The organism is Pseudoalteromonas byunsanensis (assembly GCF_001854475.1).
Lineage (GTDB): Bacteria > Pseudomonadota > Gammaproteobacteria > Enterobacterales > Alteromonadaceae > Pseudoalteromonas > Pseudoalteromonas byunsanensis.
In genome coordinates, this window is record NZ_MNAN01000034.1 from 57,672 (window position 1) to 115,342 (window position 57,671).

General features: G+C 41.7%; 53 protein-coding genes (2 of these 53 cut by a window edge). 21 read left to right on the forward strand and 32 right to left on the reverse strand.

Features of this window, described 5'->3' with window-relative positions:
* Positions 1 to 514 carry the 5' portion of an alpha/beta fold hydrolase gene (locus tag BIW53_RS14600; RefSeq protein ID WP_070992747.1) on the reverse strand. Its footprint begins 338 nt before the window's first position, so 514 of the gene's 852 nt are visible here — the first part of the coding sequence; its start codon is at positions 512 to 514; the stop codon falls past the left edge of the window.
* A 212-nt stretch (positions 515 to 726) separates the two neighbouring features.
* Here BIW53_RS14600 and BIW53_RS14605 point away from each other — a divergent pair, with 212 nt between their 5' ends.
* Positions 727 to 2,019: an alkaline phosphatase gene (locus BIW53_RS14605; RefSeq protein ID WP_070992748.1), complete on the forward strand. Its 1,293-nt coding sequence runs from the start codon at positions 727 to 729 to the stop codon at positions 2,017 to 2,019.
* Between the two features lie 22 nt (positions 2,020 to 2,041).
* Here BIW53_RS14605 and BIW53_RS14610 read toward each other — a convergent pair whose 3' ends face one another.
* The 5 genes from BIW53_RS14610 to BIW53_RS14630 form a co-directional block, all read right to left on the reverse strand.
* A complete protein-coding gene (locus BIW53_RS14610; RefSeq protein WP_070992749.1) occupies positions 2,042 to 4,066 on the reverse strand; it encodes an EAL domain-containing protein in 2,025 nt (674 codons plus the stop codon).
* A 91-nt stretch (positions 4,067 to 4,157) separates the two neighbouring features.
* The gene (locus BIW53_RS14615; protein ID WP_070992750.1) at positions 4,158 to 4,451 is read right to left on the reverse strand and encodes a hypothetical protein; all 294 of its coding nucleotides are present in this window, start codon (positions 4,449 to 4,451) and stop codon (positions 4,158 to 4,160) included.
* Positions 4,452 to 4,491: 40 nt separating this feature from the next.
* Positions 4,492 to 5,178 carry a tRNA (adenosine(37)-N6)-threonylcarbamoyltransferase complex dimerization subunit type 1 TsaB gene (tsaB, locus tag BIW53_RS14620; RefSeq protein ID WP_070992751.1) on the reverse strand — a complete coding sequence of 229 codons (687 nt, stop codon included), beginning with the start codon at positions 5,176 to 5,178 and terminating at the stop codon, positions 4,492 to 4,494.
* A 1-nt stretch (position 5,179) separates the two neighbouring features.
* Positions 5,180 to 7,090, reverse strand: a complete 1,911-nt coding sequence (gene yoaA, locus BIW53_RS14625) for a DNA repair helicase YoaA (RefSeq protein ID WP_070992752.1) — start codon at positions 7,088 to 7,090, stop codon at positions 5,180 to 5,182.
* An 86-nt stretch (positions 7,091 to 7,176) separates the two neighbouring features.
* Positions 7,177 to 7,413 carry a hypothetical protein gene (locus BIW53_RS14630; protein ID WP_070992753.1) on the reverse strand — a complete coding sequence of 79 codons (237 nt, stop codon included), beginning with the start codon at positions 7,411 to 7,413 and terminating at the stop codon, positions 7,177 to 7,179.
* 327 nt (positions 7,414 to 7,740) lie between these two features.
* On the opposite strand from BIW53_RS14630, the gene hisG reads away from it, so the two are divergent.
* The 10 genes from hisG (at position 7,741) to BIW53_RS14680 (ending at position 16,899) form a co-directional block, all read left to right on the forward strand.
* Positions 7,741 to 8,640: an ATP phosphoribosyltransferase gene (hisG, locus tag BIW53_RS14635; RefSeq protein WP_084228179.1), complete on the forward strand. Its 900-nt coding sequence runs from the start codon at positions 7,741 to 7,743 to the stop codon at positions 8,638 to 8,640.
* Positions 8,641 to 8,646: 6 nt separating this feature from the next.
* On the forward strand, positions 8,647 to 9,945 hold the full coding sequence (gene hisD / locus BIW53_RS14640) for a histidinol dehydrogenase (protein ID WP_070992755.1): 1,299 nt from the start codon (positions 8,647 to 8,649) through the stop codon (positions 9,943 to 9,945).
* A complete protein-coding gene (hisC, locus tag BIW53_RS14645) occupies positions 9,938 to 11,011 on the forward strand; it encodes a histidinol-phosphate transaminase (RefSeq protein WP_070992756.1) in 1,074 nt (357 codons plus the stop codon). Before hisD ends, hisC begins: the two co-directional genes overlap by 8 nt.
* 10 nt (positions 11,012 to 11,021) lie before the next feature.
* On the forward strand, positions 11,022 to 12,083 hold the full coding sequence (hisB, locus tag BIW53_RS14650; RefSeq protein ID WP_070992757.1) for a bifunctional histidinol-phosphatase/imidazoleglycerol-phosphate dehydratase HisB: 1,062 nt from the start codon (positions 11,022 to 11,024) through the stop codon (positions 12,081 to 12,083).
* Positions 12,080 to 12,673: an imidazole glycerol phosphate synthase subunit HisH gene (gene hisH, locus BIW53_RS14655; RefSeq protein WP_070992758.1), complete on the forward strand. Its 594-nt coding sequence runs from the start codon at positions 12,080 to 12,082 to the stop codon at positions 12,671 to 12,673. The genes hisB and hisH overlap by 4 nt, the downstream gene beginning before the upstream one ends.
* A gap of 9 nt (positions 12,674 to 12,682) precedes the next feature.
* Entirely contained in the window at positions 12,683 to 13,417 is a 735-nt protein-coding gene (locus tag BIW53_RS14660) for a 1-(5-phosphoribosyl)-5-[(5-phosphoribosylamino)methylideneamino] imidazole-4-carboxamide isomerase (protein WP_070992759.1), read from the forward strand.
* Positions 13,399 to 14,178 carry an imidazole glycerol phosphate synthase subunit HisF gene (gene hisF / locus BIW53_RS14665; protein ID WP_070992760.1) on the forward strand — a complete coding sequence of 260 codons (780 nt, stop codon included), beginning with the start codon at positions 13,399 to 13,401 and terminating at the stop codon, positions 14,176 to 14,178. The genes BIW53_RS14660 and hisF overlap by 19 nt, the downstream gene beginning before the upstream one ends.
* Positions 14,169 to 14,786: a bifunctional phosphoribosyl-AMP cyclohydrolase/phosphoribosyl-ATP diphosphatase HisIE gene (gene hisIE, locus BIW53_RS14670; protein WP_070992761.1), complete on the forward strand. Its 618-nt coding sequence runs from the start codon at positions 14,169 to 14,171 to the stop codon at positions 14,784 to 14,786. The genes hisF and hisIE overlap by 10 nt, the downstream gene beginning before the upstream one ends.
* Positions 14,787 to 14,954: 168 nt before the next feature.
* The gene (locus BIW53_RS14675) at positions 14,955 to 15,731 is read left to right on the forward strand and encodes a glycosyltransferase family 25 protein (protein ID WP_070992762.1); all 777 of its coding nucleotides are present in this window, start codon (positions 14,955 to 14,957) and stop codon (positions 15,729 to 15,731) included.
* Positions 15,732 to 16,287: 556 nt separating this feature from the next.
* Positions 16,288 to 16,899 carry a M23 family metallopeptidase gene (locus tag BIW53_RS14680; RefSeq protein ID WP_070992763.1) on the forward strand — a complete coding sequence of 204 codons (612 nt, stop codon included), beginning with the start codon at positions 16,288 to 16,290 and terminating at the stop codon, positions 16,897 to 16,899.
* Positions 16,900 to 17,035: 136 nt separating this feature from the next.
* On the opposite strand, the gene BIW53_RS14685 is transcribed toward BIW53_RS14680, so the two are convergent.
* Positions 17,036 to 18,814: a M61 family metallopeptidase gene (locus BIW53_RS14685; protein ID WP_070993063.1), complete on the reverse strand. Its 1,779-nt coding sequence runs from the start codon at positions 18,812 to 18,814 to the stop codon at positions 17,036 to 17,038.
* A 186-nt stretch (positions 18,815 to 19,000) separates the two neighbouring features.
* Here BIW53_RS14685 and BIW53_RS14690 point away from each other — a divergent pair, with 186 nt between their 5' ends.
* The 8 genes from BIW53_RS14690 to ilvN all read left to right on the forward strand — a co-directional run bounded on the left by BIW53_RS14690 (position 19,001) and on the right by ilvN (position 28,734).
* A complete protein-coding gene (locus BIW53_RS14690; protein ID WP_070992764.1) occupies positions 19,001 to 20,548 on the forward strand; it encodes a GGDEF domain-containing protein in 1,548 nt (515 codons plus the stop codon).
* Between the two features lie 13 nt (positions 20,549 to 20,561).
* Entirely contained in the window at positions 20,562 to 21,905 is a 1,344-nt protein-coding gene (gene ppnN / locus BIW53_RS14695; protein WP_070992765.1) for a nucleotide 5'-monophosphate nucleosidase PpnN, read from the forward strand.
* Positions 21,902 to 22,690, forward strand: coding sequence for a flap endonuclease Xni (xni, locus tag BIW53_RS14700; protein WP_070993064.1), 789 nt, complete (start codon positions 21,902 to 21,904; stop codon positions 22,688 to 22,690). Before ppnN ends, xni begins: the two co-directional genes overlap by 4 nt.
* Before the next feature lie 66 nt (positions 22,691 to 22,756).
* Positions 22,757 to 23,140, forward strand: coding sequence for a DUF3192 domain-containing protein (locus BIW53_RS14705; RefSeq protein ID WP_070992766.1), 384 nt, complete (start codon positions 22,757 to 22,759; stop codon positions 23,138 to 23,140).
* 2 nt (positions 23,141 to 23,142) lie between these two features.
* Positions 23,143 to 24,834 (forward strand): hypothetical protein, encoded by a 1,692-nt coding sequence (locus BIW53_RS14710; protein ID WP_070992767.1) that lies wholly within the window; start codon positions 23,143 to 23,145, stop codon positions 24,832 to 24,834.
* A 232-nt stretch (positions 24,835 to 25,066) separates the two neighbouring features.
* Complete coding sequence (locus BIW53_RS14715; protein WP_070992768.1) at positions 25,067 to 26,074, forward strand: isocitrate dehydrogenase; 1,008 nt, start codon at positions 25,067 to 25,069, stop codon at positions 26,072 to 26,074.
* Positions 26,075 to 26,512: 438 nt separating this feature from the next.
* Positions 26,513 to 28,237, forward strand: a complete 1,725-nt coding sequence (locus BIW53_RS14720; RefSeq protein WP_070992769.1) for an acetolactate synthase 3 large subunit — start codon at positions 26,513 to 26,515, stop codon at positions 28,235 to 28,237.
* Positions 28,237 to 28,734: an acetolactate synthase small subunit gene (gene ilvN / locus BIW53_RS14725; protein WP_070992770.1), complete on the forward strand. Its 498-nt coding sequence runs from the start codon at positions 28,237 to 28,239 to the stop codon at positions 28,732 to 28,734. Before BIW53_RS14720 ends, ilvN begins: the two co-directional genes overlap by 1 nt.
* 52 nt (positions 28,735 to 28,786) lie before the next feature.
* Here the strand turns inward: ilvN and BIW53_RS14730 are convergent, their stop codons facing one another.
* The 14 genes from BIW53_RS14730 to BIW53_RS14795 form a co-directional block, all read right to left on the reverse strand.
* The gene (locus tag BIW53_RS14730; protein WP_070982961.1) at positions 28,787 to 29,062 is read right to left on the reverse strand and encodes an HU family DNA-binding protein; all 276 of its coding nucleotides are present in this window, start codon (positions 29,060 to 29,062) and stop codon (positions 28,787 to 28,789) included.
* Positions 29,063 to 29,273: 211 nt separating this feature from the next.
* Positions 29,274 to 29,783, reverse strand: a complete 510-nt coding sequence (locus tag BIW53_RS14735) for a DUF2878 domain-containing protein (protein ID WP_070992771.1) — start codon at positions 29,781 to 29,783, stop codon at positions 29,274 to 29,276.
* The gene (locus BIW53_RS14740) at positions 29,746 to 31,008 is read right to left on the reverse strand and encodes an SAM-dependent methyltransferase (RefSeq protein ID WP_070992772.1); all 1,263 of its coding nucleotides are present in this window, start codon (positions 31,006 to 31,008) and stop codon (positions 29,746 to 29,748) included. The genes BIW53_RS14735 and BIW53_RS14740 overlap by 38 nt, the downstream gene beginning before the upstream one ends.
* A gap of 1 nt (position 31,009) precedes the next feature.
* Positions 31,010 to 31,744 carry a DUF1365 domain-containing protein gene (locus BIW53_RS14745; RefSeq protein ID WP_070992773.1) on the reverse strand — a complete coding sequence of 245 codons (735 nt, stop codon included), beginning with the start codon at positions 31,742 to 31,744 and terminating at the stop codon, positions 31,010 to 31,012.
* Positions 31,741 to 32,994: an NAD(P)/FAD-dependent oxidoreductase gene (locus BIW53_RS14750; RefSeq protein WP_070992774.1), complete on the reverse strand. Its 1,254-nt coding sequence runs from the start codon at positions 32,992 to 32,994 to the stop codon at positions 31,741 to 31,743. The genes BIW53_RS14745 and BIW53_RS14750 overlap by 4 nt, the downstream gene beginning before the upstream one ends.
* Complete coding sequence (locus BIW53_RS14755) at positions 32,991 to 33,701, reverse strand: SDR family NAD(P)-dependent oxidoreductase (RefSeq protein WP_070992775.1); 711 nt, start codon at positions 33,699 to 33,701, stop codon at positions 32,991 to 32,993. The genes BIW53_RS14750 and BIW53_RS14755 overlap by 4 nt, the downstream gene beginning before the upstream one ends.
* Positions 33,701 to 34,126, reverse strand: coding sequence for a nuclear transport factor 2 family protein (locus tag BIW53_RS14760; protein ID WP_070992776.1), 426 nt, complete (start codon positions 34,124 to 34,126; stop codon positions 33,701 to 33,703). The genes BIW53_RS14755 and BIW53_RS14760 overlap by 1 nt, the downstream gene beginning before the upstream one ends.
* A gap of 2 nt (positions 34,127 to 34,128) precedes the next feature.
* A complete protein-coding gene (gene phrB / locus BIW53_RS14765) occupies positions 34,129 to 35,511 on the reverse strand; it encodes a deoxyribodipyrimidine photo-lyase (protein WP_070992777.1) in 1,383 nt (460 codons plus the stop codon).
* Positions 35,511 to 36,467, reverse strand: coding sequence for a YbgA family protein (locus tag BIW53_RS14770; protein ID WP_070992778.1), 957 nt, complete (start codon positions 36,465 to 36,467; stop codon positions 35,511 to 35,513). The genes phrB and BIW53_RS14770 overlap by 1 nt, the downstream gene beginning before the upstream one ends.
* Before the next feature lie 10 nt (positions 36,468 to 36,477).
* Complete coding sequence (locus BIW53_RS14775) at positions 36,478 to 37,128, reverse strand: ChrR family anti-sigma-E factor (RefSeq protein ID WP_070992779.1); 651 nt, start codon at positions 37,126 to 37,128, stop codon at positions 36,478 to 36,480.
* Positions 37,121 to 37,687, reverse strand: coding sequence for a sigma-70 family RNA polymerase sigma factor (locus tag BIW53_RS14780; RefSeq protein ID WP_070993065.1), 567 nt, complete (start codon positions 37,685 to 37,687; stop codon positions 37,121 to 37,123). The genes BIW53_RS14775 and BIW53_RS14780 overlap by 8 nt, the downstream gene beginning before the upstream one ends.
* 117 nt (positions 37,688 to 37,804) lie before the next feature.
* Positions 37,805 to 38,380: an LON peptidase substrate-binding domain-containing protein gene (locus tag BIW53_RS14785; RefSeq protein ID WP_070992780.1), complete on the reverse strand. Its 576-nt coding sequence runs from the start codon at positions 38,378 to 38,380 to the stop codon at positions 37,805 to 37,807.
* Between the two features lie 59 nt (positions 38,381 to 38,439).
* The gene (locus BIW53_RS14790; protein ID WP_070992781.1) at positions 38,440 to 38,769 is read right to left on the reverse strand and encodes an MGMT family protein; all 330 of its coding nucleotides are present in this window, start codon (positions 38,767 to 38,769) and stop codon (positions 38,440 to 38,442) included.
* Positions 38,750 to 39,649 carry a LysR family transcriptional regulator gene (locus BIW53_RS14795; protein WP_070992782.1) on the reverse strand — a complete coding sequence of 300 codons (900 nt, stop codon included), beginning with the start codon at positions 39,647 to 39,649 and terminating at the stop codon, positions 38,750 to 38,752. Before BIW53_RS14795 ends, BIW53_RS14790 begins: the two co-directional genes overlap by 20 nt.
* Before the next feature lie 107 nt (positions 39,650 to 39,756).
* Between BIW53_RS14795 and BIW53_RS14800 the strand changes: the two genes are divergently transcribed.
* Both BIW53_RS14800 and BIW53_RS14805 read left to right on the forward strand, forming a co-directional pair.
* Entirely contained in the window at positions 39,757 to 40,836 is a 1,080-nt protein-coding gene (locus tag BIW53_RS14800) for an efflux RND transporter periplasmic adaptor subunit (protein ID WP_070992783.1), read from the forward strand.
* Between the two features lie 2 nt (positions 40,837 to 40,838).
* Positions 40,839 to 43,898: an efflux RND transporter permease subunit gene (locus BIW53_RS14805; RefSeq protein WP_070992784.1), complete on the forward strand. Its 3,060-nt coding sequence runs from the start codon at positions 40,839 to 40,841 to the stop codon at positions 43,896 to 43,898.
* 102 nt (positions 43,899 to 44,000) lie between these two features.
* Here BIW53_RS14805 and BIW53_RS14810 read toward each other — a convergent pair whose 3' ends face one another.
* The 11 genes from BIW53_RS14810 to glgB form a co-directional block, all read right to left on the reverse strand.
* Positions 44,001 to 44,993 carry a fatty acid desaturase gene (locus BIW53_RS14810; RefSeq protein WP_070993066.1) on the reverse strand — a complete coding sequence of 331 codons (993 nt, stop codon included), beginning with the start codon at positions 44,991 to 44,993 and terminating at the stop codon, positions 44,001 to 44,003.
* Between the two features lie 69 nt (positions 44,994 to 45,062).
* Positions 45,063 to 45,536, reverse strand: a complete 474-nt coding sequence (locus tag BIW53_RS14815; RefSeq protein WP_070992785.1) for a peroxiredoxin — start codon at positions 45,534 to 45,536, stop codon at positions 45,063 to 45,065.
* Between the two features lie 88 nt (positions 45,537 to 45,624).
* Positions 45,625 to 46,050 carry a VOC family protein gene (locus BIW53_RS14820; protein ID WP_070992786.1) on the reverse strand — a complete coding sequence of 142 codons (426 nt, stop codon included), beginning with the start codon at positions 46,048 to 46,050 and terminating at the stop codon, positions 45,625 to 45,627.
* Positions 46,051 to 46,061: 11 nt separating this feature from the next.
* The gene (gene rluF / locus BIW53_RS14825) at positions 46,062 to 46,958 is read right to left on the reverse strand and encodes a 23S rRNA pseudouridine(2604) synthase RluF (RefSeq protein ID WP_070992787.1); all 897 of its coding nucleotides are present in this window, start codon (positions 46,956 to 46,958) and stop codon (positions 46,062 to 46,064) included.
* A gap of 77 nt (positions 46,959 to 47,035) precedes the next feature.
* Positions 47,036 to 48,139 carry a DUF418 domain-containing protein gene (locus tag BIW53_RS14830; RefSeq protein ID WP_070992788.1) on the reverse strand — a complete coding sequence of 368 codons (1,104 nt, stop codon included), beginning with the start codon at positions 48,137 to 48,139 and terminating at the stop codon, positions 47,036 to 47,038.
* Positions 48,140 to 48,141: 2 nt separating this feature from the next.
* The gene (locus BIW53_RS14835) at positions 48,142 to 49,359 is read right to left on the reverse strand and encodes an EAL and HDOD domain-containing protein (RefSeq protein WP_070992789.1); all 1,218 of its coding nucleotides are present in this window, start codon (positions 49,357 to 49,359) and stop codon (positions 48,142 to 48,144) included.
* A gap of 206 nt (positions 49,360 to 49,565) precedes the next feature.
* On the reverse strand, positions 49,566 to 51,101 hold the full coding sequence (locus BIW53_RS14840) for a glycogen synthase (RefSeq protein ID WP_070992790.1): 1,536 nt from the start codon (positions 51,099 to 51,101) through the stop codon (positions 49,566 to 49,568).
* A gap of 11 nt (positions 51,102 to 51,112) precedes the next feature.
* Positions 51,113 to 52,411, reverse strand: coding sequence for a glucose-1-phosphate adenylyltransferase (gene glgC / locus BIW53_RS14845; protein WP_070992791.1), 1,299 nt, complete (start codon positions 52,409 to 52,411; stop codon positions 51,113 to 51,115).
* Positions 52,412 to 52,441: 30 nt separating this feature from the next.
* On the reverse strand, positions 52,442 to 54,925 hold the full coding sequence (locus tag BIW53_RS14850) for a glycogen/starch/alpha-glucan phosphorylase (protein WP_070992792.1): 2,484 nt from the start codon (positions 54,923 to 54,925) through the stop codon (positions 52,442 to 52,444).
* The gene (gene glgX, locus BIW53_RS14855; RefSeq protein ID WP_070992793.1) at positions 54,918 to 56,963 is read right to left on the reverse strand and encodes a glycogen debranching protein GlgX; all 2,046 of its coding nucleotides are present in this window, start codon (positions 56,961 to 56,963) and stop codon (positions 54,918 to 54,920) included. The genes BIW53_RS14850 and glgX overlap by 8 nt, the downstream gene beginning before the upstream one ends.
* 3 nt (positions 56,964 to 56,966) lie before the next feature.
* Positions 56,967 to 57,671: the 3' portion of a 1,4-alpha-glucan branching protein GlgB gene (gene glgB / locus BIW53_RS14860; RefSeq protein WP_070992794.1), read on the reverse strand. 1,524 nt of this gene lie beyond the right edge of the window; 705 of the gene's 2,229 nt are visible here — the last part of the coding sequence; the start codon falls outside the window, past its right edge; the stop codon is at positions 56,967 to 56,969.

The window sequence follows — 57,671 nt, forward strand, 5'->3', positions numbered from 1 at the left end:
GGTCGCCTGCGTTGCTTCGTGCTGTGACCAATGTTGCAAAGTTTGCATAAAGACGTTTTTTGAATTTATCGCTCGCTTGGCGATGCTCAAAAGCTTCCAAAATTTGCTTTCTAATTTCCTGCTCTGGTGTGCACACCAGCCCAAAACCTTCTATCATAGTCAAACTTTTTACGCGCTGTGGGTATAAAGATGAGAACAACCCGCATACCATGGCCCCCATAGAGTGGCCAACCAAATGACAACGTTCAATTTCTAAAACATCTAATATATTCAATAAGTCATATACATAGTCTACGAAATAGTAATGTGCATCTGTAGATCGCCATTGCGACTTCCCATGACCCTTGAGGTCAATTGAAATCCATTGATATGAATCACTCGCTCTCTTAACCATCGGCGTAAAACTATTACTGTTATCAAGCCAGCCATGTACACACAGAACGACTTCACCTTCGTTATTTGTTGTTTGCGCCGCAATTCCTATCCTTTGCAGGGCATCTATCGCATTTTTCATTCGAGTCACATATATCTCATATTGCATTGCGTACAATTACTTTATCATCACGACTTACAATACGTACAACTTTTAGATAAAGGTACATGCGTCGCTGACAGGTTAGTCAATAATCATAGTATGTGACCTTAGTTTTATCTCATTTGTAAATTTTTGCGCCAGTTCGTTGTATCATGTACAAGAAAAACACGGGAATACAAAGGATATTCAATATGAAAAGATCACTCAGTGTACTTGCTGCAAGTATTGTTTTGAGTACTAATGCGTTTGCCGCATCAACACCTAAAAACATTATATATATGATTGGTGACGGCATGGGCCCAACTTACACCACTGCATATCGATATTATATGGATAATAAGCAGACCAAAGACGTGGAACCAACAGTCTTCGATTCAATACTGGTTGGCATGGCTCATACATACCCAGATGATGATACGATTGTGACAGACAGTGCAGCTGGGGCAACGGCGCTTAGCACAGGTAAAAAAAGCTATAATGGCGCGATCGCCGTGAACTCCGATAAAAAGCCTTTAAAAACCATGCTAGAGCTCGCAAAGCACAAAGGGATGACAACTGCACTTGTGGCAACTTCACAAATCAATCACGCCACTCCAGCTAGTTTTGCAGCTCACAATGAATCGCGTCGCAACTATGATGAAATTGCTAATGACTATATTGATAATAAAATCGCAGGTAAGCTTCCGGTCGACCTGATGCTAGGTGGCGGAACCAAATACTTTGTTCGAGAAGACAGAAATCTAGTTGCAGAATTTAAAGCATCTGGATACACCTATAGTGATGACATAAGTAACCTTGACAAAATAAAGTCACTCCCAGCTCTTGGACTTTTCGCACCAGTGGCAATGCCTTTTGCGATTGATCAACACCCTGATCGTCTGGAAAAAATGACTGATAAAGCCCTGTCATTACTGGACAATAAAAATAAGCAAGGCTTTTTTGTTATGATAGAAGGCAGTCAAATTGATTGGTGTGGCCATGCCAATGACATAGCCTGTGCGATGCACGAAATGCATGACTTTGCCAATGCTATAAAAGTAGCGAAGCGCTACGTTGACCATAACCCTGATACTCTTCTTGTCGTTACAGCCGACCATTCAACTGGTGGCTTAACATTAGGTGCTGACGGTCAGTATCGCTGGGAAAGAGATGTAATAAAAGGTGTAAGTGCTTCTGCTGAAGTAATGACAAAACAAATGTTAGCCAATGATGATATTGAAGCAATATGGACAACGGCGACAAAGCTACCTTTTGACAATCAAACCAAACTGCTGCTTGATCAAGCTAAGTCACAAGGTGAAAAAGAGTTAGCGCAAGCTATTAAGTCTATTATTAGTAAGGCAAGTTTCACCGGCTGGACAACGAGCGGACACACAGCCATAGACGTACAGGTGTTTGCTTATGGTAAAGGTGCAAACCAATTCACTGGCTCTCAAAATAATACCCATATTGCAGATAAATTGATTTCATTTATTAAAAAATAGCCCTTGTACCAGAGGCGATTAATTACACCGCCTCTGATTTTGCTAACAGTCCAATAGCCTCTTCTATCGGCATTGCTTGATGGTATAAAAACCCTTGAACACAATCGATATTGGCGGCTTTTACCACTCGCTCTTCTTCTTTGGTTTCCACCCCTTCAGCAACAGTCTTAAAACCAAGCTGAGTACACAACTGAGCTAAGTGTTTGTAAAGCGTTTCTGACTTACTATTGTTAGACACGGGTAATAAACTTCTATCCAATTTAATGGTATCTATATTGAGTTTTGACAATACTGACAAACAAGAATACCCGGTCCCAAAGTCATCCATTGCACAGTGAATTTGATGTTGTTTAAGATGATTGACTACCTCGATAGTGGCTGCAAAATCTTCTATATAGCTGGATTCCAAAAGCTCTACTTCAACTTGCCCCTCAAAGCGAGAAAAAGCTTTCACTACCCGCTTATATCCGCCGTTTAACAAGTTATCAGGTGAGATATTAAAGCTGACCTTTGGAGCGTACCCTGCTTTTGAAAACCGCTCTAGGTCAACTTCAAGTTGATCTATCACGAAGTTATCGATTACCTCAAGTAAATTGTGCTTCGCTAACGTATCTAAAAACCAAGGTCCCTGTACCGAACCATCGCTATTACACAATCTAAGCAGTGCTTCAAAGCCCATTATTTCTTTGCTTTTAAGTGCTATTTTAGGCTGATAATAAAGCGTCAAAGCACCTTTATTCAATGCGTCAGTAACTTGCTTTAGGCTATGATGTTCCAGTTGTTTCTCACTGTGGTGAATCGCAAACATGCTTTCTGCTTTATCTTCGATTTTACGACCTGCTGAATAGCGCTTTACTAGCATATCCAATGCTTTACCAGACATACTGTGGCGTTGGTAGATTTTAAGGAACGGATAATAAACGGCTACATTCAACAACACTAATACCAGTTGCAATAACAGCGCAGTGTAGCTTTGCGTTAATAACCACGCATTGATAAAGATAGGCGTAAACCAGGGTACTGTTTGATCTGGTACTAAAGTAATAACACCCAGTGACAAACAATAATATGCAACAATAGCGTTTAGCATGGGGGCTAACAAAAACGGTAGTAATATATACGGATTAAAAACAATAGGTAAGGCATAGATCATTACCTCACTGATGTTAAATACCGCTAATGGCAGTGAAATTTTTGCAATATGTTGCTCATGACGAGCCCCTTTTAATAAGAAACTAGCAATGATAATGCCCCAAACACAACCAGTCCCACCTAGTAAAACAAATACAGAAAAGAAATGATAGTTTTCAACTGAAGGACCCAAAAGATAGTGTGTGAGATGCGTCGGCGCTAAAATTTGATAGGTGTTATCTCCGTGAACACCTAGAAACCAAAACAGGTGAGAACTTAACAATTGCACAAATAGCTTACTTAAAGCACTCAGTTCAACTTGAGCACTTGACAAGGTATGTGCAAACCAGCTGGCGGTATTATCAACATATGGAAATAACATCAGCGTGATTGTTGTTACTGCCATATACGGAAAGATCAAATTAATATGCTTTCTTAAAAATAAACTGATAGAGCTTACATTTACTATCCTAAATACCTGCATTTTCATTAAATATGATAATAAATAACTGCAAAATATTGGCATAAACAAGGAATATAATACCCCTTGGGTTTGATCAATATGAATACTGCTATTTTCAATATACATATATCCAGTTGTAGCAGTAAAACAGGTGATCACTAAAATAGGCGCAGCAATTGTGTGTACCTTAAGGTTCTTGGCCAAATGATAAGAAAATGAGATCAAAGTCAGCAAGGGGAACAATCCCCATACGAGTTGATTAAACTGATTTAAATATTGGTGATCATACCCTTTCGCCGCTATATCAAGCCATTGATTTAAAAGTGTTATTAAAGACGCGACAATAAAGAATGGAATGAGTGCAATGTATCCCTCACGTAAAGACAGTATCATCGTATTAGCAGATATTTTTACTGCCAATCGATTAAACTTGTTTAGTATTGAAGTAGACAAATACAGACTCGTTTTTTTCTTTAAACAATACCGAGTTTTTTAGAGAATACAAATAGAAGACTTAAATAAAGCTTGAATAATTTTCACTCGATCATGCATATACATTTACGCCAATCAGACTTTCAATATCACTACGACGCTGCTGATTATTAATAGCCATGTAAGTACTAATTGCCTTACTTGTCTTAAAGTCTGGTTGATCATATATGGTTGAGGTAAATTCACTTTGCAGTTTTTTAGCAAGCTCAATACCTCGTTCAGACGTTTTCACAAAACTGACATTGTCAGCTGGCTTCGGCGCAGATTCAGCTTGTTCACGGGCTTTTTTAATGGCCGGTTTAAGCTGATACGTGTGCTGATTTTGTAAAATTAGTTGCGTTTTCATTGTCTGCACCGAAATAGACGACTACTTTAAAAATATAAGATTATTCTCGACCTGGCAACTTTTTCCAAGTAACAGTATCTCTAACATAGTGAGGTTGTGCATCAGCAGCTTTTACAGTTAAGCCTTTAGTGAAGGCATCATCACCAAGTTCAAGCATATAAAATGCATCAGGTAAGCAAATTTTATCACTCACCATTAGGTTGTTAGACTCAGCGACCTGTGGGTATGCCTGCCAAGCTGTACCGACGGCACTGATTGCACTGTCATAATGCTTAACATCCTCTGGCGAACATACCACTTCGTCGTCAATTGCCGTCAAGCTTCCATCGTTTGACATTTCATACTGTGCAAGATATATCTCGCCCATACGAGCATCTATACCACTTAAAACTTGCTCGACCTTCAGTTCGCGAATAGCTTGTAGGGCCATTGCTTCTAGCGTTGACACCCCAACCAGTGGTAGCTTAGACGAATAAGCTAGCCCTTGCGCTATCGCAACACTAATGCGAACACCAGTAAAGCTACCTGGGCCTCTACCAAACACAATGCCATCAAGCTCTTTCAATTGGCAATTTGCACTGCCCAGCATTCGCTCAATCTGTGGGAGGATTTTCTGGCTATGCTGCTGTGGGCATTCCTCAAAATAGCGGTAGGTCTGCCCATTAAAGTGTAGGGCCAAACTTAAAGCTTCTGTAGATGCGTCAATTGCTAACAAGTTGTGTTTCATATTATTCAATATTCTCAAGAAATGTCGTTGCGGTTTCCAAGCTTCGTGTTCTTTTCATAGCTGGTAAACTCTTTAAAAATGTCTGACCATATTTTCTCGTAACTAGACGATTATCGCAAATAACTAGCACTCCTTTGTCAGATTTATCACGTATCAATCTACCAACGCCCTGTTTCAAGCTTATTACCGCTTGCGGTAGCTGAATTGTTGAAAAAGGTTCCTTACCTTGCATCTCTGCATCCGCCATACGGGCTTGTAATAAGGGATCATCTGGTGACGTGAAAGGCAATTTATCAATCATAACACAACTTAGGGTATCTCCTCGCACATCGACACCTTCCCAAAAGGACGCTGTGCCAAGCAAAACTGCATTACCATGTCTAACAAATTGTTCTAAAATGATACGCTTTGAGGATTGCCCCTGCATAAAAATTGGATATTCAAGCGCTGTACTGAGTCCCTCATAAACTAGGTGCATAACTCGATAACTGGTAAACAGTAAAAATGTCCTTCCTTTAGCCGCGTCAATAAGTTGCTTAGCAATCTTGACCAAAGTGTGAGGCATCAAATCATCGCCACTTTCAGGTAAATATCGGGGTAAACACAATAATGCCTGATTTTGATAGTCAAATGGACTTGCGACAATGCTTTGATGGTTAGGCTTTAACCCTAAACTGGCGTTAAAATGCGCCAGTGAATCGTCAACTGACAGTGTTGCTGAAGTAAATACGAAACTCGCCTTGGTTTTTTCAACAATCCCTTTAAACTTAGCCGAAACATCTAGTGGCGTTATGTGAATGGCTATATATCTGCGAGATGTTTCATACCAGTAGCTATAGCCGGTTTGAGAAACATCAAAGGCGCGTTCCATTTGTCCTTTAAACTTCAATACACGTTCGAATGGGTGTTCTATTTTTTCGCTTCGATCTAAACAGGTTTTCAAAACCTGATACAAAAAATCAAGATCACTTATCACTCTGTGTAAGGCATCACATACAGGCTTATTCGCCAAAGCGGCTCGCCAATCCCCTCTACCACCATCCACGCCAAAAGATATTCTCAAGTCAGCTACGCTGGTTTCTAGTTTGTTGAGCGTTTTACCAAGTTGCAGCATATCAGGTATATCTGAGCGATAAATGAGGCGAATATCGTTGATTAGGTCACCAAGTTGCTTGGTGCTAAATGTCTCACCAAAATAGTCACTGGCGATCTGTGGCAGTTGGTGCGCTTCATCAAAAATATAATTGTCAGCAGTAGGCATCAACTCTGCAAAGCCCGAATCCTTAACCGCCATGTCTGCAAAAAACAAATGATGGTTGATAACCACCAAGTCAGCTTCCATCGCTTTGAGCCTTGCTTTACGAATATAACAACGCTCAAAATCAGGACACTCTTTGCCTAAACAATTGTCCGCCGTTGAGTTTACATAAGGTAAAACTTTCGCATCTTCCTCTATGCCAACACAATCAGCCAAATCACCACTGTCTGTTTCTGTGGCGAATTTTGCAACCATCGCAAGCTGATGCATGATATCAGGGTCATCACTGGGTACATGCGCCACATGCTGTGATAGTCGATACGTACACAAGTAATTTGCACGACCTTTGAGCAACGCGGTTGTTTTTGCAATTTTTAATGCTTTTTGCAAAGTCGGTAAGTCGCGATGATAGAGCTGTTCTTGCAGCGCTTTTGACCCAGTAGAAATGATAGATTTTTGCTTACTTAAAAGCAAAGGAGCCAAGTAGGCAAAAGTTTTGCCCGTACCAGTGCCAGCTTCAACAACACATTGACCATTATTAGCAATGGTTTTTTCTATAGCCTGAGCCATTTCAATTTGCGGTTGTCTTGGCGTGTAGCCACTGAACTGTTGAGCAAGAGGGCCTTGTTCAGAAAAAACGTGTTGAATAGACAAGATATAGGTTAGTTATTGGATTTGGCTCGATTGTAAAGAGTAAACCCCCTCAGAGCAAGCCACCGAGTCTTTTCAATGCTCACCAGTTATGCCCAAGTGTCTAAATGCGTCTCATCATCTTCTTCTTGATCATTCTTTTTAGCATTTTTTCCTTGCTCAACTAATTCTTGCTCTTTTTGCTTTCTACGTTGCTCTTGCAGAGCAGCTTTGCGCAATCTTACTTTTTCAATCGCGCCATCTTTTACGCCAGCGATATAAAACATAGACTTATGGTCTACTTCTAAGCGAGCTATATTTCGTATAAACGGTGCTAATACATCCATAACAAGTGACCTCGTTATCAAAAATCTACCTATATTATCGGCAGTTATAAGATATGCTTTAGAAACCAACAAAAAGTGCTTGCACTGAGTTCTGTTTTTATGGTTTGCTAATAGCATAATTTAAGCATAACTAATTTTTTAAGAGTTAACCATGTTCAATACACTGACAGCCGTACATCACCACCATCATTCAACGGGATAACCTGTCAGGTATTTCGCTGGTAGGTTATTCCCAAAAGGAACCTCCGGCGAGTTGCAAACAAAGTAATTTATTTTCGCCCCGAGGTTCCGCCTCGGGGTTTTTGGTTTTAGACATTAGGAAAATAAATTATGAATAACAATAGATTACGCATCGCAATTCAAAAGTCAGGCCGCCTTTCTAAAGATTGCCAAGATTTACTTAAACAGTTAGGTGTAAAACTTAACCTGCGTGAACAACGCCTTATCGCTCACTCTACTAACATGCCAATTGACGTACTTCGTGTGCGCGATGACGACATCCCTGGTTTGGTAATGGATGGAGTTTGTGATTTAGGTATCGTGGGCGAAAACGTATTGGTAGAAGCCCAAGCTGAACGAGCGGGCGGCACTCAAAACGCTGACGTTATCAAGCTATCCAAGTTAGATTTTGGTTACTGTCGACTTGCTCTAGCTTGGCCACAAGAGCTTGGTCCACAAGACAAATCGTGGTTTGAAGGCAAACGTATCGCCACCACCTACCCTGAAATATTAAAACAATACCTAGAGCGTGAAAATATCAATGCCAGTGCAGTCATGTTAACAGGCTCGGTTGAGGTTGCTCCTCGTGCTGGTTTGGCAGATGCAATCTGTGACTTGGTCTCAACAGGCGCAACTTTAGAAGCAAATGGTTTAATGCAAGGTGACACAATCCTTGAATCAAATGCTTGTTTAATTCAAAACCCCAACCTGAACGACAGCGATAAATTAGCTTTAATTGATAAACTTATGCCTCGTCTTAAAGGTGTAAGACAAGCCAAAGAAAGCAAATATATCATGCTACACGCACCAAAAAATAAGCTTGATGAAATCTGTGAGTTACTACCAGGCACTGGGCAACCTACTCTTTTAGCGCTTGCAGGAAGCGACGAATATGTAGCCTTACACATGGTTAGTACAGAAACCTTATTCTGGGAAACAATGGAAGAGCTCAAAGCACTTGGTGCGAACTCTATTCTTGTGATGCCAATTGAAAAAATGATGGAGTAATACACTGTGATCCGTTGGAATGAGGTCAGTCAACAAACGCAACAGGCGCTGCTTACGCGCCCTGCAGTTAGTGCCAGTAAAACTGTTGAAGCAAGTGTGATGCAAATAATTGAAGAAGTGAAAACAAACGGTGATCAAGCGCTACTCAAATATGCAGAACTATATGACAAACGCACGAATGCTCGTCTTCTCACTCCCCTACAGGAAATAGAGGACAGTGAAAGCTTACTATCAAACGAACTAAAAGCAGCTATTGATCAGGCTTACAGCAATATTAAGGCATTTCACCAAGCCCAGTTACCAAAAGATATTAAGTTACAAACAACGCCAGGCGTTGAGTGCGAGCTTAAATACCAAGCAATCGAAGCGGTTGGGTTGTATGTACCCGGTGGTAGTGCACCACTCCCTTCCTCAGTATTGATGCAGGGAGTATGCGCGCAATTGTGTGGTGCTAAAACCATCGTATTAGCAACTCCTGTAAATGGCGACAATACAATCAACCCAGCAATCTTGTATGCAGCAAAACTGTGCTCAATTTCAATCATCGTCGAAAGTGGTGGTGCCGGCGCCATCGCCGCGATGGCTTTGGGCACTCAAAGCGTACCAAAAGTGAACAAGGTATTTGGCCCTGGGAATAGTTATGTGACGATGGCTAAGCAAATTCTTAGCCAAACACAAACTGGTTTCGCTATTGATATGCCAGCGGGTCCCTCTGAAGTATTAGTCATTGCCGATGAACGTGCGAACCCAAATTTTATTGCCGCAGATCTGCTATCACAAGCTGAGCATGGTTCTGACTCGCAAGTTATTTTGTTGACCAATAGCGAACAGATTCTAGAGCAAACAAAAATCGCCATTGATGAGCAACTACAAAACTTAAGCCGTCGAAATATCGCCACAGAAGCATTGCGAAACAGCGCCCTTATTTTGGTGGACTCTGTAGAGCAAGCTTTTGAGGTTTCAGCTCAGTACGGACCAGAACACTTAATTTTGCAACTGGCAGATGCGACACCATACATGCCATTGGTGAAGAATGCCGGTTCTGTTTTCGTTGGCGACTACACCCCTGAGTCAGCAGGAGATTATGCATCTGGTACCAACCATGTGTTACCAACTTACGGTTACTCAAAGGTTTACTCGAGCCTGAATTTGCTAGATTTTTACAGAACCTACACCGTACAAAGCATCACCCCACAAGGGCTTAAAAATCTAAGTACAGCTATCTTACCTTTAGCAAGCGCCGAGGGATTAGATGCACATGCAAACGCTGTTAAGGTCCGCTTGGAGACAGTACAAAATGACTAAGCAAACATTTCCTAACAACCTGCTGCCAGACAATATAAACGCCTTAGCAGCTTATAGTTCAGCAAAAAGCCAAAAGCTCTCTGGTTCAACTTGGTTAAATGCAAATGAAAGTCCATATTCGAAGACTTATGAACTGAGCTTGTCTGATCTGAACCGCTATCCTGATCCGCAGCCAGAAGAAGTGGTTGACGCTTATGCCAAGTACGTGCAATTAGATAAACAACAAGTACTCATGACCCGAGGTGCGGATGAGGGCATCGAATTACTGGTTAGAACGTATTGTAAAAGTGGCGAAGATAGCATTGCGTTGTTCTTACCAACTTATGGCATGTATAAGGTCACCGCTGATAGCCACAATGTAGCAATCAATCCGTTGACTCAAGAATTACTACTTGAAGGCTCAAGCGAACAAATCGTAGCCGCAGTTGGTAATAGCAAATTAGTCTTTATTTGTAATCCAAACAATCCTACCGGTAGTGTAACTGAGCTAAGTAAAATATCTGCTATCGCAAAAGCACTAGAAAACAAAGCGATAGTCGTTGTGGATGAAGCCTATATCGAGTTTTGTCCTGAACAGACAGCATCGTCACTACTACAAGATTTTGAGAACATCGTGGTGCTGCGTACTTTGTCTAAAGCATTTGCATTGGCAGGCCTGAGAACTGGTTTCATGCTTGCAAATACCGCTCTACTTGCTCCGGTACGAAAAGTCATTGCGCCCTATCCTGTGTCTCGTGTTGTTGCCAAAATAGCACAGCTGGCTCTACAGGATGACGCTATCGCTCAAATGCGACGTCAGGTTTCCATCTTAAATCTCGCAAAATCGACTCTGTCTCAATGGCTAAAAGACTGCCCAGCAGTAAGCAAGGTACTTGATGGACAGGGTAATTTTGTCACCGTACAACTTGTTAGCAAAGCAGATATAGACAAAGCAATGCAAAGCGGACTGATCATGCGTCCCTTTAACCTATATGAACAAAACAACTGGTTGCGGATCTCTATCGGCAATGAACAAGAACTAGAACAAGTAAAAATATGGCTTGATGCGTTAAGCGCACAGCAGTAGAGGATTAATCATGAGCACACCATACCTATTTATTGACCGAGACGGCACCTTGATTGAAGAGCCGATTACCGATAAACAAGTTGATAGCTTAGAAAAGCTCAGCCTATTACCTAATGTCATTCCTGCATTGTTACAACTACAAGCCGCGGGTTATAGACTCGTTATGGTATCTAATCAGGATGGGCTTGGCACAGATAGTTTTCCTACAGCTGATTTTGATATCGCGCAAAACAAAATGATGGAAATTTTTATCAGCCAGGGCATTTCATTTGATGAGGTATTGATCTGTCCGCACTTTGACGAAGATAACTGTCAGTGTAGAAAGCCGAAGACGGGTTTGCTCAACGAACTGATGCGCTCGGGTAAAGTAGACCTAAGCCGCTCATATGTTATTGGCGATCGTCAAACTGACATTGGGCTTGCACAAAACCTGTGCATTGAAGGTATCTTGTATGACAATAACTGGCCTGCTATCGTCACGAAACTTACCACACAAGACCGTCAAGCCTGCGTTACTCGCAATACCAAAGAGACTCAAATTTCAGTGGCTGCAAACTTAGACCAAAGCGCTAATGGTGAGATCAACACGGGTTTAGGCTTTTTTGACCATATGTTGGATCAGATCCGTACACACGCAAATATCGGTTTGAATATTAAAGCCAGTGGCGACTTACACATTGACGAACATCACCTTGTGGAAGATGTGGGTATTGCTTTAGGTCAAGTGCTAAAAAGCGCTTTAGGCACAAAATCCCAAATCGCTCGCTATGGTTTTTCGCTGCCAATGGACGAGTGTAAGGCAGAATGTCAGTTAGACTTATCTGGCCGAGCATCATTTGTACTTAATGCCAACTTTAGCCGTGAAAAAGTCGGCGATTTGGATGTACAAATGGTTGAGCACTTCTTTAAATCTTTAGCTGATAACGCGCAAATAAGTCTAATTCTGAGAGTCTCAGATGGTAATTGTCATCACCAAGTTGAAGGACTATTTAAAGCATTTTCACGAGCCCTAAGAATGGCTACTGCGCAAGACTTACAACAGCAAACAGCGAGCTCTAAGGGGTGTTTATGATTGCTATTATCAATACAGGTTGTGCCAACATCAACTCGGTTAGATTTGCTTTTGAGCGCTTAGGTGTAAGCCCCGAAGTAATTACAGACCCTGCTCAACTAGCTCATTTTGAACGCGCTATATTGCCTGGAGTTGGCCATGCCAAAGTTGCTATGGAGCGCCTTAAACAAGGTGGTTGGCAGCAAGCGATCGCAGAGTATGAACGTCCACTAATGGGGATTTGTTTGGGAATGCAGTTACTGTGCGAACATACCGATGAAGGAGATGTTCCCTGCCTAGGTATGATACCGGGAAATGTTGGGTTGCTAGATGTGGGTGAGTTGACTTCACCACACATGGGGTGGAACAACTTATCTGGGATAAAGCCTCACCCTTTGACTAAAGGCCTCGATGAAACACAACAGGTTTACTTCGTCCATAGTTATGCGCACAAGGTCAACTGTGCCACTTTGGCACAAGGTGAGTATGGAAAACAATTTTCCGCAATTGTTGTACAAGACAACTATGCGGGTATGCAGTTTCATCCAGAGCGCAGTGCCAAAGCTGGCGCAAAACTTTTACAGAATTTTATAGATTGGCAACTGGCCTAAGGATTGTACATGATAATTCCAGCACTAGATGTACTGCAAAACCAAGTCGTTCGTTTGTATCAAGGTAAGTACAATACAGCACAATTCTATCCATTTGAGCTGGCCAGTCGATTACTAGAATACCAAAATAGTGGTGCCCAAAAACTCCACCTTGTTGATCTAGAAGGCGCAAGAGACCCTAATAAGAAACAGTGGGAACAAATTCAAGCTGCGACAAAAGCGCTGAATGTGCCTTATCAAGTTGGCGGTGGTGTGCGCAGATATGAAGACGTTAAACAATGGCTAGACGCAGGTGCCAATCAGGTCGTTATCGGTTCTATGGCGGTAGACAAACGCGAAGAAGTTGCACAATGGGTCAACGAATTCGGTGCACAACGATTTGTTATTGCACTTGATGTTAACAAAACAGCCACTGGTTGGGCACCCGCTACACACGGCTGGCTCGCTGATGGCCAAGACAACCTGTTTGAATTAGTAGATTTTTATGCTGAACTTGGCGTGATTGATTTTCTATGCACGGACATCAGTAAAGATGGCACCATGACAGGGCCTTCTTTCGAGTTATACAGACAGCTCAAAGCCCATAACAGAGAAATCAAGGTGCAAGCTTCTGGTGGTGTTAGTTCGTTAGCTGATATAGAGCAACTGATTGAAATTGGTGTAGGCGGTATTATTCTCGGTAAATCCTTGCTCGATGGTGTATTTAGTGTTGAGGAGGCATTAGCATGCTATCAAAACGCATAATTCCATGTTTGGATGTTAAAAACGGTCAAGTTGTCAAGGGAGTAAAGTTTAAAGGCCACGAAGTGGTTGGAGACATACTTGAACTTGCCCAACTATATAGTGAAGCTGGTGCTGACGAGCTGGTATTCTATGAAATCAGTGCCAGTGTTGAAAAGCGCTTACTGGACGTAAACTGGGTAAGTAACATAGCTAAGCATATCGATATTCCCTTTTGTGTTGCTGGTGGGATCAAATCGGTAGCTGATGCTGCTAAAGTATTAGAACAAGGCGCTGACAAAATCAGTATAAATAGTCCTGCAATTGCAAGGCCTCAACTTATCAAAGAGTTGCATGATGAGTTTGGCAAACAATGTGTGGTGGTCGGTATAGACAGCTTTTACGATGAGACGACTGGCGACTATCTAGTATACCAATTAACTGGCGATCCCAATGCTTCGAGTAGAACGCGTTATAAAACTCAACAATGGGTACAAATGGTGCAAGACTTAGGAGCAGGAGAAATCGTACTTAACTGTATGAACCAAGATGGTGTGCGCAATGGCTATGACAACGCGCAACTTAGCTTAATTCGTCGTATCTGTGACATTCCTCTGATAGCCTCTGGTGGCGCTGGAACTATGCAGGACTTTGCTGATGTATTTAAACAAAGTGAAGTCGATGGTGCTTTGGCAGCCAGCGTATTTCACAAAAACATTATAGATATTGGCAAGCTAAAAACATTCTTAAAAGAACAGCAGGTGGCGGTAAGACAATGCAATTAACTCCAGATAATTTGACTCAACTTGATTTCGAAAAATGCCCCCTCATGCCTGCCATTGTTCAAGATGCGGCAACGGGACAAATCCTTATGCAAGGCTTTATGAATGAAGCTGCGATCGCGACTACATTTGAAAAGCAACTTATTACTTTTTACTCAAGATCTAAACAACGTTTATGGACCAAAGGAGAAGAATCAAAAAATGTTTTACATTTAGTCAGCGCACATACCGACTGTGATAGCGACTCGATTCTACTGTTGGCAACGCCAGCTGGGCCGACATGCCATCTCGGAACACAAAGCTGCTTCGAGGGGGCAAAACCCGCTATAGGCTTTTTAGCGCAGCTAGAGCAAGTGATTGTTTCGCGAAAAAATGAAGACCCAAAAACCAGCTATACTGCTTCCTTATTTGCCAAGGATATTAGCCGAAGTTGCCAAAAAGTTGGAGAAGAAGGTGTTGAAGTAGCATTGGCAGCCATGAAGCACGACAAACATGAGCTAGTTAACGAGTCCGCTGACTTACTTTATCACCTTCTTGTACTTCTACAACGCAGTGATACTAGTTTGCAAGAGGTCGTGGAGTGTCTAGAAGCAAGACACAAATCCTGTTAATTTCTGGTTATAATAATATATCATGGTATGATTGTTGTCATAACAATAACAACAATCACCATGATATAGCGTTTATTTTCTTGCTGTTAACATATTGGGGTTAAGGCAACTTCATTCGCTTATACATGGTTTGTGCTAAGTTTATGCACAGTCTTGGAGAGGAATGAAATGATAGATCAGCCCCCCATTTTTTTGATTAATTTAGAGCAAAGCTCTGAGCGCTTGGAAAAAAGCATAGCTCGCCTAGCCTTGCAAAATTTTACCTGTGAGCGGATATCTGGTGTTTACGGAAAAGCTTTAAGCGATATAGAGTTAATTAAAAACTATCAGCCATTATTAAATAAAAAGCTATTCTACAGACCTCTGAGTAAAGGTGAGATTGGCTGCTATATGAGCCACCGTAAAGCCTGGCAAGCTATCGTTGATAGAAAGCTGCCATATGCAATTGTATTAGAAGATGATTTTAAAATTACAGGCAATCTCGAAGATGTTTTTGCTGCGATCAGCAAAATTGACGTCCCATGGCAATTGCTAAAACTATCAGCCTACCAGAACCGTTCACGCACTATCGCTTTTTCATACCCAATTGACACAATCTTTAATTTAGTCGTTCATAAAAAAGCGATGACAGGCTGTTGCGCGCAAGCGGTAAGTTACGAAGGCGCTAAAAGATTGCTCGCTGCAACTGAACACTTTGCTCGACCTGTAGATACCGACTTACAACATGTTTGGGAAACTAAAGTGCCAGTTTACTCATTGATGCCGTATTACATTGAACAAGATATGGATTTTGAAAGTGACATTGATGCTATCTCAGCTCAAGACACTATAAAAAAGCGTTTTTTCAAACGTAAACACTTGCAAATAAAAGAAAAAATACTCAATAAAAAGGCGACTGCAAAAATTATTAATTCACTCGTTGAGCACATTAATACACAAAAGTAGCTATCCAAGTAACCTATTTTTGACCTAAGGTAAAAATTTTTAGTATGAGATGGCAATAAACAGGCGCTCTTAATGTCAAAAATTATTTACTTTAGGTTATGTCTATGACTCACAAATCACATTTAGCGGTTGGAGCCTAGCAACTGAGTACAATATCCCTCATTTGCCCTTACATGCGATGATCAGTCCATTCTAAGTCGCAAAAGTCTGCAATTATGTCGTCCAGCTCTATAAGGGCCGTACAGGCGATATCTATGAGTGGGTGCGCAATTGCCAATTCTATACGCACATTACGGCTTTTAAACAATGAGATGACCCATAAAAATTGGCATAAGCGATAAGGGTAACGCGACAAACCGTTATCACCATTGAGGCAAACAATTATTTACTCACCCTAGGAGTTGCTTTTAAAACTGCAGCAGTATTTAGCCTGCCACTTGAGCAAGGTTCCAATATATTGACAAAGGCTAATTTCATACAGATATTTCATGGCCTCGTTTAAACTAATTAAGCATATACTGCGACTAAGTTGATAAAAAAACAGGTCTGTAACTTTATGAAAAACAAATTTTTATCACTTAGTATTATTTTCGCAACTAGTCTAACCGCTTGCACAAACCCACCCGTTGATTGTAATGCTTTCAGCTCTGAAGATAACTCAGACTATGTGTTACCTTATCAAGCTGGCGAGTCTTACAAAGTTTTAGTGTCAACGGGCCATTACTCAGAAAAAAATCATGGTGTGGGCCTATACGCTATTGATTTTGTAATGCCCATAGGCACCAAAATCGTGGCGGCCAGAAATGGGGAAGTCGTATCTTTACGCGAGATATACCAAGACGATAATGGTGAAGATCTAAAAGAGAATTACATTTTTATTCGTCACGACGATGGCACCATTGCTCGGTATTTTCATCTTACTTCCCAAGGCGCTTTGGTTAACGTAGGGGATAAAGTTAAAGCTGGAGAAGTTATTGGCCTAAGTGGTAACACCGGACAAAGCGGCGGTCCTCACCTTCACTTTGACGTACAAAAATGCGGTCCTAACCTTCCTCCTAGATACAACGCTTTACCGTGCGGACAAACAATACCAATTACATTTAAAAATACTACACCTCACACATGTGGTCTCAGCCAAGGTGAAAACTACCTAGCTCTAAAGGACTAGTAATAATAGCTGCAAACAAAACCCGCCACACCATTGAAAACATCATGAGGCGGGTTATGAGTTTGTATCGCAAACGTTGACTATTGGCTTAACCAACTAGGTTAGCACAATAATACTTAGCGCCGAATTCTACCTGCTACTTAGCGTTTGGGTGAGCAACTCCTGTCCAAGCTTTAAACAAGCGCTGTTGAGTTTCATTGGGTAAGGTGACCGCGACAATACGTTTCTCTTTATCAAAGCCTTGTTCAAGTTTAACCTGAGTACTCATCAACTTATCACGGCGGATAAAGTCAACTTTTACGGTCTCCCCGCCATCAAAATATGCCAAAGAATCAGTCAAGTTACCTCTAACATGATGGCCATTAAAGGCGACAATTTTGTCCTCTGACGTCAACCCCGCTTGCCATGCTGTGCTATCTCGAGCAACGTGTTTCAACCGTAACAGTTGCCCTTCAGACTCAGCTATCACTGACAAATCTGCGATAGGTTTTGCACCATCTGGAAGTGAAAACTCCAAACCGACTTTACTTAGCAAAGCATCGAAATCCAAACTAAGAGGTGAATCAACATGTTGCTGCCACCATTGACTATAATCTTTGCCAGAAACTTGCTTAAGAATGTCTTTCACATCCTCAGATGTAAATGACTTGGGTAATTTAAACTGTCTATACAACTGATTATGGACATCACGATAGCTTACCTTACCATCAGAATTTGAGAGCAAATCTATATCTAATGCCATAGAGATGAGTGCACCTTCCAAATAAATGTTGGTACTGTAGTTGAGGCCATGATCACCTCCTTTATTGATCCACTTATCAAAGCTGGTGTGAGCTGCGGATTGAACTTCCCTGCCAGGCTTTTTCAAATGTCTTTGAATCGTGTTGGAGAGGTTTTTAAAAAACTCATCCGGTTGCATTATTTCAGCGCTTAGCAATAAGTAGTCCTCTAGATAGCTGGTAGAGCCTTCAGAGAGCCACAATAAATCGCTATAATTTGGGTTCACATAATCATACGGCACTAACCCTGCTGGTCGGTAGTTTTTTACGTTCCAAGTGTGAATAAATTCGTGAGCTGCAGTGGACATAAAGCTCAGGTGATCTTCACGCTTAGCAAACGTATCTCGGTGGCGCTGTATGATGGTGGAATTTAAATGCTCAGTTGCTCCTCTTGCACCACTGGTCGCATGTACCATAAAAACGAAACGCTCATAAGGGAAATCATGCCAAATCAGTGAGCCCGTTTTAACTAGCTTTTTAAGGTCATCTAACATTAGTTTGGCATCAAAATTCCCTTCTCCCCAAATAACCAACTCATAATCTCTATCATCTACGGAGAACTTATGGTGTTCATTGAGTCCAGTTTCGATTGGTGAATCAACGAGCACATCATAGTTTGCTGCACTAAAGGAGTGCTTGTTTGCGGCAAACTCCATGCCTGACACCGAACGCCATTGCATGGGTACATTGAGCGCTACCTTTACTGGCTCTTGACGAAACGAATCAGAAAACATAAAAAAGCCTGAAGCATCAATAAATGCATGTGTATCATCGATGTGGCGCACACGCTTGGCAAGTTGGTTAGCGTAAACCTGATAACTTACTTGTACTTGCGAAGGATTGTCGAGGTGAACACGCCAAGTACTTTTATCAATTTTTTGCCATTTTAAAGTATTACCATCATGATCTGTCGCATTGAAATAGCGAATACCGTTAGCAAGGTTCAATACTTCGTAGCGTCCGGTGCGCCAATCTGGTAATTTAATGTCCAAGTGAGCTTGAGCAGATTTAGGAAATAATACAGAAACATTGCCCAAATGATGCTCGGGCTGTTCGATGGTGAGTTTATACTCAACATCAGCGAAGACACTGATAGAGACTAAACTAACTGGCAATAATAGATTTTTAAAATGCATATTATAATCACGCTGTAACAAAGTTGTGTTGAGCATAACAAAACTATTACTCGCCTAATTGAAAAACTCGGTGAATACACAATTTGCTTGGGTAACATGGCCCTAGCTCAAAATTCATGAACATGAAATAAAGAATTGATGTAAACTTAAGTTAAAACCCTGTGAAGATGGAAGTGGTTAAGATTGGTGACTAAAAACTCTGCGCTATTAGAAAAAAAATTAGAACAAACTATCAAAGCCCGCAAAGCGCTTGAAACCGCACGCAAGCATCAGGTAGATGTACTATCACAATTTGCAGTTAAGCTTTCGCTTAGCTGTAAAGGGCAAGATGTGGCACTAGATAATCAATTAGCTAAGTTTCGTAGTGCTCTACAAAAAGGCATGGATTTTATTGAGTTTGAGCCTTTAATTGAGAGTATGAGTGAAACCCTCAAAAATCAGGAAGCGATAAATTCAGCAAATAGTCGTGCACTTGAGCAGAGCATTTTAACTGCGGGAAAACAGCTTCAAAGAATCAAAGGGTTACCCGATGATGGCCGCAGGAAGCTGCGTCATTTACTCGATCACGAGTTAGCAAATATCAATGCAACAAACGATTACATTCCGGTGCTTAGTAAACTTTCAGGCCTTTATCAACAAGCGCTACAATTGAAGTTATCACAGGCTGATGTTGCACAAGACCCGACTCAATCACAAGCAAGCCCTGAAATCGCTTCCGAGTTACTCAATTTGGCTAACGAACTTACTTTTGACGAAGATGTGTCACAAGAAGTTAAGGCGATTAAAGGCAGTATCACGTTAAACGATAATATTGATTCTTTGTTGGATTCTTCACTCAATATCATCAGAGTAATCGTAAAAAGTATTGCTCGAGAGCGGCAATCAGCTCAAGGCTTCCTCGTATCTCTTAACCAAACGTTAGAAGAACTTAATACGTCAATTGTTGAGACAACTAAACACTCGCAAAGTGTAAACAAGCAAATCACCAGTTTAAATAAACGAATCGAAGAAAAGATCCATAGTTTAAATTCACGAACCCAAGAAGCAACGTCAATAAGCGAGCTCAAAAGCTTAGTTGACGGTGAATTGAAGTTGCTTAGTCAGGATTTGATTGAACGTGAGCGAATAGAGCATGAAGACAAAAAAGCGCTTTATAATAGCTTTGAAAAAATCAATGACCGCATCAACGTACTAGAAAGTAAAGTTAATACTTATAAGAAGCGTTTATCAGAGCAACGCTTTAAAAGCTTACTGGATGGCTTAACAAAATTACCTAATCGAACCGCATTTGATGATAGATTTAATCAAGAATTTCATTTATTTGGGATTAATAAAGGCGATATAACCTTAGTTGTCATAGATGTGGATCATTTTAAGTCGATCAATGACAAATATGGCCACAGTGCAGGCGACAAAACATTACAAGTTATCGCTAGAGCACTTAAAAAAGCGATACGTAAGACTGATTTCATTGCGCGTTACGGCGGCGAAGAGTTTGTTGTACTTATGCCAGGAATGCATTTAGAACATGCTAAGCAGCCGCTTGAAAAACTGCGCAACACAATAAAGTCGATCCCTTTTAAATTTAAAGAGACGCAAGTACAAATCACCATATCTTTAGGGGCTACACAATTTAAAGATGGTGACACCCCGCTCTCCGCTTTTGATAGAGCAGACAGCGCACTTTACGAGGCTAAAAATAGCGGGCGAGACCGTTTATGCCTTCGTGAATAACAAGGAGAAGCCTATGCAAATACAGTTAAATCCAACTGGCGTACTAAATTTACTATCTCAATTAGAGGTAGACTTACTACAGCAATCTTCAAATAGCGAACGGTATAGGTTATTTCGCAATTGCGCTTTAGCAGTACTGAATGTGGGCAGTCATACTGACTCAAGCTCTGAAATTTATGACAAATACCAAGATTTTGATATCAAGTTAATCGCAAGAGAGCGTGGCATAAAAATAGAATTGAGCAACCCACCAGAAACAGCTTTCGTAGATGGTGAGATTATTTTAGGTATTCATGAACACATTTTTTCAGTGATCCGAGATATTCTATTTCTCTGCCAACGCCATCAAGAGCAAATTAGCACGCCTAGAGAGATCACTCACATGGTGTTCGATATGTTACGTAACGCCGATGCCTTAGAGGTTAATTCCGATCCAAACATCATTACTTGCTGGGGTGGTCACTCTATTAACGAAGCCGAATATCAATACACTAAAGAAGTGGGTTATCAGTTAGGTTTGCGGGGGCTAAATATTTGCACAGGTTGTGGGCCTGGCGCTATGAAAGGTCCAATGAAAGGGGCTACAATTGGCCATGCAAAACAACGGATCAGTAACAACCGCTACCTTGGTCTCACCGAGCCCAGCATTATCGCAGCAGAGCCCCCTAATCCAATTGTGAATGAATTAGTCATTCTGCCCGATATTGAAAAACGCCTTGAAGCGTTCGTTCGTACAGCACACGGAATCATTATTTTCCCAGGTGGCGCAGGTACTGCCGAAGAACTCCTTTATTTACTGGGAATTCTGTTACATCCAGAAAATGAAAAACAATGCTTACCTGTTATACTCACAGGCCCTAAAGAGTCTGCAGGTTACTTTGAAGAAATTTGTACGTTTGTAAAAAGTACGCTAGGTGAAGCAGCATTAGAAAAGTTTGAGGTTATCGTAGATAACCCTGCGTTGGTTGCGCGAAAACTTAAAACTAGTATGAAACAGGTTAGAGAGTATCGTAAGGAACAAGGTGATGCCTATTACTTCAACTGGACATTGAAAATAGACAATGAGTTTCAAATGCCTTTTGCGCCGACTCACGAAAATATGTCAGCATTAGACTTACACCTAAATCAGCCTACGCAACAGCTCGCAGCAAATTTACGTCGCGCTTTTTCTGGCATTGTGGCCGGTAACGTTAAAGATGAGGGCATTCAAGCCATTAAACAGCACGGTCCCTATACACTGACTGGCGACACATCACTGATGAAAGATATGGACAAGTTACTGCGCGCGTTTGTTGATCAAGGAAGAATGAAACTACCCGGCAGTAAATATATTCCTTGTTATCAAATAAAAGCATGAATCAAAAATTAGTACTTATAGATGCGTTGAACTTAATTCGACGCATCTATGCTGTTGATGAACAACAAAGCCACCGTAGCGAAAAGCAAACCATGCTTTCATGTAAAAGCCGCGTGAGTCATGCGACCCGTAAATTATTAAACTTAACACAAGCAACTCATGCCATAGCAGTATTTGATGGACAAAAAAGCTGGCGATACCACTACTATCCAAAATACAAGCACAGCCGCAAGCCAATGCCACAGATGCTGTCAGATAATCTAGACATCATAGCGGAGGCATTTTGCGATCATGGAGTCACCGTTTATAAACCTGAGCAAGACGAAGCGGACGATGTTATTGCAACCTTAGCTAGCAAAGCTCGAGATGCTGGAGTTAACTCAATCATTGTTTCTACCGATAAAGGCTTCATGCCACTACTGTGTGGCAAGATTGAAATTTACGACTACTTTAAGCGTCACTTGCTTTGTGAGCAAGATATCGTAGAGCGCTTTAGCGTCAACAAACATCAACTAATTGACCTGTGGGCATTAAGTGGCGATAAAACAAATGATATTCCTGGTGTTGCTGGGATTGGTCAAAAATCAGCTATCCAACTAATCAATCAATACCCTGAAGTTTCTGATGCACTCGAAGACCCTGATTGCAAAAAAGCACTCAAGAGCAAGCTCATGGCAGGAATGGAAGACTATGTGATCAGCAAGCATTTGGCCACGCTCAGAACAGATATTCATTTGGGTTTTAACATGAAACAGCTCAGGCTCAAATGCCATGACGTTGATTAGTCGCAACTTGGTTTGTCGTCTGTTAAGCTTTGCTATACTCTCTCTCCGTTATCCGGTGAGTTTTCTATGATCAAAAAAGTATTACAGTACATCGTATTGGGTCTTGCGGTTTATGCAGCAATTGTGATGTTAGTTATTAATTTTTACAAAGATGATCCTCAAGCCATGATTTGGCAAGACAGGGAAGCATTTAACAACCGCTACATCAACAAACTCAAACCAGATCAAGACATCAATATTAATGATGTACTTGAAACCTTGGGCAGCCCTGATCTTACATATGTCAAAAAACAGCCAGATAAGATGTTGCAAATCGTTTATTACCGCACGCAATTGGTTAAGCCTGACGGTATCACCACACAGGACGAATGCACGGGCTTACTATTTGAAAACGGAAAATTAATCCTCTGGGGACCTGCGGCAAGTGTGGCCTATGAGAAGGCATTATAAGAATGTCTGAGTTTAAGCCTAGTCCAGCTCATTTAAAACGCCTTTTTGAGCATACACATCAGGCGCTTAGACTCTATTATAATAAACAAAAATGGCCTGCGATCTACCCTACGTTAAGTCAGCTTGCGGAACGCTTTGTTCAAAGTTACCAACATCAGCCTAATGCATTACATGCTCACTTACAGTTTTATGCCTCTGATCATGGCTATGCGACCAACCTGACGGTTAACCAATGCATTTTAGTATGTGCTTTTTGTAGTGCAAACGGCTACGACGCAAATTTCACCGAAGAACTGGTTATTGCAGCATTGAGCGACCATTTGTGTTGCTCAAATGAGACTAATAAAGCAGCCAGAGGAGAAATGCTCAGCGTACAAGAAACTAAGCTGGTCAAGCTTAGGCATCAGTTCGCTATCACAATGCTAGACACCGCAAATGTACCCCAAGGTCAGCTACAACGTATTTTATCTCGACTAGACAAATACACTGCGGCTATAACTGGAAACAAATCAATCCCCTTATATGATAACACCAGTATTTTAGTCACTTTAGCCAAGCGTATCGCTAAGGCTATTACACCCAGGCCCAAAATAAAGACGTTCACAATAGTACAAGCGCTAAAATCACTTTATCTGGGAACTCACAATGAATTTGCGCAACTTTCATTGTTAGCACTAGCAAGACAGATAACCGATTACCCCGGTGGCTCATTGGTGAATTATAAAGGCCAGCAAGCGCTAGTCCTTTGTGCTACACATGATGGTTTTTTGTTGGTATTACTTAATAACAACAATGCTGTGGGCATGCTAAAAACCAGCAAACGCTTCACTCCTCATTATCGTCCCATATCAACATCTGATAGAAAACTGCTTTATTCCATTTGGTTTAACGAGCAAATACCAAAACCTATTGAAGCGCACGAGCATCAGGAAGCAATTTGGCAAGCGATAACCAAACTAGGTCAACATCAATTTTTGGAGTTTAAAGCTATTGAAAAGGCTATCAAGCCATTTTCACAGATCACCTACGCATTACAACAAGCTGCTAGACAGTACAATCGACAAGGGCAAAAAGCCAGTACCGTAAGACACTGCCTGACAATGGTAGGGCTTGATACTGCAGGCTTGCTTTGTCAGCGAGTATTGTTGGAAACGCTAATTTCAAAGCTTCGTCACCCGTTTGCTAACGATGTGTGGCATAAGTACAACCATCTCAACAAGCTGATAATGATGTTACTAAGTAATGAACATTCGGAGCAGTTCGAGCACCTTTTAAGCCCTTTTACCGCGGCTATCTACTTCATCTTATCCGATCATAGCTGTGCCATTCGAAGATCAGTAAAAAGTAACACTGAACAACTGACAGAAAAAAGCGTGTCAATAGCGCATTTATTTGGTTTTGTACGTTTAAACGAAACACGCTTCACCGAGTTTACAAATAACTATTTTGCCCACTCGCCATCTCACCAAGCATTTTTGGAAACTGAGAAAGCTGAAAAAAGCACGCTCAGTGACAAGGCTCGATACCTGGTTGCTATTAAGATATTGGCCACCTACACGCTAGGTGAGTCTCAAGCACTTAGCGCTTGGCAAACTCAATTACTTGATGAGGTACTCAAAGAATTCCAATGGAACTCCTTGACTCAGTTTTGCGAAGCATTTATTACCCACGGACCAAGCTGTAACATAGACTGAACTTACACGAGAAACTCGCCTATTATTTATGCGATAAATAAAACATATAACAAGCATAAATACCATGTATACCTTATTTACCATTCCGTACTGGAATAAGAAGGCATAAATTGTTATAAAACGCGCTTAAACTTTCAAGCGAACACACACCCTCCCTCTTTGTTTACTAAACTTCTCAGTAGTGCCCATTGGGTGTGGTGTATTATTTTTTTTTGATAAAGGAAAAACCAGAATGGCTAAGCAAACCATTACCGTGATTAAAGGTGACGGCATAGGTCCAAGCATCATTGATTCAGCAATTGAGATCCTAAATGCAGCGGGTTGTGACTTTGACTATGAATATGTAGATGCAGGTCTAGCTGCGTTAGAAAAAACTGGAGAACTTCTGCCAAAAGAAACTCTAGATGTGATTGAAAAGAACAAGATCACACTAAAAGGTCCTCTAACAACTCCTGTCGGTGAAGGTTTCACTTCTATCAACGTGACGCTACGTAAACACTTTGGTCTATATGCAAACGTACGTCCAGTTAAGTCTTTCGCTGGAACTAAAGCACGTTATGACGACATAGACATCATCACGGTGCGCGAAAACACTCAAGGCATGTACTCTGGCTTGGGTCAAGTTGTTTCTGAAGATGGTAATGAAGCAGAAGCAATGTCTAAAATCACTCGTGAAGGTGCAGAGAAAATCGTTACATTTGCATATGAACTAGCTCGTCGCGAAGGCCGTAAAAAAGTAACAGCTGTACATAAAGCGAATATTCTAAAGTCAACTTCTGGCCTATTCCTTAAAGTTGCTCGTGAAGTGGGTGAACGCTATCCTGATATCGAATCAGCAGAGATGATTGTAGATGCAACTTGTATGAAGTTAGTGATGACTCCAGAAGAGTTCGACGTAATTGTAACTACAAACCTTTTTGGTGACATTCTATCTGATCTTTGTGCTGGTCTTGTGGGTGGTCTTGGTATGGCACCAGGTGCAAACATTGGTGAAAATGCTGCAATTTTCGAAGCTGTACACGGTAGTGCTCCTGATATCGCTGGTAAAAACCTAGCCAACCCAACATCTGTTATTCTAGCTTCAATTCAAATGCTTGAGTACTTAGAAATGGGTGAAACAGCTGATCGAATCAGAAATGCAGTAGCAGATGTGATTAAGTCTGGTGACCGTACAACACGTGATTTAGGCGGAAACCACGGCACAACTGACTTCACACAAGCTGTGATTGAACGACTATAATAGTCGGTTAGGGACTGAATGCTTCGGTCCCTTTCTTCTCACTTTTTATGCCACAGTGTTTTTATAAATCTGTTAGCACTTTTTTGAATAAACAAATCCAGTCAGCCAAAAAACTGCATAATAACTTCCAAAAAAAACCTAAACACCACAATAAATACGCAGAATAATTCAAATTTATTTAAAAAATGCGTTTTTTATGCACATTCCAAGAACTCCCCTTGACATGAGTTGTAAAACAACATTTAATAACTTGCGTAAACAAACAAATAGAATTAACACCAAAATGAAACGTATTTTATCTAACCTACATGTCCTAGTCCTGGTCTTAACCTTAAGTCCAGCGGGGCCGTGTTGAGCAAATTTACGCTTTAACCCCGCAATTGCGGGGTTTTTTTTTGGGAAATTATCAACAGTTACAGCAAAAACTGAGGAATGAGGATGAAAACAGAGCAATACAATGGCTCCGAGCTCGTTGTAAAAGCACTCGCAGCACTTAAGGTTGAATATATATTTGGGTACCCTGGTGGCTCGGTTTTGGACTTGTACGATGCACTATTTCAACAAAGTGAAATAGAACATATTTTAGTACGCCATGAACAGGCCGCTACACATATGGCTGATGGTTATGCCAGAGCGACAGGTCGAGTTGGTGTTGTGCTGGCAACCTCGGGCCCAGGAGCTACCAACTGCGTAACTGGTATTGCCACCGCTTACATGGACTCTATTCCTATGGTGGTTTTATCAGGTCAGGTGCCCTCCAACCTGATAGGTGATGACGCGTTTCAAGAAACTGATATTGTAGGGTGCTCAAGACCTATTGTTAAACATAGCTTTAATTGTCGTGATGCCGAGCAAATCCCTACGGTATTAGCGAAAGCTTTTTATCTTGCCAGCACTGGGCGTCCGGGTCCTGTTGTTGTAGAGCTTCCCAAAGATATTCTTAATCCGTTACAAAAATTTGATTACACGATGCCACAAAGTATCGAAATGCGTACTTATAACCCAAGCGTTAAAGGACATTCTAAACAAATCAAAAAAGCTGTAGAGGCTATTTTAGGCGCTAAGCGATTAGTCATTTACTCAGGTGGAGGCATTGTATTATCAAATACCTCTGAGCAGCTAACCGAGCTGGTTGAGACACTTAACGCACCTATTACCAACACATTGATGGGATTAGGCGGAATTAGTGGTACGCATCCAAACTTCATCGGTATGCTTGGCATGCATGGTAACCTTGAGGCAAACAAAGCAATGGCTAATGCCGATGTTATCCTAGCACTGGGCGCGCGCTTCGATGACCGCGTTACAAACAACGTTAAGAAGTTCTGCCCAGAAGCGACCATAGTACACGTAGACGTAGACCCTACATCAATCTCTAAGACGATAAAAGCTCATATACCTGTAGTTGGTTGTTTGGCATCCGTATTAGAGCAGTTACAAAGCGCAATCGAAAAAAGCCCAAGTCGCATCGATCGCAGTGCTCAAGAACAGTGGTGGCAACAAATCACCCAATGGCGTGAACAAAAATGCTTGTCTTATGACCTAGGCGTTGATGTTATCAAGCCGCAAACGGTAATTGAAAAGGTCTATCAGATCACTCAAGGTGATGCGTATGTGAGTTCAGATGTAGGACAGCATCAAATGTTTGCCGCTCAGTACTACCCTTTCAAGAAGCCGCGTCAATGGATCAACTCAGGTGGCCTAGGCACCATGGGCTTTGGGCTCCCTGCAGCCATGGGGGTTAAATTAGCTTTTCCAGATCAGCATGTGGTTTGTGTAACCGGGGACGGTTCAATCCAGATGAATATCCAAGAGCTATCCACCTGCTTACAGTATGGTCTTGCAGTAAAAATCGTGTCTTTGAACAACCGCTCTTTGGGTATGGTGAGACAGTGGCAAGATATGATGTATGGCGGCCGACATTCAAGCTCTTATATGGAATCATTGCCTGATTTTGTCGCTCTTGCACAAAGCTATGGTCATATTGGGATTCGAGTTGACCACCCAAGTGAGTTAGATGGTGCGCTAGAAAAAGCTTTTGCTATTACTGATAGGCTAGTGTTTTTAGATATCCGAGTTGATGAAAAAGAGCACGTATATCCAATGCAAATTAAACTAGGTGCCGTTGATGAGATGTGGCTTAAAAAGGGAGTAAAAGCATAATGCGCAGAATACTAAGTATCTTATTAGAAAACGAGCCAGGGTCTTTATCTCGCATCGTGGGGCTATTTTCGCAGCGTGCTTATAATATAGACAGCCTAACCGTTGGCACCACGGCTGATCAAACATTGTCAAGGATCACCATAACCACTCATGGCGATGACAGAGTTGTAGAACAAATTACTAAACAAGTTAACAAACTTGTAGATGTACTAAAAATAATTGATTTAACCGAAGTTCCACATATCGAGCGAGAACTGTTGTTAGTGAAAGTGTTTGCCAAAGATGAAGCAACACGAGCAGCGGTTACACGCATCGCAGACGTGTTCCAAGGCTCAATCATAGACATGGGCAAGCAAAGCTATACTTTACAACTATTAAGCAACGCAGAGCGGCTAGAGTCATTTTTAGACATGCTGCGTCATGAGAGCGACATTATTGAATTAGTTCGTTCTGGCGCTGTAGGTATTGGGCGTGGCGACAAAGCGCTCAAAGGCTAGATAAAAACAAAGGGACCATTAGGTCCCTTTGTTATTTTAATTTTTAACCTTATTAAGGGTTAACTTGGTCTTTTAGACCTTTACCGGCTTTGAAGCTTGGAATATTTGCCGCTGCGATTTGGATTTCAGCACCTGTTTGTGGGTTACGGCCAGTACGTGCCGCACGCTCTTTCACTGAGAATGTACCAAAACCAACCAGTGCAACTGAATCACCTTCTTTTAAAGAATTGGTTACGGCACCAGTAAATGCTTCTAACGCACGCGCCGCCGCTGCTTTAGAAATTTCAGCGTCTGCTGCCATCTTTTCAACTAGTTGAGCTTTATTCATTATTAGATTCCTATTCATTGAACATTTTGCCTAAGCAAAACCTATGTTTATGCATTTTAGTCAGATGTGCAACCATTTCCTGAAAAATTTAACTAAAAAATGTTAAAGCCCAGCAATGGCGCGCTGTCATAGCGCATTTAGCACTAATCTCACCAAACTTTTACAAACTAGCAAGCGCAATCAAATTACGCAATACCTTATGCGTGATAAATTAGCTTTTCGCAAATAACCAATCATAAATGATGATTATAAATAAGGTACAAACAAGCCAAAGTGAGCCAAACGCTGGGTAAAACTGATGCAAAGGTACACCAATCTCGAACACCCCAAAGTTACTGGCAAAAATATAACTTAAAGGAGCCAAGCCTCCCAAAATCAAAGCACCAAGTTTCCAAGGTAATGTCAAAAGGGCTTTTAATGAGCTATCAAATGTAAAGATCAGCGCAATCCAAAGTAGCACAAGCCACAGCGGAAGCATTTGATGTGGATGTATTATCAGGCCCAAATAAATTGCAACCGCCTCTAAAGCTATACCTAAAGGTAAGCAGAGCAACAACAAGTAAACTTGCCTAATTCTATTAGAGAGCGTTAGGAACAATAAAAAACAGCCGACTAACATCAACAATAATGCTTGTTGTTGGTAAAAAAATGCCAAAAACCAACACGCCTGAAAAAGCAAAAAATTAGTAATCAAGCGTGCTAAGGCACTGTGACGAAACATAATTAGGTTTCCTTGCAACAAGATGCACGGTACTCGTTGCACGCTGTTTAAATGCGCCTTCGCAATAGCAAAGATAAAACTCCCACAAGCGATAAAAGCGCTGGTCAAATTTGCTGTGATCAAGTGTTGGCCAAGCATGCTTAAAGCGAGTATACCAATCATTCAAGGTGCGAGCGTAGTGCAAGCCTATATCGCTGATACTATGGACCACCATATTCGTATTGGTGCATATTTGCTTGTTCAGCTCGGTTATAGACACTAAGCAACCACCAGGGAAGATATATTGCTGAATAAAGTCGGATTGTTTTAGATAATGCTGATATCTCTGACAGGCGATTGTGATCGCTTGAATTAACATTGCGCCATCATCTTTGAGTAACGAGTTACACTTAGCAAAAAAGCCTGATAAATACTCATGCCCCACCGCTTCAATCATTTCAATAGAGACGAGCTTATCAAAACACCCCTCTAAATCTCGGTAGTCTTTCTTAAGTAAAGTAATTTTATCTTGCAACCCAAGCTCTTTAATTTTTTCTTCTACATAAGCAAATTGCTCTTCAGAAATGGTAGTTGTCGTAACATGACAGCCGTATTTTTGTGCCGCAAAAATAGCAAAAGCGCCCCACCCTGTGCCTATTTCTATCACATGCTCTCCAGGTTTGAGGTCGAGCTGTTTGCATATAGTTTCTAGCTTGTTTTGCTGAGCCTGACCTAGTGTACTTGTTTTACTAGGATAGACAGCACTAGAGTAGAGCATTTCTTCGCTTAGGAAAGAACGATATAGCTCGTTTCCTAAATCGTAATGAGCGACAATATTCTTTTTCGAGCCTTGTTTAGAGTTTTTATTGCGAAGATGGCGTAGGTTATTAGCAAAGCCAGTTATGAATGCAAATTTTTTCTCAAAAGCATCCAGCTGTGCCTGATTTTGAGCGAAGATCTCTATCAAAGTTGTTAAGTTAGAACAGCGCCAATAACCTTCAATGTATGCTTCTGCAGCTCCTACACTGCCCCCCAACGCGAACAGTTTAAACATTGCTGGGTCGACAATAGTAACTGTACACTGAAGCTCGCTACTTGCATTTCCAAACTCGTAAACCTGTTCTCCCAGCATCACCTTCAAATGACCAGTTTGAATACTGTCAAATGCATAAAAAACCAGTTTGCGATAGACTTTCTCTATCCAGGAAAGGGAAATTTGTCTTTGAATTACTGTAGTATTTTCCATTTTAACGTCCCGGGTGGCCCACAAAAGGCACTTTTTTTAGAATCAACTTTAAAGCTTGCCAATAAATACTTTTTAAAATCGACAATGACATCACGGGAAAACGATGTAGCAACGCTGTTATATTTTCTCGTACCAGTGTTTGCTTCTTTAATCGCAAGGTAGCTTCAAAAAGTAGCTGCTGTTCTCGCTTGTTTTCTATGTGTATCAATGTCCTATCATTTTGAATTTTTACATTCCAATGATAGTTCATGTTTAAATCCATAAAAGGAGATACGTGAAAAGCTTTCTTAAAGTTCACCTTTTGATTTAATTTGACCACATAACAATGTCGCTCATTCCATGGCGTATTGCTTACCTCTGCCAACATGTGAGTAAATTCACCTTGAGGGCCTACAAAAAAGAAAAAATTCACCGGACTAAAGTACACACCTAAACATCGCAATTGGCAAAGCAGCATGACCTTGTCATAACTGCCGTCCTTGCCAAGCGAAATACTGGCTTTTTGGGCTCGCTCTTTCAGTGAACCTGAGTATGCAGTTAAATAATCACCTTCGTTGAACTTCAATAATTTCAAACCAGATGTACCAAACAATGGATGAATGTCATTTAGCAGCTCAACTTCATCCAAGTCTATCCAAGCCATGTATAGCGGATAGTTAAATTGATGCTCTACTGGAGTGTGCCTTTTGTGTTTAACATCGCCAATAAACAGGCCACTGTTTAAGCCTTGTTTCAAAATTCAACACCCAATTGTTTTGCAACATCAATAGCACTACGTACACCATCTTCATGGAAACCATTGAACCAATACGCTCCGCAAAAGTAGCTGTGTCGTTTACCATCTATCTGTGGCTTACGCTTTTGCGCTGCGATGCTCTTTTGATTGAATACGGGGTGATGATAAGTAAAACGCCTTAGCACCTTCGACTCATCAATTCCTTCATCATAATTGAGCGTAACGCAAAACGGTTTTGGGCTTGTGATTGATTGTAAGATATTCATTTGATAAGTGACTACAGCAGCCCTATCAGTCTGCTGATCTAGCAAATAATTCCAACTCGCCCAGGCTGCATTTTTGACCGGGAGTAATTTTCGGTCTGTATGTAGGACCACTGAATTTTCTGTGTATGGAATAGCCCCCAACACCGATAACTCGTCTTCACTGGCATCCCCCAACAGAGCCAATACTTGGTCTGAATGACAAGCAAACACAACTTTATCGAATTGATGAAGCTCCCCAGTGCGAAGTTTTATGTCCACTCCAGCATCATGTCGTGTTACTGAGCTAATATCAGCATTAAGATAGATTTTATCTTTAAAGTCAGCTACTAGCGGTGCTATATATTCACGAGAACCGCCAGGGATAACATACCACTGGGGACGATTAGTGATATCCAATAACCCATGGTTATAGAAAAATTTAACAAAAAATTCTACTTCAAACTGTGCCATTTCTTTGATGCTAGTTGACCAAATAGCGGCTCCCATAGGTAAAATATAATGAAGTTGAAAGAAATCATTAAACCTGTTTAATTTCAACAACTCACCTAAGGTACTAAAACGGCTATAGTCTGCGCTTTTGTGAATGTCCTTGCAAAGCTTGTTAAATCGCACGATGTCATACAGTAAACGCCAAAACTTAGGGCGCAAAACATTACGCTTTTGTGCGAACAACGTCGAAAATGTGTGACCATTGTACTCAAAACCAGTTTGGGTATTTCTCACACTAAAGCTCATTTGAGTTGGCTGACGCTCGATATTCAGTTGAGCAAGCAGCTTTTCGAAGTTTGGATAGGTTCGGTCATTAAAAACTATGAACCCCGTATCTACAGCGTAACTTTTGCCTTCAAGCTCTACATCTACAGTAGCTGTATGCCCACCAATGTAGTCATTTTTCTCAAACACGGTTACATCATACTGCTTCCTTAGCAAATAAGCCGCCGTCATACCTGAAATTCCTGAGCCGATCACTGCTATCTTTTTCAACGTTTTATTCCTTTCGATAAAAACAGCCATAAGTTAATAGGTAAAAGCTGTAACAGTTTGAGTATAAGAGTAAACTTTTTTGGAAAATGAATATCTTTGTGTCGCTTACTAATGCCATGTGTGATTGCTTTGGTCGCTTGCTCTACAGAAACCGACATCGGCATAGGAAAATCATTTTTTGCTGTTAGAGGTGTTTCAACGAACCCTGGATGAACCACACTTACATCGATATCTTCTAAGTCTATAGCAAGTGACTGGGCTAAATAACTCGCCGCCGCTTTAGAAGCTCCATAGGCTTGAGCCCTTGGAAGTGGCACAAACGCAGCACTGGAGCTGACTATGACTAGCTGGCCACCTGACACCACTTTGGGCAATAACACCTCAAGACAGTAACCAAGTGACAACAGATTGACTTCTATCACCCGTTTAAACAAGGCACCGTCGAAATGCTTGGCATCGTCTATATATTCACAACTTCCTGCGTTGAGGATGAGTATGTCAAGGTCTTCAACGGCCTCACAAGCAGATGCGATGGATTCGGGCTTTGTAACATCGAGTTTAAGAGCAATAATGTTTTCATCTTTAGCAAGCTGACCAAGCACCTTTTCATTACGTCCGCAGGCATAAACTAAGCTGTGCTTTGCATAATACTCGGCCAACCCTCTACCAATACCCGAAGTAGCTCCTGTGATAAGCACCCGTTTCATTAGTTTGTGACCCTGTTATCAATGACTTTAATCATCTGCTTTAAAATAGGAATTTGTCTGTAAAGCATCGCTGCCGAATCGAAATAATCTTGATGAAAAATCACCTTATCGTCACGAAACCGTAAGTGACTATGACCTTTCACCCAAATGTCTTTCCCTTGATTCAATTGCTTATGGGCAAATCGCATATTCCAATACACGAATCCATTATCGTTTACATCAAATGTCTCTAATATTTGAAACTCTATTGAGCTGACGTTTGCGTACATGGCTGCGAAGTAATCTTCAAGCTTGCTTAACCCTTGCAGCTCATGAAGCGGATCTACAAAATGAATTTCATCGTGATATACCCGTTTCAGTGGTGACAAATTATCTTTATTCAGCTGATGGTACATATCTATAAAACGCTCAGTTACCGTATGCATGTTTAAACCTTAAATGCTGCCAAAGCCCTAGCTCTGGCTTCCTTATGATCAACAATGGGAACAACATAATCAGAACATTGTTTTAGCGCCAAATAGTCGTGTGGAAAATGAATATATTTATTCGGCACATCTTCAAGCTCTGGTACATACTTACGGATGAAATCTCCTTGCGGATCAAACTTTTCACTCTGCGCTATAGGATTAAATATTCTAAAATATGGCTGCGCGTCACAGCCAGTACTTGCAGCCCATTGCCAACCACCGTTGTTACTGGCCAAATCACCATCGATCAAATGCTCCATAAAGTACTTTTCACCACGACGCCAATCAATTAACAGGTGCTTACTAAGAAAGCTCGCGACTATCATTCGTAGCCGATTGTGCATCCAACCGGTTTGATTAAGCTGCCTCATAGCTGCATCAACAATTGGATAACCGGTTTTGCCCTCACACCATGCCGAAAATTGTTGTTCATCCTGACGCCAATTAACCATGTTGTATTTATCATTAAAGTTTTGGTGGCGACATAATTTCGGGAAGCTAACAATGAGGTGCCTATAGAACTCACGCCAAATTAGTTCATTTACCCAGCAAAATTCAGCTCTGCTAGTAATGTGTAGAATATCTGGGTAAAAGAGCTGCAATTGAGCGAGTAGTTGTTTAACGCTTATCATCCCCAAAGCAAGGTATGGACTCAGCCCAGATGTCCCTTTCGCACTCGGGATGTCTCTTTGCGCTTCATATTTCCCGCATTTGTGTTCAATAAAATGGTTGGCTATTTGCGCTATGCTGTCATCATCCACGGGCCATTTTTCTGAAGTACCATCACTGTGCAGGCACTTAGGAGCTGGCCATGGTGTACTGTTACTGGCTTTCTTTTTCGGCCAACTAGGAATATAAAAGTGAGTTTGCTCATATTGTCTTAACCACGCTTTTTTGAACGGAGTGAAAACTTTGAACATTTCGCCACCTTGGGTTTTAACACTGTGTGGCGGTGCGACTAAGTCGCCATCGAACAATTTCAGTTCTATGCCCTGCGCCTGACACTGTTTATCGCGCTCACGTTCATTAACTTCATACTCAGCGTTGGCATAAACCTGTGTTGCACCATGTTGATCACAGAATATCTTCAATGCTTGAGGTATCTGAGCGAAGGTATCAACTGATTGTATGTGCAGATGTACACCGTATTCAGATAACGTTTCACCTAGCCAAGCTACGCGGCGCTTAAGTAAATCAACCTGAATTGCTGCCGCACCGTGTTTCTGCCACTGTTTTTCACAGACAAAAAAAAGTGCCTCGGTGGCACCATTTTCAACCGCAGCTATCAACGCCTCGTTAGCAAAATAGCGTAAGTCTCGTCGAAACCAAAATACCGGCGCCATTAAATTCCAAACCTCAGCTTAAGTTCATTCGGATAGGGGTCAAAGTACACTTGCTGTGCCAAATATTCGTTCGGATGCACTTTAAGATGATGCTTCAGTAACGTTAAAGGTACATATAAAGGTACAAGTCCCTTTCGATATTCATCAATGGCCGTACACAACTCTTGCTTTTCAATTTTCGAGAGGTCGTTCTTAAAGTAACCTTGTAAGTGGGTCAGCGTATTTGTTTGATTTTTCCTTGAGGCTGGATTGGCCAAAGCGTTCATCAGCCCTGAAATGTACGTATCTTTAACCACCTCGATTGGCTCAGCAGCAGCCTGTGCTAAATATCGACCAAGCGCTCTGTATGATTCGTAATTGTGACTCATGACCAGATACTTGTGCTTAGCGTGAAATTGAGTTAGTTCATGTAACCCCACAGGAGACTCAACCAACTGTTGCCAACTTTTGAATACGTACACACGCAGCACAAAGTTTTCCCGCAGGTGAGGGTCATTCAAGCGACCATTTTCCTCACACGGCAACAATGGATTGTGCTTCATAATTTGCTGAGCGAAAAAGCCTACCCCTTCAGAGGTGTTACCCGTACCCGCTTCGTTGTATATTTTAACGCGCTCCATGCCACAACTTGGACTTTTGGCGCAAAACACAAACCCAGACAAGTGCTTGGCTTGATCTGTTGCAACTTTCTTACCATATTCCGTAAGTTGCGGGCCCACATCACCACTGCCGTCAGGTCGGCATACCTTGATGTTATCACCGACTCTAACTTGCCTGATAGTTGGCCTCGGAATAGGCAAGCCAACAGCAACCTCTGGGCAAAATTTCACATACTCAACATGCTGAGCCAATTCGTCCATACAAAAATTAGAACGCTTATGACCAGTATCAAATCTAACTTTCTCACCTGCTAAACAGGCACTAATTCCTATCTTTATTGACGATGATCTTTCCATTTTATCTTGCCTAGTAAATTAAATTACCAATTGGGTTTAGTAACTTGCTCAACCCTTTGTTGAAATGTAAGGCGCTGTTTACCACTGTAAAGCACAAGCAACCTGATTGTGTAGCTGGAGAATGATGATGTCTGCCATCAAGCCAGATGAAATCCCCAGGCACGTAGCTGCCACTCTCATCCGAGAACTCTCCATCTAATAATAACGTCAGCTCAAACCCAGTATGAGTATGATGGGGGATCTCTCCGCCTGCACCTATTTGTAGTAGACTTGCTCGCAATTCGCCATCATCAAGTTGTAAACGTGACCGAGCCAGCTTGCCTAACTGAACAAAGTTGCCACGCTGCATATTGGCGATAGCTCTGGGTAATGATACCGTCTTGTTTTGATACTCTAGAGTTTTTGGTTCACTGGGCTTGGGAATGTCTATCTCATCATTAGATGTTATCTGCGCAAACAAGTCTGCAAAATCATCTTCCTCAATGTCATTAGAGGGAAGTGTGAACAGTTGTTCGGCATGCCTCTTCTCAAGGCTTTCAACCTTAGCCCGACAACATTCACACAATTCTAAATGTGCAGAAACAGCAATGCTCAGTGTAGCTGGTAACTCTCCTTGACTGAATTGTGTTAATAACTGCTCAGTTGGATGATGTTTAATCATTGCTATCTCCTATTTCTGCTCGGAGTTTTTGTAACGCTAATCGTAATCTTGACTTGACGGTTCCTACAGGAATACTCAAATGCTCTGCTAGCTGTTCTTGTGACATTTCTTGAAAGTATACCCCCTTTACTACTTCTTGCTGTGCCGGAGGCAATTTGCTTATATGGTCTTGAATTTGTTTGCTTTGTAAGTGATCCTGAAAATCAGAATCTGTCGACTGCTCCTCTTGAAACAATGGCCAGATCTCTTCACTTATATGCTCTTCTTTATTGCTTTTCATTTTTCTCAGCGCGTCAAAAGAAGCATTACGCATTACCGTATAAACCCAAGTTGTCGCAGCCCCTTTGTCTGGATGATACAGATGTGCTTTGCGCCATACCGTTGTAAGCGTTTCTTGAACAAGTTCCATAGCTAAAGCTTCATTTGCGAATTGCTTAATGCCAAAGCGCTTTATCTTTGGAGCAAAATATTCAAATAACTGAGCGAATGCGCGTTTGTCTCTATCCTCAGCTACTTTACACAATGCATCTGTTAGGGCTTGTGTTGGTGCTTGTTCCATGTTGGTTTTATTTCCCGCCACTGCGCGTGTTTCGCATCTGGGTGCATGGTTAACCATAGTTAGAGTTCTCTTCATACTATCGATAACTAGGTTTTACGAAGACGTGCACTTAATGGATCACTGTGATTGATATAAAACAGTATGGAGGAAATTAATCACTTGTTCAAAGTTTCCATCAGCTCGAAGTTTATGTTTTTCGGATATATTTATTGGCAGTAGTTCCAGCCAGCGGCTCGCAACCCAAAGTGGGTCGTGAAAGTGCTTATCTCTGTATAATTGATCTATGTGTGGATGTTGAGCGAATAAGTCAGCAAGCATCTCACTCATATCACTTAAGAAGTGACTTGCATGAAGGTCGCTGCGCTCCCAAGCACTGTGTTCAATCACTGTCACATCAGCATAACGTAATTGTTGCTCATCCTGGTAAGGAGTTGACAGCTTCACTCGGTGCTTAGCAAAGACATCAATAAGAAGCTGCCCACCTTCGTCCTGAGAAAAGTCTATGACTTCAACCAGCACACCCTCTTTTGGGACATTGAGATCTGCCTGTTCAACATATTCACACAAAACGAAGCCTTGTCCGCTTTTAAGCGATTCGCCGACCATACTAAGATATCTAGGTTCAAAGATCTTTAGTCTGGTGTATCCACCCGGCAGTAAAAATATTGGCAATGGAAAAATAGCTCGTCTCATAAATACTCAGTTGTGTAGTGCAAACTTGTATTAAGGTACGCAACGCTTTACAAATACGATCAGCTATCTTCGAGCCACTGGTATTTTTTCAAATTAACTTTATCGTTTATAAACATTACCCCCTCTGACTCGAGAAGCTGACGCTGTTGCATATATTTTTCGGACGATACTGGAAATGAAATTTTTCCTTGACTGTTGATGACCCGAAACCAAGGCAATGAACTTTGTGCTGGTAAATTTTTCAGTAAACGCCCCACAGCTCTAGATTGATTAGCAGCACCAGCCAGCTTGGCCAATTGCCCGTATGCGGCAACCTTGCCTACGGGGATTGACCCGATCAAGGTATACACTCGCTCTTTAAACGCGTCATCAATACTGCTGTTGTGCATACTGCTTTCCTATCGCTTTAAATCTTTGCCAGATGGCTCTTGCCACTGGACCATGATGTCTGGCTAGCTTTCTAAATACATGAACTTTTGCGGTAAATGTGCTTTTTCTATCACTAACAGCAACTTGTTTTAACAAGCCGCTTTCAATCTCTGAACGACAATGACTCAGGCTTATCATCGCAAACCCCGTGCCGGTTAGCAAAAACGACTTAATAGATGCAATATCATCTAGCTTCATCATACCTGCCCCTTTGGCGTATGAGAGCCTGTCACTATCAAAGTTAAATCCACTTTCAAACATTGCCAGACAGGGATATTGCGCTAACTCTTCGTAGCTGACTTTATCCGGCAACAAGCCAGTTTTTGCTACTAACCCTAGGCGGATCTCACCTATTTCTATAGATTCTAAATCACCAGTGGCATGAAATAGATCAAACCAAGGTCCAATGCCAATGTCAGCAACCCCACTATTTACCTGTTCAAGAGCCACAAATCGCTTACCACTGGTAATCGCCATTTCTGTATGGGGAAATTGTTGGAATATATCGCCAATTACCATGTTGTACTGCTCCTGATAACACAGTGGTTCATAACAAATACTAAACTTAGCTTCATTCCCTGCGGAAAATTCGTTCGCTAGTACTTGTAAATCATCTCTTAAAACCAGTAGCTTTGACGATTCTTCACAAAATCTTTTCCCTTTTTCAGTCAACGACACCCGATAACCACTGCGATTGATAAGGGTAAAGCCGAGTTGCTCTTCTAGCCTTTTCAGTGCTTGCGTCACCGCCGGCTGGGTTTTATATAATTGCTGAGCGGCTTCGCTTAGGCTGGTAGTCTTGCCAACCACATGCAATATTTCCAAATCCGAAATCTTCATAATTAAATTTTATACAGATTCTAATTTTATATAATTTTTATTTTATATGGATTTTCTATACTCTGCACCTCGAGTTTGGTTATCAATAGGTTAGATGGAGTTATTACATGTACAGAATCACCGCCTTTGCAACAGCACTGCTCTTGCTGATTGGCTGCCAAGAGCAAGAATTGGAAAACACAAACGACGTCCCTATCCGTCCGGTAAAATTAATTACCGTTACCACTAACACACAAGGAGATATAAGAAGCTTTCCTGCAGAAGTTGTAGCAAATCAAGGTTCTTATTTGGCGTTTCGAGTTAATGGTGAACTGATGGAGTTTCCTGTGCTAGCCGGTCAAGAAGTCGTTGAAGGTCAGTTGCTCGCGAAACTTGACCCTGAAGACTTTCTACTGCAATTAGAGCAACGAAAAGCACAATATGAACTTGCGTCATCGCAACTAGCAAGAATTGATTCACTTTATAAAAAATCCATTGCCAGCAAATCAGAATATGATCAGGCCCTTGCAAATAAGCAAGTTGCCGAGTCAGCACTAAAAATAGCGCAAACTAATCTACAAAATAGTGAATTACGCGCGCCATTTAGCGGCACTATAGCGAAGGTCTTTGTCAAAAACTTTGAGAATGTTGTAGCTAAACAGAATATATTAAGATTAGAAACCCGCGATATGATGGACGTAGTGATCCAAGTACCGGAAAAACTAGTTGCCCGCGTAGACAAAGACTTAGATTATCACCCCACCGTTATATTTGATGGTTATCCTGATAAATCTTACAAACTAACGATAAAAGAATGGGACACCCAGGCTGACCCTGCAACCTTAAGCTACAAAGTTGTGTTTACTTTGCCAATACCTAAGGATTTTAACCTTTTAGCAGGCATGACCGGGCACGTATACATCGACCGCAGTAAGATCACCCAAATGACTTCCCACCGGGTCACTGTACCAGTATCAGCTGTATTCTCTGAGCAAACAAAGTCGCTAAAAAACAATGCTTATGTGTGGCGTTATGATGAGGTCAGCCATACTATCTCCAAACAAGCGGTGCAAATAGGAAAAATGCGTGAGCAAAGTATCGAGATCACTGAAGGTCTTGAGGGGGGCGAAATTATCGTCGCTGCTGGAGTTCATCACCTTCATGAAGGTCTAGAGGTGCGACCTTGGACCAAGGAGCGAGGGCTATAACTATGAGTCTGGCAAAATGGTCTATTGAAAATAAAGTGATCAGCTGGATGTTTGCTTTACTGCTGCTTCTTGCTGGTACGGTCTCATATTTTGGCTTAGGACAACTAGAAGACCCAGAGTTCACGTTAAAAAAAGCAATGGTAGTGACACTCTACCCCGGCGCTTCTCCTCAGCAGGTTGAAGAAGAAGTCACATTTGTCATTGAAAATGCAATTCAACAACTTCCTTACGTGGACTATGTAACCTCCATTTCATCAGCAGGGAAATCACAGATCACGGTAGAGATGAAGAGCTCCTACCGAAAAGAAGATCTCAAACAGATTTGGGATGAGTTACGAAGAAAAATAAACGACCTTAAACCAAACTTACCCCCTGGTGTTTACCCACCCAAAGTTATCGACGACTTTGCAGATGTTTATGGTGTGATGTACGCAGTTACCGGTCAAGGCTATTCCTATGATGAATTAAAAGACTATGTAGATTACCTCAAACGCGAGCTGGTATTAGTTGATGGTGTCAGCAAAGTGACTGTTGCAGGAGAACAACAAGCTCAAGTTATTGTTGAAATTTCAACACAAAAGTTGTCCCAACTAGGGATCGCACCATCGTACATTTTTAGCCTACTACAATCACAAAATAGCGTTTCTAACGCAGGTAAAATCCGCGTTGGAGATGAGTCAATTCGCTTACATCCTACTGGCGAGTTCCAAGATGTTAAAGAACTAGAATATTTGCTTATATCTAAACCCGGTGCCAAAGAGCTAATTTACTTAGGTGACGTGGCAAACGTCAGTAGAGAATATGCGGAGATCCCCTCGCATATCACACGGTTTAACGAGCAAAGAGCCCTATTAGTAGGCGTTTCGTTTAGTTCAGGGGTGAATGTGGTTGATGTCGGTAACGCTATCAATAAACACTTGGCTTCACTGGAATATCAGCGTCCACATGGAATTGAGATAAACACAGTTTATCATCAACCAAATGAGGTGGAAAAATCGGTAGATGGCTTTATTGTTAGTCTGATTGAAGCCGTTGCAATCGTTATTGTGGTACTACTTATATTCATGGGCGTTAAAAGCGGTCTGCTTATAGGCTCAGTACTCTTACTGACAGTACTTGGTACTTTCATATTTATGAAAATATTTGCAATTGATTTGCAAAGAATTTCACTTGGTGCGCTGATTATCGCTCTGGGTATGCTAGTTGATAATGCGATAGTCGTCACCGAGGGCATACTTATCAATTTAAAACGCGGTCAAAGTAAACTACAAGCCGCAGTAAATATTGTAGAACAAACTAAATGGCCATTGCTTGGTGCTACAGTTATCGGCATTACAGCATTTGCCCCGATTGGTTTAAGTAGTGACGCAAGCGGTGAATTTGCCGGTTCGTTGTTTTGGGTTTTGCTTATCTCACTTTTGTTAAGCTGGATCACCGCGATAACGTTGACGCCATTTTTTGCGGATCAACTGTTTAAATCATCCCAGCAAGGGGATTCAAGTAGTTCAGACGACCCATACAAAGGCGTTATCTTTAACGTTTACAAAACATTACTATCGTATTCACTTAGACACAGAGCCGTGACGATTGCATTTATGGTGCTATTACTTGGTATTGCTATGGTCGGTTTTAAGTCAGTCAAACAATCATTCTTCCCTGCATCAAACACACCTATGTTTTATGTAGATTATTGGAACTATCAAGGCGCAGATATCCGAAGCACTGCCGATAACCTCAGCGCTATAGAATCATTTTTAAAACAAGATCCGCTGGTAGAAGAAGTTACCACCACAATTGGTCAAGGAGCACCAAGGTTTATGCTTACCTATGCCCCTGAGAAGCAATATGCAGCGTATGGTCAACTCATCGTAAGAGTTCAAGACAGAGAAGCGGTGCGAACCATGATTACCCGACTTAGAGAGTATGAAAGCAATAGCGCCATCACAGGTGAACTTAAAATCAAGCGTATGGAAATTGGCCCTTCTACCGATGCAAAAATAGAAGCGCGTTTCTCAGGTCCTGATCCTGTGGTTCTCAGACAACTCGCTGCGCAAGCTAAATCGGTATTAGCAAAAGATGACGGCGCGTACAACATTAAGGATAATTGGCGACAACGTACCAAGGTACTGAGACCAGAATTTAACGAACAAAAAGCACGACGTTTGGGGATCAGTAAAACCGATCTAGATGAATTGCTACTAACAAGCATCAGTGGCAGTAAAGTGGGTCTATATCGCGATGGTACGCAGTTACTGCCCATAATTGCACGTTCTACTGAAGAAGAGCGTAAAAATGTTGATAACCTCAGCGATCTGCAAATTTTTAGCCCTGTGCTAGGTGTATATTTACCTATTACGCAAGTGGTTGATGAATTTAATGTGATTTGGGAAGACCCTTTGATTATGCGGCGCGACCGCAAGCGCACAATTACTGTAATGGCTGACCATGACGTAATTGGTGACGAAACCCCCGCTAAGCTTTTTGCCAGAGTGCGCAGTGATATCGAAGCCATAAAGCTTCCCCATGGATATGAAATGCAATGGGGTGGCGAATTTGAGTCATCTTCTAAAGCAAAAAAAGCCATCTTTGGCTCTTTGCCAGTTGGTTACTTAGCCATGTTTATGATCACAGTGCTGCTTTTCAATTCAGTTAAACAACCTCTAGTTATTTGGTCAACTGTCCCGTTGGCAGTCATTGGCGTTACTGCAGGCCTTGTTTTGCTCAATGCACCATTTAGCTTTATGGCCTTACTTGGATTATTGAGCTTATCAGGTATGCTGATTAAAAATGGCATTGTATTGATGGATCAGATCAACCTTGAGCTTGCACAGGGTAAAGCGCCATACCAAGCGGTCTTCGACTCCGGCGTTAGCCGTGTCAGACCCGTTTCAATGGCGGCTATCACCACTATTTTAGGCATGATCCCCTTACTGTTTGATGTGTTCTTTCAGTCTATGGCCGTGACCATCATGTTTGGTTTAGGCTTTGCGACGATACTTACACTTATCGTTTTACCTGTTATGTATTGTCTCGTGTTTGGTATTAAACAGCCTAAAGGTTAATTGATAAAGGCCCGAAAGGGCCTTTATCAACTTTAAACATAGCTTAGCTGATTGTTGGTTCTAGTAACTGTAAATCCCCTTTACATCCAAGCTCAAGGCTGCTTACTTAGCATAGTAATTGGCATTTTTTACACTTTCAAAGTCATTAAACCTAACACCATGGCGTTTTAAGATTGGTAAGATTTGCGGGCTCAACCACTGGCGAATATAAAACGGCTGATTTGGCACAAAGTGATGAATGGTATGTGTTGCACCAAAGTTGAAACTGAATAGTTGAAATGGCAAGGCAAGCCAGTGATTAATTACGTGTGTTTGTTCAAGCAAGTTATTCACACCACCATAATAGTGCATAGATGACGTTAGCAAATTTAAGCTAATAGATCTAAGTACATTAGGTAAAACCAGTACTACCAACAACATATTCACCCAGCTCATATACTCTAGCAACCACCATGGATAGCTATAAGCTCCGCCATTTAATGCATTAAAGCCATAATAAAACACCGCGCTATACAAAACGAAAAAGTAACCAGTAGTAATTGGAAAACCTGCGTTAAGTACGGTGAAAAAGCGAAAGCTAGAAATATCGCGAGCAAGTGCTTTACGAAAGATCACAAGCCCCAACAACCCATCCGTAATCACGAGCAGTCTTAAAAAAGGATTGCGGATCCCATTTCCAACCAAGCGTTCTTCTAAGTCTTCTTTTGTACCCGATGTTTTGTGGTGATGTATATGAATTTTTCGTCGATACCAAGGGTTGACGGTATTAGGGCGCATTAACCATACTATCAGCATCATTAAGTTGTAAAGTAAGCTATTTGAGCGAAAATACTGTTTGTGAATGAGATCATGTTCCAATTCATGTGATAAGGAAGCAAACACAGCCGCACATATAACACACACTAACGCACTGATTTTTCCTGCATAATATAGCCAACCCACACTTATCATACCAAGCAGAGCAAACACTAAAATACATAACCCTATCGCATCTTGGTAGCGTAAAAAGCGATATTGAGAACGTAGCCTAGTTTCTTCATTTTTTATTTCACAAACGATGGTTTGAATGGAATTTCCGACTCGATGGTGGTGCATAGTCATATTTAAGATTGTGTCTTGATGAGGACAGAGCTACAACGGTAGCTCTGTAAATAAAATAGTGGGTTACAGACTTTCTAAAATGGCTTCAGCTTTACTGACTTCAAACTGCTTTGGTGCTTCAACATTTAGCTGGGTGACAACACCATTATCTATAATCATAGCATAGCGAGTAGAACGAACACCGCCAAAATTTTGAGTGTCCATATCAAGTCCTAATGACTTAGTAAAGCTTGCATCCCCATCGGCTAACATGCGAATTTCTTCAGCATTTTGTGCCTCACCCCACGCTTTCATAACAAATGCATCATTCACAGATACACAGGCTATCATATCAACGCCTTTGGCCTTGATCTTATCAGCTAAAGCGACAAAGCCAGGAAGGTGAGAAGCTGAGCAAGTTGGCGTAAATGCGCCAGGTACAGCAAATAATACGACCTTCTTATTGGCAAAAAGCTCTTGAATGTCATGGTTTACCATACCATCTGTAGTTAGTTCACTTAGTGTTGCACTTGGTAATGCTTGTCCTTGTTCTATCATCTTATTCGGTCCTCTATGATGAGTGTTAAAAACTCAGTGTAGTCTTAAATTAAGCCTTAAAAAACTGGCAAATTTAAGGGCAAATATCTTAGTCTAAAAATCGTGAAGCGACACTATGCTCTGGCTTCAGTTGCAATAAATCCCATAAATTACCATATAAATCTTGGAATACTGCTACCGTACCATAATCCTGCTCACTTGGGGGTCTGACAAATTCGATACCCTGCTTGAGCATGTTTTCATGATCTCGCCAAAAGTCATCAGTACATAGAAACAAAAATACTCGTCCCCCTGTTTGCTTACCGATACATTCCTCTTGCTGCGCAGTTGTCGCTTTTGCCAGTAAAATCGTCGCACCTTTAGAACCCGGTGGAGCAATCACGACCCAACGCTTATTTTGCTCACTTTGATAACTATCTTCCAATAGTTCAAAATTAAGCTTATTAACATAAAAATCAATCGCTTCATCATAATCGCGAACAACTAAAGCAATGTGGATCAGTTCCTGCCTCACAGTAATTCCTACTAACGTTTCTTGAGTGATAGTGTTCCCGATTTTCGCTTTTCTTTTGAAGAGTGACTTCGCACGGGTTTCGTGTCATTGCGCTGTGGTTGAACTTTTGCTGTAAACGATTTATTAGAGCTCGGTGCTTTACGTACTTTTGAGCTACTATCTAAGCGCTTATTTGGGTCAATCGAACCTTCTTCTGTTTTTGCTGAATCCGAAATTGAATCATTGATAGCTCGCATTTCAGCGTCAGACAGATGTCGCCATTGCCCGGGTCTTAAACCGTTTAGATTTACATTCATGATGCGTACGCGCTTTAAGGTCGTCACTTCATAGCCCAAGTATTCGCACATGCGACGTATCTGCCTATTTAGGCCTTGAGTCAAAATAATCGTAAAGGTTTTCTCACCGGTTTGTTCAACAAAACACTTTTTAGTGACAGTATCCAAAATTGGTAAACCGCCCGCCATACGCTCAATAAAACGTTTATTAATTGGCTTATCGACGCCTACCACATACTCTTTTTCATGATTATTTCCAGCACGCAGGATCTTATTTACAATATCACCTTCATTGGTCAAAAAGATTAGCCCTTCTGAGGGTCTATCCAAACGACCTATTGGAAAAATACGTTCTGGATAATTAATGGCACTGACAATATTGCTCTTGATCTTGCGTTCGGTCGTGCAGGTAACACCAACTGGTTTGTTATAAGCGAGATACACTCTTTTGGGTTTTGCTTTGAGTGGCTTATTGTCAATTTGAACAACGTCTTTATCACTGACCTTTAGGCCCATTTCAGGCAAATTACCATTCACCTTAACTCGGCCTGTTTCTATGAGCTTGTCAGCCTCACGACGCGAACAAAACCCAGTTTCGCTGATATATTTATTTAGCCGTGTTAGTTGCGTCACCGATAACCCTTATAGACATAGTAAAAAGCGCATTTTAAACGATCGACACACAAAATGCTTAATTTTCTGAAGCAAAATTAGCGCTCTTCTATCTTTTTTGGCTCACGATGGGAGCACCGTCTAAGGATCCACTCAAACGGGCCTTGTTTAAAATATTTTAAATACAAAGGTGCAAAAATCAGTTGTAAACACATTCCAACCAAAGCTATTTGCAAATAGTCGATACGGTTGAACGTAACCCTTGCTTGCGGTGCAATCCACACAAAAAACGTAACCAGTATTATGGATTGTAACAAATAACATGTTAGTGCAAGCTTGCCAACGGCACTTAACCTGTGACTCAACCATGAAGTGGGTGATATCCAAGTATTGAAATGGGTAATGAGTAAAGCGCCTAACACCGCGTTAGTCCACACGAGTCCGTCGTTTAGCGCTGACAATTGTGCCGGTTCAAAGTATAACAACATTGCACTTGCCAGTGACATAAAACACACAGCCACAGCCACCCTAAATAATAACGGTTTTTCTAAACCGCGACTAAACACCTGCTCTCGATAGCAGTACATGCCTATCAGCATCACACCTAATGCGTTCCAAACGGTTAGAACAGGTAACATCATAATCATAATGACAAACATTGAAGCATTATGAATGATAAGATCAGTTAGCTTCGTTGGCGCACGAAGAAGTATACTATGAAAGGTAGCGCTGTCTCGATGAATCGTCTCAGCATCCCCAAAGAACATAAACAAGGCAAGTAAAGAACTAGTTGCTAACACCATCACAAAGCCGTGAAATAGCAAGGTTGCTTGGCTTTTGCGTAAATAGCCAAGTGCCAGTATTCCAGCGAGGCCATAACTGAGCAATATATCTCCAGGCCAAAGCAAAAAGCCGTGTAATATTCCAAATATAATAAGACACTTAAGTCTCGGCTTTAGAGCTGCTACATCATTACGCTTGTCATATTGTAAAACCAGTGCGGCGCCAAACAACATACAAAATAGTGAGCGAAACCGACCATCTAGCAACAATAGATTAAGGTATTCAATGATCTTATCACCAACATGTGGCTGTGATAGACCAACATAACCCGTTTCAAACAATGCAAAGTAATAGACGTTGAGAAATAGCAACCCCAAGACTGCTATCCCTCGCAGTCTATCTAGCTGAATTATTCTCATAACTAGTACAAAGTTTCGTTGTACATATCAGCCCAACGTATAGCATCTGCATGGAACTCTGGTAGGCGTTGATCATTGATATTAAGCAAACTACACGCTTCTTGTAGTTGCCACCAGCTTCCACTTTCATAGGCTTTAACAACATTAAGTATGTAATACAATAAATTATGTTTTCCCATTAGGGCATCTTGCAACTCTTCTGGAAAAGGAAGACGTGACACTACCTGATCCATCGGGCGGTCTAAAATCGCATCTAATAATGAAAACAACCCGGTAAGAAAGCTCATACTCCTAATAGTTGGGTTTAGGCTCTTGGCTATCAGTTCACAAAAGCGCGAGCGCACAATGCTCAAACGCGTTAGTTCAGTTGGCTTTCCCTCTGCAATATGCGCAGTCATAATAAGCCCTACAAACTTTTTCACCCTTTCATCACCTAAGTACACCAATGCTTGTTTTAACGACTCAATGCGCTTTTTTAGTGGAAAAACACCCGAATTGATCAAACGTAACAACTTATATGCCAACGCCGTGTCTTGCGCAAAAAAGCGGGCTATTTTGTCGATATTCATATGTGGCTTTAACACTTCAGCATAGATGAGCAATACAATGGCATGATTAATTTCAATATCGTTTTGTTGAATAACTCGAGGCTTTGCGAAGAAATACCCTTGAAAGAAATGAAACCCCATTTCCTTGGCTTGTTCAAATTCAGCTTCTGTTTCCACTTTTTCAGCCAGTAGCTTCATATTTTTTCTCTGCCTGAACTCACAGACTAACTCTTCTATTTGCTCTAAAGAGTTTTGTTGTATGTCAAACTTGATCAAGCGGATGAGTTTTAAAAATGGCTCCCACTGTTTAGTGTATTCAAAATCATCTAATGCCAAACGATAATTCTGATGGAATAGACCTTTTACCTTCTCATAGTTCTCAGAGGTAGGGGACACCGTTTCTAGCAATTCTAAAATCACATCCTGACACGGTAAAAAGTGCGCCAGCTCCTGATTTAATGAATCAGGGCCGATATTAATGAGAGCTTTCTTTCCAGAGGTTAAATAGCGAGTACCCAAGTTTAATTGGTTGTCCATGATGAGCTTTGCAGTCGCGGCATCGTCAGCAATGTTTGGAAAACTATTGCTTGTCCCGTCACGAAATAACAACTCGTAAGCCACCACCTGCTTACGGCGGTTGAAAATAGCTTGTCGAGCAACAAAAACCTTCAAATGTTGACTCCTCAGTGTAGCCACTTCCAATGTAGCACTTTATTATCTACCAAAAATTCGATTCTAACCCTAAATAGTTATAATTAATATAGAACTAAGCTATTAATACTTGAGAAATTTAGCTTGATAACTATAGCACTTGTACATTAAAAAAGCAGACACGAGGTCTGCTCTAGTTGAAGTAATTGCCAAAAGTGTCTCAGCAGCTACTGATAAAGGTGGTCAATATACTCATTTGCAGCTTGCAACCAAGTATAACGTGCCGCCGCTGCGTTACTAGCCAATTGCTGGTAGCGCTTTGGATCATCAGCGTACATACTAATCGCAAAGTTAAATTTTTCAAGTAGTTGCGACACCTGTCCAGACAAGTCTTCACCTGTGAACGAAAACCCATTCTCAAGATCTTTAACTGTATCCGCCAAACCACCTACCTGATGGACAAGACACGGCTGCCCTGCTCTCATAGCAAGCATTTGACTGATCCCACATGGCTCAAAAGAGCTGGGCATCAGGAACAAATCACCTAAATGGTAGAGCATGTCGCCAATATGCTGCCCATAACCACTCAAATAAAGTAAGTTATCGTTTCGCGCCATTGCCTGAGTAAACAAGCTTTCAAGGTACTTATCACCAGAGCCCAGTATGATGATACGCCCGCCCTTTTTTTCCGCTTCTTTGGCTAGTTCATCGAGTACCAAAGCATTCGCAAATGGTTGGCGCAGCAATAGCGCTTTCTGATCAGTCAAACGTCCAACACTGGTGATAAGCGGCCCCTGCCATGAAGATGTCAACCATTTACGCAACCGCTGATGAGCTATATAGTGACTCGATTGAACTACAGCTAGTTTACTCATCCACTTTAAAAGTTCAGATTCAACTAAAACTAAATAATCAGATAAAGATATGTCTTCGATGCTCAAAGTGGGATACTCACAGCCATTTAGTATGCCCGCTAGCTTGCCATGGCGCTTGGCTATTTGCATGTCATGCTCAAGTCCTTCACCGCCAAAAAATCCTCTGTCAGGCTCACTGGTGTGCAATACTTCTTCGCTGTATGTGGGTGACACCACATGTACTTTATCTGCGAGCGCTATCGCGCTTCTCATTGGGTTAAAGCAATGAGGATGCTGATGGTCACACAACATTTGGCCATCATAGCTTAATGTTGGGAACCAAGCTTCCAAACTAGACTCGTCATGATTAAATGGTCGGATCCCTTGTAATGCTAGGTTATGGACCGTATAAACAGTTCTCAGTTGTTTTAAATACACAAATCTTGGACTGAATTTTTGTAGTACCGCTACACAAGCAGCGTGCCAGTCATGAAGGTGAAGTACGTCTAAATGTGCAAACATCTTGTGCTCTATCGCTTCACTCACAGCGGCACAAAAGAATGCAAATTTAGTCGCGTCTGTTGCAAAAGGCCGGTGCCCTTCATCATTACAGTAAATTTCACCATGGTGTTGAGAGAACAGAGAATGAGAAATCACATATTGTGTTACCCCATTTTGCTGCTCAACCTGCCACAATGTTGCTGTTTCCAAGTGCTGCCGAAAAGGCACGGCGATATCTGCAACAAAGGTTCTATTTAACTGGCTTTGACCATAGTCAGGCACCACCACATTGACTTCAACGCCTTGATTACTCAAAGCATAAGGGATATCACGGATAACATCCGCAACGCCCCCAACTTTACAATTTGGCAGCCGATCATTCTCAGCTGCAACCATTAATACCCGCATGCTACGCCTTATTATGCAGTTTGGAGTTTTTGTTTGTCTTTTTGTTGATTTTGATTATACGCAAGCAACATTTCCCTAGTGACCAACACTATACCTTTATTCGTAACCCTAAAACCATTTTCTCTATCTAAGTCTGGGTCAAAACCAATTTCTAGTCCCTGCGGAAGGTGACACCCTCTGTCTATAATGGCATTTCTGATATTACAATTACGCTCAATCACAACCCCTGGTAATACAACTGACCCTTCTATTTTACAGTAAGAGTGCAGATGCACATTTGAAAACAATAGTGATTTTTTCACCGATGACCCCGAGATAATACACCCTCCAGAAACGGTAGAGTCTACTGCCATACCCCGACGTTCATCATCGTCAAAGATAAACTTAGCAGGTGGTAACTGCTCCTGATAGGTCCAAATCGGCCAGCTCGGATCGTATAAATCCAGTTGTGGTTCAGGTGACACTAGTTCCATATTAGCTTCCCAAAATGAATCTAACGTTCCTACATCACGCCAATATGGTTGACCTTCATGGCTAGGATCACGAAATGGAAACGCAAACACATTATGTTCTTCAATAATGGCTGGAATAATATCATGACCAAAATCTCTACCAGAGCCTTCTCGTTCGGCGTCTTGCTTTAGTTGTTCAAACAAAAACTCAGTATTGAACACATAGTTACCCATTGACGCTAAACACACTCCGTCTTTACCCGGAATTGATGTAGGTTGTGCTGGTTTTTCATCAAAACGGCGTACGCGCTTATCACCATCTACCGTCATAACCCCAAATGTATTTGCAGCTTCTTCACATGGAACTTCGATACAGCATACGGTCATATCCGCCCCTGTTTCGACATGCTTAGCTAACAATGCGCCGTAATCCATACGATAAACGTGGTCGCCTGATAAAATCATCACATATTTGGGTAGTTCATGACGAATAATATCCATATTTTGGAACACCGCGTCTGCTGTTCCACAGTACCATTCATCACCATATCGTTGAGATGCAGGCAGTATTTCTACTGATTCGCCTAGCTCTTTTTTAAAGTGGCCCCACGCGCGGTTTACGTGGCGGATCAGTGAATGGGACTTATACTGAGTGGCAATCCCCACTCTTCTGATCCCCGAGTTGATGCAGTTTGATAAAGGAAAATCGATGATCCTGTGTTTACCACCAAAATATACTGCCGGCTTTGCACGCCAATTGGTTAATTCATGTAAACGAGACCCTCGACCACCTGCCAAAATTAAAGCGTAAGTTTCTCTGGTTAAGCTACTTATGTAGCGGTTTGCGTAACTGGGCATAACTTTCTCCAAATATCCTTGTGAGGTGGTCTATTGCATTGGCGACAAACGCCAAATCTCATCGCAATATTGTTGAATGGTTCGGTCACTGGAAAAACTTCCACTGGCCGCAGTATTTAATATGCTGATCCTCGTCCATGTTGACGGATCTAGATAGGTATCAGAGGCCTTTTGCTGCGCTTCGACATAACTTGCAAAGTCGTGTGCAACTAGCCATTGATCATTGGGGCTCCTAATTGCCTCAATGATGTCGTCAAAAATATTAGGCTCTAGTAAATTGAAATGGCCACTTTGCAGCAAGTTCATCACAGCGTTTAAATTCGGGTCTTGGGCGATAAGATGATCAGGATTGTAGTGACTGCGAATGGCATCAGTCTGATCCGCATGGGCGCCAAATAAGAAGAAATTGTCTGCACCAACATTGTCTCGAATTTCAATGTTGGCACCATCGAGTGTGCCGATTGTAATTGCACCATTCATCATGAACTTCATGTTGCCAGTTCCAGACGCTTCTTTACCGGCTGTTGAGATCTGTTCAGATAGATCGGTAGCAGGACAAATCGCCTCCATGGCGGTCACGTTGTAATTTGGGAAAAACGCCACTCTTAAATAAGGCTTTGCTTTTTCATCACTGTTAATCACATTGGCGACGTTATTAATTAACTTAATGATCTTTTTCGCCATGTAATAACCTGGCGCAGCTTTACCACCGATGAGTATACAGCGCGCAGCCATACCTTCCACATCACCTTTGAGTATACGGTCATAAAGATGGATAATATGCAGCACATTCAATAACTGGCGTTTATACTCGTGGATCCGTTTCACCTGAACATCAAACATCATGTTTGCATCAAACTCCACGCCACAACGCTGTTTGACCAATTCACATAAATGCTGTTTGTTTGCCTTTTTGACATCTTGCCATTGCTGATGAAACTCAGCGTCGTCGTAATAACGACGTAGCTTTTCTATTTGACCAAAATCCGCGACCCATTGTGTACCAATTTTTGAGCTGATAAGTTCGCTTAGTTTAGGGTTACAATGTGCAAGCCAGCGCCTAGGAGTAACTCCATTTGTCTTGTTATTAAACTTCTCAGGCCATAATTCATAGAACGTTTTAAATAAACCAGATTTAAGTAGTTCGGTATGCAAAGCCGCGACGCCGTTGACCGAGTAACTGCCCACAATTGCCAGGTATGCCATCCGGATCTGCGGTACATCACCTTCTTCTATCAAAGATAGTTCTCGCTGCTTGCTCACGTCACCAGGCCAATGCAGTGCAACTTGTGCAAGGAATCGCGCATTGATCTCATAAATTATTTCTAACAGCCTTGGCAGTAGCTTTTGGAACAATGGCACTGACCACTTTTCCAACGCTTCAGGCAGTAAAGTATGGTTAGTGTAAGCCATGGTTTTTGTAGTGATCTGCCAAGCAGCATCCCAATCTAATTCATACACATCAACAAACAAGCGCATTAATTCGGCCACCGCAATACTTGGGTGAGTATCGTTTAGTTGAAACACTTGATACTGAGCAAAATCATTGAAATTAGCACCGTATCGCTCTACCCACTGAAGTAAAATATCTTGTAAGCTGGCACTGCAAAGAAAGTATTGCTGACGTAAACGTAGCTCTTTACCATTTTCACTGGTGTCGTTTGGATAAAGCACCATAGTAATCTGCTCAGCAAGGTTTTTTCTGGCGACCGCTTCAGAGTAACTACCCGCGTTAAATTCAGATAAATCGAATTCGTCTGTTGCCTCTGACTTCCACAAGCGCAATGTGTTTACCACACCATTTTGGTAACCTGGAATTGGAACATCATAGGGCACCGCGAGCACATCGTGAGTCTCAACCCATTGTCTGTGTTCACGTCCGCTGCGGTCACGGAACGTTTCAACATGACCAAAAAATTTAACTCTTTGTGCCTGCTCTGGTGCGCTTAACTCCCAAGGATGACCTTCCCGTAACCAGTTGTCTGGCTGTTCAACCTGATGACCCTGTTCAATGGATTGGTTAAACATGCCGTATTCATAACGAATACCATATCCCACAACTGGCAACGCCAAACTAGCGCAACTATCCAAGAAACACGCAGCCAACCGACCTAAGCCACCGTTACCCAAACCTGCGTCATGCTCAGCTTCGCCTACTCGTTCAAGCTCGGTACAATATTGTTGGAGTGCTTGTTGTGTTCCCTGCTGTAGATCCAAATTTAACACCGCGTTGCCAAGCGCCCGCCCCATCAAAAACTCCAAAGAGAGGTAAGCTGCTTTGCGGGTTTTCTTTTCTTTCAAATACTGATTTGTTGCTCGGCACCTCGCGACCAGACGATCTCGTATAGTCAGCGCTAACGCGTGATATAAATAAAGTTGAGACTCGCCCACTTTATCCCTACCCAAGGTGTAATAGAAATGACGCATTAAGTCGTCATTTAAAGTGCTTTCATCAAGTTTTGGTGCATCTTGCCAATGTTTCACTACGCACACGTTAGCGCTTTTTTTAGCCATGTGTGATTCCTTCTTTTACTGATGTAAAAACCCAACTGGATTGGGGGGAAATTGCAACTGAATTTGTGACGGTTTTATCCGCTTTACAACTAGAAATAGCCAACTGCCAGTGCTGACTAAACGGCGGCTCTGGCAAGGATAAATTTAAAAGATCAGTACTGGCATTGAGAATAATTAACAATGCCTGCTGCTGCTGTTTATCAAGCAATGTGTACACCAGCCAACGTCTTTGCGCCTCATGCCATTGCTCTGGGTTCATGGCTTCACCCAACTCATTTAACCAACGCACGGAAAAACGACTGTCGTTGGCATGTATATAAAAAGGGTGAGAAAACGCGCTAAATTGTCTACGCAATGCAACCAGCTCTTTAATAAAGAACGTCAAACTGTGGTTAAATTGAGATGATTTCCACGCCAGCCAATTACTGCGGTTGTCTTGGCAATACGCATTATTGTTACCACCTTGAGAGTGTCCAAACTCACTGCCGGACGCAATCATAGGTACTCCCTTTGATATAAATAGCGTCAATAACGCGTTTTTCTGCATTTGCAGACGAAGTGAGGTGATTTTTGGGTCGGTTGAAAATCCTTCTTGCCCACAATTCATCGAATGATTAGCGCTGTGTCCATCGCGATTTTGCTCACCGTTAGCCTCATTATGCTTGTATTCATAACTAACCCAATCAGCCAAGGTAAAGCCGTCGTGGCTAGTAACAAAGTTAACCGAGCTAAGCGGCCCACGCAGGTTATGCTCAAATAAATCATGAGAACCATGTACGCGCTTAGCAAGCTCAGGCAATACTCCTTGATCACCCCGCCAAAAGCGCCTTAACGTATCTCTATATTTATCGTTCCACTCGCGCCACGGAACAGGAAAAGCACCCAGCTGATAACCACCTGGACCAATGTCCCATGGTTCAGCAATTAACTTAACATCTTGTAGCACAGGGTCTTGAAGCACAGCTTGTAAAAAGGTGTGGCAGCGATTGAAGCCGTCTGCATTTCTGGCCAAAATAGAAGCCAAGTCAAATCTAAAACCATCAACACCCATCACTTCAACCCAGTACCGTAAACTATCCAGTACCAGTTGCAACGTATGGGGGTCATCAATATTTAAGGTATTACCGCAGCCTGTGTCGTTTATATAAACATCTGGGTGCTGGGCAACACTGCGATAGTACCCTTGATTATTCAGCCCCTTAAACGACAGTACGGGTCCATCTACCCCTGCCTCAGCAGTGTGGTTGTAGACCACATCCAAAATGACTTCAATCCCTGCTTCGTGTAGACGCGTTACAGTCTCTTGAAACTCTCTAACATCACCATCTTTTAGGTAAGCCTTGTGGGGAGTAAAATAATTTAACGTGTTATAGCCCCAATAGTTAGTCAGTCCTTTGGTGGTAAGAAACTGTTCACTCACAAAAGCATGTACGGGTAATAACTCTAGGGTCGTCACGCCAAGAAATTGTAAGTGACTAATAAAAGAAGGGTCCGCCAATGCTGAAAACTTCCCCCTTTCTGACTCTGGTATTTCAGGATGTCTGAATGTAACACCTTTTACATGGCATTCGTAAATCACCGTTCTAGACCATGGAACTTTAGGTTTATTGCCTTCATACTTGGGCACATCAACCACTTTGGATTTAGGCATATCTATCGCATTGTCTAAATGACTCAGTGTGCCAACTGGCATATGGCAAAAATGTCTTTCACTCCAGGTGAACTCTCCATGTAGGTCTTTTGCATAGGGGTCCAACAATAACTTATTAACATTAAACAACTTACCTTTTTGCGGATGGTAATCACCATCAGCTCGGTAGCCATATAAGCATCCAGCGCTGAGAGGGGAGACAAATACACTCCATACTCCCCCTTCATGAAGATACATATTAATACGTGCTACTTCAGAATGACCGCTGTTATCAAATAAACACAAACTCAGCGATTTAGCTTGTGGCGCATAGACCGCAAAATTTACACCTTCATCAACCAATGTACTGCCAAGCGGGCGACAGCTGCCCCGTCTCGAATGCAACATGGCTTACCCGGTTATCCAACGCAAATACACAGTTGCTAAAGCTGGAATACTTATTTCAATACTTTGTTCAAAACCATGGGCTGTTTGAGCCACAGTTTGAACCAGGTTTTGTTTACCACCAACCACATCAACACCTGAACCAAATAAGGCTTTATCATCTGTATTTAACACCACTTCGTACACACCCGCTCTGGGCACACCGATACGATATTGATGGAAAACTTGTGGGGTTAGGTGGCAAATGACTACCAATAGCTCTGTATTCTTTTTACCAAAGCGAGCAAAGCTAAATAGGCTTTGAGCGGCATTATCACAGTCTATCCACTGAAACCCTGCTGGGGTGTTGTCACATTCATATAACGCAGGCGTAGTGGTATAAATCTCATTGAGCTTTTTAACGGTTTTTTGAATGCCAGCATGTGATCCGTGGGACAATAAATTCCAATCCAAACTCTGGTTGTGATCCCACTCACTTCTCGGTGCTAACTCACTGCCCATAAACAACAGCTTTTTACCTGGATGCGCATACATAAACGCGAAATAGGCACGCAAATTTGCAAATTGTTGCCAATCATCGCCCGGCATTTTACTAAGCAATGAACCTTTACCATGTACTACTTCGTCATGACTTAATGGCAGAATATAGTTTTCAGAATAAGCATAGGCCATCGAAAATGTCATTTCATGATGGTGGTGCTGACGATAAAT

What these genes read in the sequence shown, in the direction of transcription:
- BIW53_RS14850 (WP_070992792.1), bottom strand. Translation starts at nt 54,925, where the DNA reads ATGGCTAAAAAAAGCGCTAACGTGTGCGTAGTGAAACATTGGCAAGAT.
- BIW53_RS14630 (WP_070992753.1), bottom strand. Translation starts at nt 7,413, where the DNA reads ATGGATGTATTAGCACCGTTTATACGAAATATAGCTCGCTTAGAAGTA.
- hisC (WP_070992756.1), top strand. Translation starts at nt 9,938, where the DNA reads ATGACTAAGCAAACATTTCCTAACAACCTGCTGCCAGACAATATAAAC.
- BIW53_RS14760 (WP_070992776.1), bottom strand. Translation starts at nt 34,126, where the DNA reads ATGCATACGGTAACTGAGCGTTTTATAGATATGTACCATCAGCTGAAT.
- BIW53_RS14810 (WP_070993066.1), bottom strand. Translation starts at nt 44,993, where the DNA reads ATGCACCACCATCGAGTCGGAAATTCCATTCAAACCATCGTTTGTGAA.
- xni (WP_070993064.1), top strand. Translation starts at nt 21,902, where the DNA reads ATGAATCAAAAATTAGTACTTATAGATGCGTTGAACTTAATTCGACGC.
- BIW53_RS14705 (WP_070992766.1), top strand. Translation starts at nt 22,757, where the DNA reads ATGATCAAAAAAGTATTACAGTACATCGTATTGGGTCTTGCGGTTTAT.
- BIW53_RS14685 (WP_070993063.1), bottom strand. Translation starts at nt 18,814, where the DNA reads ATGCATTTTAAAAATCTATTATTGCCAGTTAGTTTAGTCTCTATCAGT.
- BIW53_RS14800 (WP_070992783.1), top strand. Translation starts at nt 39,757, where the DNA reads ATGTACAGAATCACCGCCTTTGCAACAGCACTGCTCTTGCTGATTGGC.
- BIW53_RS14710 (WP_070992767.1), top strand. Translation starts at nt 23,143, where the DNA reads ATGTCTGAGTTTAAGCCTAGTCCAGCTCATTTAAAACGCCTTTTTGAG.
- BIW53_RS14770 (WP_070992778.1), bottom strand. Translation starts at nt 36,467, where the DNA reads ATGGAAAGATCATCGTCAATAAAGATAGGAATTAGTGCCTGTTTAGCA.
- ppnN (WP_070992765.1), top strand. Translation starts at nt 20,562, where the DNA reads ATGCAAATACAGTTAAATCCAACTGGCGTACTAAATTTACTATCTCAA.
- hisH (WP_070992758.1), top strand. Translation starts at nt 12,080, where the DNA reads ATGATTGCTATTATCAATACAGGTTGTGCCAACATCAACTCGGTTAGA.
- BIW53_RS14755 (WP_070992775.1), bottom strand. Translation starts at nt 33,701, where the DNA reads ATGAAACGGGTGCTTATCACAGGAGCTACTTCGGGTATTGGTAGAGGG.
- hisF (WP_070992760.1), top strand. Translation starts at nt 13,399, where the DNA reads ATGCTATCAAAACGCATAATTCCATGTTTGGATGTTAAAAACGGTCAA.
- BIW53_RS14815 (WP_070992785.1), bottom strand. Translation starts at nt 45,536, where the DNA reads ATGATAGAACAAGGACAAGCATTACCAAGTGCAACACTAAGTGAACTA.
- glgC (WP_070992791.1), bottom strand. Translation starts at nt 52,411, where the DNA reads ATGCCCAGTTACGCAAACCGCTACATAAGTAGCTTAACCAGAGAAACT.
- BIW53_RS14790 (WP_070992781.1), bottom strand. Translation starts at nt 38,769, where the DNA reads ATGCACAACAGCAGTATTGATGACGCGTTTAAAGAGCGAGTGTATACC.
- BIW53_RS14675 (WP_070992762.1), top strand. Translation starts at nt 14,955, where the DNA reads ATGATAGATCAGCCCCCCATTTTTTTGATTAATTTAGAGCAAAGCTCT.
- BIW53_RS14830 (WP_070992788.1), bottom strand. Translation starts at nt 48,139, where the DNA reads ATGAGAATAATTCAGCTAGATAGACTGCGAGGGATAGCAGTCTTGGGG.
- tsaB (WP_070992751.1), bottom strand. Translation starts at nt 5,178, where the DNA reads ATGAAACACAACTTGTTAGCAATTGACGCATCTACAGAAGCTTTAAGT.
- BIW53_RS14680 (WP_070992763.1), top strand. Translation starts at nt 16,288, where the DNA reads ATGAAAAACAAATTTTTATCACTTAGTATTATTTTCGCAACTAGTCTA.
- BIW53_RS14715 (WP_070992768.1), top strand. Translation starts at nt 25,067, where the DNA reads ATGGCTAAGCAAACCATTACCGTGATTAAAGGTGACGGCATAGGTCCA.
- BIW53_RS14730 (WP_070982961.1), bottom strand. Translation starts at nt 29,062, where the DNA reads ATGAATAAAGCTCAACTAGTTGAAAAGATGGCAGCAGACGCTGAAATT.
- ilvN (WP_070992770.1), top strand. Translation starts at nt 28,237, where the DNA reads ATGCGCAGAATACTAAGTATCTTATTAGAAAACGAGCCAGGGTCTTTA.
- BIW53_RS14775 (WP_070992779.1), bottom strand. Translation starts at nt 37,128, where the DNA reads ATGATTAAACATCATCCAACTGAGCAGTTATTAACACAATTCAGTCAA.
- BIW53_RS14840 (WP_070992790.1), bottom strand. Translation starts at nt 51,101, where the DNA reads ATGCGGGTATTAATGGTTGCAGCTGAGAATGATCGGCTGCCAAATTGT.
- BIW53_RS14735 (WP_070992771.1), bottom strand. Translation starts at nt 29,783, where the DNA reads ATGTTTCGTCACAGTGCCTTAGCACGCTTGATTACTAATTTTTTGCTT.
- BIW53_RS14615 (WP_070992750.1), bottom strand. Translation starts at nt 4,451, where the DNA reads ATGAAAACGCAACTAATTTTACAAAATCAGCACACGTATCAGCTTAAA.
- hisB (WP_070992757.1), top strand. Translation starts at nt 11,022, where the DNA reads ATGAGCACACCATACCTATTTATTGACCGAGACGGCACCTTGATTGAA.
- BIW53_RS14660 (WP_070992759.1), top strand. Translation starts at nt 12,683, where the DNA reads ATGATAATTCCAGCACTAGATGTACTGCAAAACCAAGTCGTTCGTTTG.
- hisIE (WP_070992761.1), top strand. Translation starts at nt 14,169, where the DNA reads ATGCAATTAACTCCAGATAATTTGACTCAACTTGATTTCGAAAAATGC.
- BIW53_RS14795 (WP_070992782.1), bottom strand. Translation starts at nt 39,649, where the DNA reads ATGAAGATTTCGGATTTGGAAATATTGCATGTGGTTGGCAAGACTACC.
- BIW53_RS14785 (WP_070992780.1), bottom strand. Translation starts at nt 38,380, where the DNA reads ATGAGACGAGCTATTTTTCCATTGCCAATATTTTTACTGCCGGGTGGA.
- BIW53_RS14720 (WP_070992769.1), top strand. Translation starts at nt 26,513, where the DNA reads ATGAAAACAGAGCAATACAATGGCTCCGAGCTCGTTGTAAAAGCACTC.
- BIW53_RS14805 (WP_070992784.1), top strand. Translation starts at nt 40,839, where the DNA reads ATGAGTCTGGCAAAATGGTCTATTGAAAATAAAGTGATCAGCTGGATG.
- glgX (WP_070992793.1), bottom strand. Translation starts at nt 56,963, where the DNA reads ATGTTGCATTCGAGACGGGGCAGCTGTCGCCCGCTTGGCAGTACATTG.
- BIW53_RS14605 (WP_070992748.1), top strand. Translation starts at nt 727, where the DNA reads ATGAAAAGATCACTCAGTGTACTTGCTGCAAGTATTGTTTTGAGTACT.
- BIW53_RS14740 (WP_070992772.1), bottom strand. Translation starts at nt 31,008, where the DNA reads ATGGAAAATACTACAGTAATTCAAAGACAAATTTCCCTTTCCTGGATA.
- BIW53_RS14780 (WP_070993065.1), bottom strand. Translation starts at nt 37,687, where the DNA reads ATGGAACAAGCACCAACACAAGCCCTAACAGATGCATTGTGTAAAGTA.
- phrB (WP_070992777.1), bottom strand. Translation starts at nt 35,511, where the DNA reads ATGGCGCCGGTATTTTGGTTTCGACGAGACTTACGCTATTTTGCTAAC.